This window comes from Albidovulum aestuarii (genome assembly GCF_029961185.1).
Classification (GTDB): Bacteria; Pseudomonadota; Alphaproteobacteria; order Rhodobacterales; family Rhodobacteraceae; genus Albidovulum; species Albidovulum aestuarii.
This window is the reverse complement of sequence record NZ_JASBQQ010000003.1, coordinates 108,916-163,659: the sequence shown is the minus strand read 5'-3', so window position 1 is coordinate 163,659 and position 54,744 is coordinate 108,916. Positions and strand designations below refer to the sequence as shown.

Sequence of the window (54,744 nt, the reverse complement as noted above, 5' to 3'; positions counted from 1 at the left end):
CGATCCGGTTGGTGCCATCCGAAACCACCCGGTTGATCTGGTTCTGCAGGGCCTCGGTCTGCGAAGTGAGGCGCGACAGTTCCGCCTCCATCGCGTTCATCCGGTCAAGCGCCGATGCCCCTCCCGCCGCCTGCATCGCCGAGGCGCCGCCCGCAACCAGTTCCGAACGAAGCGCCTGCAACTGCCCGGCAAGGGCCGAAAGCTCGGCGCGCATATCGGCGATGGTCTCGGTACGGTCCTGCGCGAAAGCGGGGGCGCCGAGAAGCGCCACCGCCAGAAGAAGGGAGGGAAACCGGATCATCATGCCCCTCAGACGCCCGCGCCTGCGCCGATCACCGTGACGGCGCGGCGGTTCTGCGCATAGCAGGCCTCATCCGAACAGACCGCCAGCGGGCGTTCCTTGCCGTAAGACACCGTCTGCAACCGGTTCGGCGCGACGCCTTGCGCGATCAGGTATTGCTGCACGGCCGAAGCCCGGCGCGCGCCCAGCGCAAGGTTGTATTCCCGCGTGCCCTGTTCGTCGGCATGGCCTTCGATGATGGCGGTATTGCCGGGATGATTGTTCAGCCAGGCCGCCTGCTGCGCCAGCACCGACTGCGCCTCGGGCGTCAGGGTCGACTGGTCGACGGCGAAGAGTACCTTGTCGCCGATCGTTTGCTGAAAATAGGCCAGCGAATTCGGGTCGTTCGGGTCGCCCAGCGCACCGGAGGAGATGCCACCGGCACCACCAATACCGCCGGCGCCACCGGCGCCGCCTGCACCGTAGCGGTCAGGGTTGTTACAGGCCGACAGCGCCAACGCGCCCACGACCAGAAGGATTGAAGAGACTTTCATCATCGGTTTTACCGCCTTTGTTCTTGGCTCGATGGCCGTTACCTTATCATTCAGTCTGGCGCTTGGGAATCCACGCCGTTCAGGGAAGAAGCGGCGACCATGCAGGGTCCGACGCGGCCCCTTCCATCGTCACCGCGCGCAGGTTCCGCCCGGTGATATCGACCGAGAAAAGCTGCGCCCCGCCGCCTGCACCGGGCGTTTCCCGGGTGAACATGATCACGCGGCCATTCGGCGCCCAGGTCGGCCCCTCATCGAGGAACGAGGCGGTCAGAAGCCGTTCCTCGCTGCCATCGGTGCGCATCACGCCGATGTGGAAGCGACCTGCATTCTGCTTTGTGAAGGCGACCATGTCGCCACGCGGGCTCCAGACCGGCGTACCGTAACGCCCCTCGCCAAAGCTGATCCGCGTGGGTTCGCCACCCGACGCCGACATGATGTAAAGCTGCTGGTTCCCCGACCGGTCGCTTTCAAAGACGATCTTGCTGCCGTCTGGAGAGAAGGACGGTGCCGTCTCGATCGAGGGCGCGTTCGTCAGTTGGGTCATCTGGCCCGAGGAAAGCTGCATCGAATAAAGATCGGTATTGCCGCCGCTTTCCAGCGAGAAGACGACCGTGCCGCCATCGGGCGAGAAACGCGGCGCGAAGGTCATGTTGCCGCTGAGTTCCGCCAAGGCCCGCGCCGACACTGTCGCGATATCCATCAGCTTGATGCGCGGGAAGCCGGTCTCGAACGAGGTATAGAGGATGCGGTCGCCTGCGGGCGAGAAGCGCGGGGCCAGCACGATGGTCGAGCTGTCCGTCAGATACTGAACATTGGCCCCGTCGTAATCCATGATCGCCAGCCGCTTCAGTCGCTGATCCTTCGGCCCGCTTTCCGACACGAAGACCACTCGGCTGTCGAAATAGGCGCTTTCACCGGTGATGCGGGCATAGATCTGGTCGGACACCTTATGCGCGATGCGCCGCCAGTCGCCCTGCCCGCCGCCGAATTGCAACCCGTCGCCAAGCGGCGCGTCCGAGAAGACATCGAAAAGCCGGAACTTCACATTGATCCGCCCGTCCGAGGTCGCGGCCACCGCGCCCGTCACCAGCGCCTGCGCATTGATCGCCTTCCAGTCGGCGTAGGCGACCGGCGCGTCAAAGCTCGTGACCCCGCTGATGAAGGCCGAGGACGGGATTTCCCGGAATAGACCGGTCCCGGCAAGATCGGCGGCCACCACCTGCGTGATCGCCTGCGCAATCTCCGCCGCGCCGGGATTTTCGGCGACGAAGGTCGGGGCGGCGAAAGGCAAGGGTTCGATCACGCCGACGCCAAGCTCCAGATGCAGGGGCTCGCTTGCGGCGGCAAAGGGGAGGGCGAGGCCGCAGAAGGCGGCGGCGATGAAAGTCCGGAGCATCGGGGCATACCCTTTCGCTATGTGTCGGGGGGAGGCTGCGTTACGCGGGACTGGGGAACAACCAGCCCCTTCGGGATTGTTACAGGGATCGGCGTTTTGCTGCTCAGATCGGGCGGGAAAGGTCATCTCAGCCTCATGTTTTCCGGGTTGAAGACCAATTCGATCTCGCGCCACTGTTCATATTTCTCGGGCGGCAAGTCATAGCCCTGCCCCTTGCAGCGGATCAGGGCGCGGCGGGCGGCCTCATAGGCCTGCTGCGCCGCGGCCTCGCTGCCGCCTTCGAACCCTGCAAGCCGGATACTGCCATCGACGGGCAGGCCTTCGGGCGTCATCGAGAAGGCCAGCGTCACCTTGGTCGCCATTGCATCAGTCGACAAAGCACCGAGGTTCCAGCATTGCGAAATCTGCCGCAGGAAGCCGTCCTTCTCGCCACCGGTCAGCGGCGGGCCGGAGGGCGCTGTGCCGGTTCCGGGCGACGGCTCTTCCGATGCCGCACCCGCCAGCGCCTCGGCCAGCGCATCGGCGACGGCATCCTCCGCAGGCGCGGCTTCGGGTTCCGGCTCAGGTGCGGGCTCTGGTTCGGGCTCGGGCTCCGGCGCGGGTTCTGCGACCGGTTCCGGTTCGGGCGCGGGTTCCGGATCGGGTTTCTTCTCAGGGCGCGGCTTCGGGCGCGGCGAAGTCAGCGGCGCGGCAGAGGCCAGTTCGGTCTGTTCCTTGTTCGCCTCGGTTTCCAGCACCTGACCGCTATCGGGCGGCGCGGCGGCTTCCGCAGGCTCCTCGGGCAAAGGTTCCTCAGTGGGCTCCGGCGTCGTCTCGGAGACGGCCTCGGGTGCGACATCGGCAGGTTCATCCGGCGCATCTGTCGGGTCCGGCGCAACGCGCGGCGCGGCCTTGGGGTCGGGCTGCGGCTCGGGCAGTTGCGTGTCCAGCGGCACTTCGGTCGGCGGGGTCGGCGGCGTGGGTGGCATTTCCTCCACCACCGGTTCCGGCGGGGTCGGTTCGGTCACTTCCGGCACGATCTCTGGCTCGGGTTCCGGCTCGGGCGCGGGGGGCGTTTCCTCGACGGGCGCGGGTTCTGGCAGGGAAGGTGCAGGCTCGGTCTCAGTCGGCGCGGTGGGCGCCGCCGCGCTGAGGGCCGCAAACTCCGCCTCGGACATCAGGGTGACTTCGGCAGTTTCCACCGGCGGCGGCAAGTCATGCGAAAAGAAGATCCCGCCCAGAATGAGCCAGAGGATCGCGCCAAGATGCGCGGCCCCCGAAGCGATCAAACCTGTGCGTTCGGACCTCTCCATGGGCATATGCCCTAGTTCCCCGCCTGCCCGTCAAAGCTCGGGCCACCGGCGTCGGTGACAAGAACGATGTTGGAAAAACCGCCCGAATTGAGCGCCCCCATGACCTGCACGACCCGCTCATAGGGGATCTTGCCATCCGCCCGCAGAAAGAGCTTGTCGTCGGTCCGCTCGGCCGCAATCGCGCGCAGCTTGGCGATCAATTCACCCTCGGGCGTTGGCGTGTTCTGGATGGAAATCGTGCCATCCTCCTGCACCGAGATGGTCAGCGGCTCTTCCTGCTCGGTCGCCACCGCTTGCGCGGCGGTCTTCGGCAGTTCCAGCGGCACACCGACGGTCAGTAGCGGCGCCGCCACCATGAAGATGATCAAGAGGACCAGCATCACGTCCACGAAGGGCGTGACGTTGATCTCGCTCATCACACCGGCCTTGCCGCGCCCGCCGCGACGGCGGTGCCGTCCGCCCCCGCCGCCCGATTTCATTACCCCTGCGCCCATCGGATCAGCCGTCCAGCTGGCGCGAAAGGATGGTGGCGAACTCGTCAGCGAAGGCCTCGTATCCCGAGATGATGCGGTCGCTGTCGGTCGAAAGCTTGTTGTAGAAAATCACCGCCGGGATCGCGGCGAGAAGACCGAGAGCGGTGGCCACGAGCGCTTCGGCAATGCCCGGCGCGACGACAGCGAGCGAGGTGTTCTGGCTGATCGCGATCTGCTCAAACGCCACCTTGATGCCCCAGACCGTGCCGAAAAGACCGACGAAGGGGGCGGTCGAGCCCACGGTCGCAAGGAAAGGCAATCCGCGCGTCAAGCTTTCCGTCGCTTTCACGATCGCCACATCCATCGACCGGTCGATCCGGGCCTGCGCGCCCGCGATCAGTTCGCCATCCTGCCGGTGCGAACGCCGCCATTCGACCATGCCTGATGCGAAAATCTTCTCGCTCGCCCCGTCAGGCTGCGACCCGATCTTTTCGAAAAGCTCGTCCAGCGGCTCACCCGACCAGAAGGCGCGATCGAAGATCGAAGCCTCCTGTCGGGCCTGCCGGTACGAGATGAATTTCTGGATGATGATCGCCCAGGACCAGAAACTGGCCACGGTCAGCATGATCATCACCAGCTGCACGACAAAGGAGGCGCGCCAGAAAAGCGCAAGCAAGGAGAAGTCCATCTCCTGCACCATCGCAAGGGTTTCGGTTTCCATGTGTTACTGCTCGCCGGTTGGGCCACGTTTGTTGCGGCTCTCATACACATGATTCTATCCGGGTTTTAGTGGGAAAGCCAACACATCTGCGTAGCTGGCAACTCCTCGCCACGGCTTAGTGCAACGCAGCCCCGAGAAGGCGGCGAATTTCCGCCGGAATACGCGCCGGTTGTCCCGTGGCCGTAAGGCACACAAGGGTGACATTGGCCTGAAACAACACCTCGCCGCTTCGCAACACGGTCTGATCCAGCACCATCCGCGCGCCGGTCGCACCCTGCAGAACCGTTGTCACCGTAAGCTCATCATCGAACTTGGCCGGGCGTAGATAATCCGCCTCCACCCGGCGCACGGCGAAGACGATGCCCTCCTCGGCCCTCAACCGTCCCTGATCAACGCCGAGGCCCCGAACCCATTCAGTTCGCGCCCGTTCGATGAATTTGAGGTAGTTGGCGTAATAGACGATCCCGGCAAGGTCGGTATCCTCATGATAGACGCGGATCGGGAAGAAATGGCTCATCTCTGACCTCTTGGCTTGGCACCCTCCCTACAGGTCCCCGCCCCGTTCTGACAAGCGGCGTACCGCCCGCCACGGGACCAATCCGCTTGGCAGGAAACGCACCCTCGTGTAGCCATGGGGAAACCCACTTCGCGCTGGCACCGGCCGCGCCGCAAAGGAAAGAGCCCGCATGACCCGCTCAGTCATCGAAGAAGACCTGACCATCGAAGGCAATATCACCTCCAAGGAAGGTGAGATCGACGTGAAGGGCAAAGTTACCGGCGATGTCGATGCGCGCGCCGTCGACATTCATCCCAGCGGCCGCGTCGACGGGGCCATCTCGGCCGAGACGGTGAACATCCAGGGCGTCCAGTCGGGCCGCATCAAGTGCACCGAACTGTCGCTTGAGAAAAGTTCGGACGTGAAGGCCGAAGTGACCGCGCGGACCCTGATTTCCGAAAAAGGCGCGCGGCTCGTCGGCAAAGTGCAGATCAGCGGCAACTGACGGGTGGCGGCCGACGCCACAGAAGGACCGAACGCCGCGCAGGCGGCATTCTGGACCGAACAGCCCGGCCAGAAATGGGCGATTCACCAGAACCGCCTCGACACGCTCTTCACCGAGGTGACCGATCTGCTGATCGCCCGGTCCGCGATCGAGCCCGGCGAGAGCATCCTCGATATCGGTTGTGGCACCGGCGCGCTGACTCTCGAAGCGGCAAACAAATGCGGTCCGGCAGGCCGGGCACTTGGCGTCGACATATCGGAAACGCTTCTTGCTGTCTCGCGTGGGCGTGCGGCAGGGCGCGCCAATATCCGATTTGCGCTTGCTGACGCCCAGACCCACGCCTTTGAGCCAGCCGCGGCGGATATCATGATCTCGCGCTTCGGCACGATGTTTTTCGCCGATCCGGTTGCCGCCTTCCGCAACATCGCGTCCGCGCTGCGGCCCGGTGGCAGGCTCGTCTTCGCAAGCTGGGCCCCGGCCGCTCAGAACCCATGGAGCCATATTGCGAAGACCGCCGGAACTGAGCGTCTGGGGTCACTGCCAGCCGAACCGCCGCGCACACCCGGACAATTCGCCTTTGCCGAGCTCGACTACGTGACCGACATTCTCGGCAAGGCCGGCCTGACAGACATCGAGGGGGCAGAGACAGAGACCCGCCTCTTCGTTCCCGGCACGGCCGACGACGCCGCCGACCTTGCCACCTCCATCGGTCCCGTCGCGGTGCTGATGCGGGAAAAGAACGGCACTGAGGAAGACCGCAAAGCCATCACGGCCGACGTGGCGAACCGGCTGGCGGCGTTTGTTGGGCCGGACGGGCTGCGGATTCCGGCAACCGTTAACGTCTTTTCAGCCCGCCGCTGACTCCGCCGATCAGGCCATCCGCGCGGCAAGCCGCATCGCATGGCTCGGATCCTGCGCCGCGTCCGGCATCACCGGATCGTAAGCGGCGCGGATCAGCCCGCCGATATCGGGCCTGAAAACCACCGTCTCACGCACCAGCGCAAGCGGCGATTGCTCGCGAAAGGCGGTGTCGGACCAAAGAAGTACGACCTGCGCGGCAAGGCTCAGCGCGATTGTCTCGGCGGGCATCTCCTGCAGACTGTCGTCCATCCGTATGAAGGCGATGCAGGCTCGGATCGCGCCCGTCTCCTCAAACCGGAAATGCCGGTATTGGTTCGCACCTTCAGCCTCCAGCCGGGCGACTCGCCCTTCCAGCCCCTCGACCAGCCGGTCGAGGTCGGGCACATCCAGCAATTCGCGCCACTCGCGGAAGAAGAAGATCATCAGGTTGGCGCCCTGTTCGGGATCGGTCTCCGCCATCTTATGGCCGGCAAGCGTCACCACCGCCTCGACGGCGCCCTTGACCGTGGCGAGCGTCGCATCATCGGTGCCGAAGACGACCGGCACGATGGGACGCGACCAGCGGGCAAAGACGTAGTCGCCCGATGAGCGGGTAAAGAGCGCGGCGATCTCATCCGATGTCACGGGCAGGTCCCTTCATCTTTCCGCAAACCAATCCGCAGGAGGCATAGAAGTTTTACCAGCCCGCCTCAACCGGCCACTATTTCCCAAAGAGGTCCGACTGCCCGGCAACCCGCGGCGCGGCCAGCCCGAGATGGGTCCAGGCTTTCTGCGCCAGCATCCGCCCGCGCGGCGTGCGCTGGATCAGGCCCTGCTGCAGCAGGAAGGGCTCGATCACCTCTTCGATCGCATCCCGGCTTTCGGATAGCGCGGCCGAGATTGTCTCCACTCCCACCGGCCCGCCGCCATAATTCTCCGCCACTAGCGTCAGATAGCGGCGGTCGGCGCCGTCAAGGCCGAGGTGATCGACGCCAAGCCGCGTGAGCGCACTGTCGGCAATCTCGCGCGTCAGCCGGCCGTTGCCTTCGACCAGCGCGAAATCGACGACGCGGCGCAAAAGCCGTCCGGCGATGCGCGGGGTGCCGCGCGCGCGTTTGGCGATCTCCAGCGTGCCCGCGGGGTCCGAGGAGATGCCCATCAGTCGCGCGCCGCGCGTGACGATATGGTCAAGCTCGGGCACCGTGTAGAACTGCAGCCGGGTCGGAATGCCGAAGCGGTCACGCAAGGGTGTGGTCAGCAGGCCAAGCCGCGTCGTGGCGCCAACCAGCGTGAAGGGCTGCAACTCGATCCTGACTGTGCGCGCCGCAGGACCCTCGCCGATCACGAGGTCCAGCTCAAAATCCTCCATTGCCGGATAAAGCACTTCCTCCACCGCCGGGTTCAGCCGGTGGATTTCGTCGATGAAAAGCACATCGCGCGCCTCAAGATTGGTGAGGATCGCCGCAAGATCGCCCGCCCGCGCCAATACCGGGCCGGAGGTCATACGGAAATTGACACCCAGTTCCTTCGACATGATCTGCGCGAGCGTCGTCTTGCCGAGGCCTGGGGGGCCGTGGAACAGCGTATGGTCCATCGCCTCGCCCCGCCGCTTCGCGCTTTCGATGAAGACCCGCAGATTGGCCCGCGCCTCTTCCTGCCCGACGAAATCCGACAATGCCTGCGGACGCAAAGACCGGTCGGCGTCCTCTGGCTGCGGCGCGGGGCGAAGGGTGGGATCGGGTTCCATCGTCACCCTTTCGGCGCCAGAAGTTTCAGCGCTGCACGGATCAGGGTCGGCGTTGTCGCGCCTTCATCGACACCGGATGCTTCGGCTACGGCGCTGGCGGCTTCGCCCTGCCCGTAGCCGAGATTGATCAGGGCCGAAAGCGCCTCTGCGGTGGCGCTGGCCGAAGTGGATGGCTGTGCTTTGTGCGTGGCAGCCTTGCCGGCCGTCGGGGAGGGTTCGATGACGTCGTCCGTACCGGTTGTGTCGACACTGAGCGCCCCGCCCAAAGCCATGACGGCTGGCGCCTTATCCTTCAACTCATGCACGACCCTTTGGGCCAGCTTCGGCCCAACGCCGGGTGCGGCCTTGACCGCCGAAGCGTCGCCGAGGGCGATGGCGCGGCCCACGCCCTCGGCGCCCAAGGTTCCAAGAATTGCCATCGAGGCTTTGGCGCCGACACCCTGAACCGTGGTCAAAAGCCGGTGCCATTCCTTTTCCAACAGCGTCGGAAAGCCGAAGAGCTGCAACAGGTCCTCGCGCACCAGAAGGTCGGTATAAAGCGCGCAGGCCTCGCCCACCGGCGGCAGGCTGGCGGCGGTGCGCTGCGAGACATGCACGATATAGCCCACGCCGCGCACGTCGATCAGAACGTAATCCATCGCCCGGTGCAGGATCACCCCGGCAATCCGCCCGATCATGCCGCCCCCCTGATCGCCTGAGCCAGACGGCCGGCGCTTTGCAGGTGGTGGGCATGGCAGATGGCGATGGCGAGCGCATCGGCGGCATCGGGCCCGGCCAGTTCGACGCCCGGAAGCTGGAACCGAACCATATGGGCGATCTGGCCCTTGTCGGCATGACCGACGCCGACGACCGCCTTCTTGACAGCATTCGGGGCATATTCGCCGACGGTCAGCCCAGCCTGCGCCGGAACCAGCATCGCGATGCCGCGCGCCTGACCAAGCTTCAGCGTGCCCGCCCCGTCCTTGTTGACGAAGGTCTGCTCCACCGCTGCCGCATCCGGCGCGTGATCCACCACGATCCGCTTCAGGGCGTCGTAAAGCGAAAGAAGGCGCTGAGCCAGATCATTGCCCTCGGAATGGATGATGCCGTTTGCGACATGGGTGAGTCGCGATCCCGCCACCTCAATCACCCCCCAGCCGAGGTTTCTGAGCCCCGGATCGATCCCGAGAACGCGCATCTGCTCCCTCATATGTTGCTTTTTTCCCACGACTAGCACGAATAGCGAACATCGCAAAGGAAGAATGCCGGATTGGAACTGATCACGGACGCGCGACGGCGGAGGACCGGAATCGCCTCGGCATCGCTGGAAAACGACATTTTTACACCCCCTGGAAACCCATTTGTTTTAAGAACTTACGGCAAAAATGAGGCTTGCAATGGATGCATGACGGACATGCATTTCCGCGCCTTGCCGCGCCGCAGCACGAGGTCTATCTGCCGCTTCAACGAGACGCGTCGAAGGGACGCGCCATCGAAGAGAAGGAAACGACCATGGCTGTTTATGAAGCCCACCGCCCCGCCGCCGGTTCGATGTCCGGCATCTTCGGCCTGTTTGTCTCGGCCTTTGCCGGCTGGAACGACGCCCGTGTGACGCGCGCCGCGCTGTCCAAGCTGTCGGACCGTGAACTGGACGATATCGGACTGTCGCGTGGTGACATCGACATGATCGCCTCGCGCGGCTGATCGACTGTCACTACCCGCGACTTCAGTTCGCAAAAAGGCCGTGCCGGGAACACCCGACACGGCCTTTTCCGTTTCTGCGTGCGAGCGTCAGAACAGGAAAGCGCGAATGCGATCGGAAATGGCGATTGTCAGCGGATCGGCCTGCAACACATAGGCGCCGACACGGTCGGCATATTCGCCGGCCTGAAGCGTGACGATACGCTCGTCATATGCGGCGGCTCCGATGGAAGCATGGATCATCGACTTGATCAGGACGATGGTCATCAGGGTCAGGACAAGAGGTGCCAGAAACCCGCGCCGATGGGCGGAACGGCGCTGCGCGTTGTAATACGACATGCCGAGCGTGCCCTGGGCTTCAAATCCGCCGCCGGCCTTGTGAATCTTTTCGATGCGGCCGATGCGACCATAGAAATTCTGCAAATTGCGGTCGACCATGCCGATCTCCCAAAATCATTACGCCCCCGTGAGCGCCTAGGTTGGGTTCAAAATATGGCAAAAATGCGACCCGGCAAGGCGGCTAGCCTATTGATCCCGCTGCAGAACCAATGTCGTCCATTCGCCAATTTCGTCGCGGCTCAGTTGACGAAATCCGGCTTTGGTGTAGACGCTGACCACCTCGTCAGCCTGACTGTTCAGGATACCGGATAGAATCACATTGCCCTTGAGGGCGGTGAATCGGGCCATATCGGGGGCAAGATCGATCAGCGGACCCTTCAGGATATTGGCGAAAATAAGATCGTAGGGCGCGCGGGCCATCAGATCGGGATGGCCGAAACCGACCGCTTCGACGCAATCGACCCGTCCCGCCAGCTTGTTCGCCGCAACATTGGCCGCGGCGACATCGACCGCTACCGGGTCGATATCCGATGCAATCACCGGATCGGGCCAGATCGCGGCAGCGGCCATCGCCAGCACCGCCGTCCCACAACCGATATCGGCGACCCGCTTGCCCTTGAACCCGGCCCGGTCGAGCCGGTCGAGCGCCATCAGGCAGCCCTTGGTCGTTCCGTGATGCCCGGTGCCAAAGGCCATTGCCGCCTCGATCAGCAGGGGAACGCAGCCATCCGGCACCTTGTCAGCGTCGTGGCTGCCGTAGACGAAGAACCGTCCCGCCTCGACCGGCTGCAATTCGCGACGCACATGGGCGACCCAGTCGGTTTCCGGTACTTCTGACACAGCAAAAGGCTTTGCCCCGTAGATCGCCGCCATCAGCGCGAGTTCGACCTCATTCGGTTCTTCCTCGAAATAGACGCCGACCTCGTAGCGGCCCGATCCATCCTCGATCTCGAAGCAGCCGATGCCTGTCGGCTCGGGCAGGAAGTTCTCCATCGCCTCGGCAAGCGCCTCGGCAGAGTCCTTCTCGGACAGGGTGGTCAGCGCGGAATAGGTCGGCATGGGTGGTTCCCCGGGGATGACGCGGCGTGATGCGCTATAGCCCCCGTGCGGGGACGCCCGCAACCCGTGATCCGGCCACGACATCGCGCGACACGACCGCGCCCGCCGCGATGATGGCCCCGTCGCCGATCGTTATCCCCGGCAGGATGGTCGCGCCGCCGCCGATCCAGACATCCGAGCCAATGCTGACAGGCAGCGCCCGCTCAATCCCGTCACGGCGTTTTTTAACGTCGCGGTGATGGTCGGCGCAGTAGATATGCACGCCCGGCCCCAGCATCGAATGCGACCCGATGGCGACCTTCGCGGAATCGAGAACCACGCAACCCGCGTTCAGATAGACCCGGTCGCCGAGTGTCAGGTTGATCCCGTAAGAGCAGTGAAACGGCGCCTCGATCCAGCAATCGCGACCCATCGTTATCAGTTCGGCCAGCAACGGCGCGCAGGCCCCACGCTGGTCGGGCTCCATCGTCGCATGCTGGTGACACGCCCGCCGCGCCGCGCGGCGCAGGGCCTCGAATTCCTCGCCAAGACAGGAATACCAGTCCCCGCTCGCCATGACCTCTCGCGGCGAACGGGGCATGGGTCAGGCCTTGATCCCGATGGGGCAGCTCACGCCGGTGCCACCGATGCCGCAATAGCCGCCGGGGTTCTTGGCAAGGTATTGCTGGTGATAATCCTCGGCGAAATAGAATTCCGTCGCCGGTTTGATCTCGGTCGTGATCGGACCGTACCCCGCCCCCTTCAGCCGCTCGGCATAGACCCCGCGGCTCGCCTCCGCGGCCCCGGCCTGCGCATCCGTGTAGGTGTAGATGCCCGAGCGATATTGCGTACCGACATCGTTGCCCTGCCGGTCGCCCTGTGTCGGGTCGTGACCTTCCCAGAAAACCCTCAGCAGGTCGTCATAGCTGATGACCTTCGGGTCATAGATCACCCGCACCACCTCATTCTGCCCGGTCATACCGGTGCAGGTTTCCTTGTAGGTGGGGTTAGGTGTAATGCCCGCCGAATAGCCAACCATGGTCAGCCAGACGCCGTCGAGCTGCCAGAACTTGCGTTCCACGCCCCAAAAACAGCCCATGCCGAACATCGCCTCTTCCATACCCTCGGGCACCGGCGATTTCAGCGGCCGGTGAAAAAGGAAATGCTCATCTGCCGTCGGGATCGGGTCGGTCCGGCCCGGCAGGGCGTCCGCCTTCATTGGCATCGTCGTCTTCTTTCCGAAAAGGGCGTTCAGCATGCGTGGCTCCTGTTCAGCAGCGTTGGCGGCGGCCTCCGCCCGGTTCACGGACCTATATAGCGTTGCATCAGCAGCACTGCCACAACGCCCGCGATCACTTTGGCGCGTGGTGCGTCCAACTCATTCCGCCGCCACCGGCAGGCCGTGGGCAAAGATCGTCTCATTCCCCGGCTCGGGATGACGTGGGATCATCAGCGCCAGAAGCAACGATACCAGAGCCATCCCCGCGGCCAGCCCGAAGACCGCACCGGGCGAGACCACCCAGAGATAGCCCAGAAGTGCCGGCAGAAAGACAGCCGCGATATGGTTGATGGTGAAGGCCACGGCAGCGGTCGGCGCGATATCCCCGGGGCTCGCGATCTTCTGGAAATAGGTCTTCAGCGCGAAGGCGAGCGAGAAGAAGAGATGATCGAGCACATAGAGCACTGCCGCCACGACCACGCCCCAGCCGAACCAGTAAATGCCGCCATAGGCGAGAAAGACCATCAGCAGCCCGGCATATTCAAACAAAAGCGCATTGCGCTCCCCGAACCGGCCCACCGCTTTGCCCATCAAAGGCGCGAAGAGCATGTTGGCGAGATAGTTGACGAGGAACAAAGCCGTAACCTCATGCACCTCGAACCCGAAGCGTTCGACCATCATGAAGGCCGCGAAGACGACGAAGATCTGCCGCCGCGCACCCGCCATGAACTGCATGACGTAGTAAAGCCAGTAGCGGCGGCGTAGCACGAAATGCTTCAGCTGCGGCTCGGGCGCCTCGAACTGCGGATAGGCGAGTGCCGCAAAGACCGCGATGGCCAGCGTCAGTCCGCCCGAGATGCCGTAGACCGTGCCATAGCTCAGATCGAAGGTCTTCCAGGTCAGCATGATGAGCCCGTAAGCCACGAGCGACGCGCCCGAGCCGATGGCAACGATCCAGCCGATCACCTGCGGCGCGTGTTTCTTGTCGATCCATTGCAGTTGCAGCGACTGGTTGACCGTCTCGAAGTAGTGAAAGCCGATTGACGACAAAAGCGTCACCATCAGGATGCCGCCGAAACTCGGAAACATCGCCGTCACCGCCGTTGCCGCACCCAGAAGCGCCAGCGACAGAAGTGCCAGAACCTGCTCGCGCATCGCCCAGAGAAGGACGATCACCCCGATGGCCAGAAAACCGGGTATTTCTCGGACTGTATGCAGCCATCCGATCTCGACCCCCGTGAACCCCGCCGCCTCTTTCACGAAGTTGTTCAGAAGTGCCGACCATGTCGCAAAAGCGATCGGCATCGCCGCCGCCATCAGGAACAAAAGAAAGGCCGGCCGCCGCCAGCGCGGCAGGTTTTCCGCATCTTTGAGGGTGATGGTGCGCCGGAACATGCGCCCGACATACGCCGCTTTCCCGTCCTTGGCGAGAGCAGGCGCGCACAGGCCACTGCGCCGCCCCGCACACGCATGATTTAGATCAAGGAGGATACATTCACATTTCGGCATGGGTATGAAAACCGGAGGGGCCGAATTGGACATCCTGGCACTTGTCGAAGGGATCGGAGAGGAACCGGCAGCCGCATTGCTTGGCCTCGTGACCGGCATCGTATTCGGCGTGGCCGCCCAGCGGTCACGCTTCTGCCTGCGCGCGGCCTGCGTTGAATTCGCCCGCGGCTCGCTCGGCCCCCGGATGTCGGTCTGGCTTCTCTGCTTCTCGACCGCGCTCGTCTGGGTTCAGGGCGCCACGCTTGCCGGTTTTCTCAGGACCGAAGAGGCGCGGATGATGGCCGTGGCCGGATCATGGAGCGGGGCGGTAATCGGCGGACTGATCTTCGGCGCGGGCATGGTGTTGGCCCGCGGCTGTCCGGGGCGGCTTCTGGTCCTCGCCGCATCCGGCAACCTGCGCGCCATCGTCTCCGGGTTGATCTTCGCGGTGGTCGCCCAAATGAGCCTCAAGGGCCTCCTCGCACCGGTCCGCGATAGGCTCGCAGCGATCTGGACGACGCCCGGCGGCCGCAACATCGACCTCATCGACTGGAGTGGGCTGCCGCGTGAAAGCGGGCTTGTGCTCGGCCTGATGATCGCCCTTCTGGCGCTTGCCCTCGCCCGCCGAAACCGGATCGGCGCATCGACGCTCATCTTCGCCTCCGGCGTCGGCTTCGCGGTGGCGCTCGGCTGGATATCGACCTTCGCACTGGCGCAGGTCAGCTTCGATCCGGTGACGATCAGTTCGGTCACCTTCTCCGGCCCGTCCGCGACGACGCTGATGTTCTTCCTTCAGCCCGTGCAGGTGCTCGAATTCGACGTGGGCCTCGTGCCGGGCGTCGTAGTCGGCGCGGGGGCATCGGCGCTCCTGTCGCGGCAGTTCCGCTTCGAAGGGTTCGAAAACGAAGGCAATATGCGCCGGGCCATGTCCGGCGCAGTTCTGATGGGCTTCGGCGCAATGCTGGCAGGCGGATGCTCCATCGGTGCTGGCGTCACCGGCGGCTCGATCTTCGCCGCAACCGCATGGGCCGCCTTGACCGCCATGTGGGTCGGGGCCGTAATCACCGATGCCCTGATCGACCGCCCCCGAACTGCCACCGCCTGAAACGGTGCCATCACGTTGCCGTGATTACGCACAGCGCCCGGGATGGAAACGCCTCTCCAAGCGTCATTTCCTCAGGCGTCCCCGAAACGGCCGCCCGCAGAACGCCCGAACCCGGTCCAATAGGAGATGACGATGACCAACCGCCTGCCCCTTCTCACCCTGACCCTCGCTGCCACCTTCGCCGGTGGTATCGCCTTTGCCGAAACCGGCATTCTGACCGGCGAAAGCAGCCTCGGCCCGGTCCTGACCAATGCCGACGGCATGACGCTCTACACCTTCGACAAGGACGAGGGCGGCACCTCGGCGTGCTACGAGGAATGTGCGACCAACTGGCCGCCTCTGATGGCCGCCGACGGTGCCGAGGCCGAGGGCGACTATGGCCTCACTGAACGCACCGATGGCACGATGCAGTGGACCTACAAGGGCATGCCGCTTTACACATGGGTCAAGGACGCCGCCCCGGGCGACGTGACCGGCGATGGTGTCAAGGAAGTCTGGCACGCCGCCAAGCCCTAAAGCGTTTCGAGTTTTGGTTGGTATGACAAGCATCAGAATTCGAACGAAAAAGGTTCGAATTCTGAGTCAATGCAAACTCGAAACGCTGTTATCGGACCCGCGATGAACCTGCTGGACGAGATCGAGGCCGCCATCCCGAGCCTGCGCCGCTATGCGCATGCGCTGATGCGCGACCGCGACGGGGCCGACGATCTCGTCCAGGACAGCCTCGAACGGGCGCTTTCGCGGCGGCATCTCTGGCGCGGCGAGGGCCCGGTCCGGGCCTGGATGTTCCGCATCCTTCTGAATCTCCACCGCGACGGGCTGAGGCAGGCGCCCCGCCGCCACCTCGTCGCGATAGAAAGCCTGCCGAAAGAGCCCGCGATCCCAGCGCGGCAAGAGGCGCATATGGACCTGCGCGAAGTGCAGGTGGCGATCGGCCGCCTGCCCGACGATCAGCGCCGGGCGCTTCTGCTGGTGGCGCTCGAAGGTATGAGCCTTGCCGAAGCCGCGGCCCTTCTCGACATTCCCGAAGGCACGCTGGTATCGCGACTCGGCAGGGCGCGGGCGGCGCTCCGCGAGAAGACCGGGCGGACCGCGCCCCATAAGAAGGAGGGTCGTGCATGACCGGACCGGACCCGATCCGCGACGAGGACCTCATCGCTTTTCATTCCGGCACGCTCGGCAAAGAGGCTCATGACGCCCTGTCGGCCCGCATCGCCGCCGATCCCGACGCCCGGGCCACGCTCGCCGAATGGGACCGCCAGGACGCGGCCCTTGCCGCCCTCTACGGCCCCGTTGCCAAAGAACCGCTGCCGGAACAGCTGCGCGCCACACTCGATGCCGCCGCCCCCCCGCCGCGCCGCCCCCCCGCACGGCTTCTGGCCGCTGCATTCGCGCTTCTGGCCATCGGCGCCACCGCCGGCTGGTTCGCGGCAGGGGTCATGCGCAGCCCCGCCGCACCAGCCTTCGCCATCGCCGATGACGCGCTGCGCGCCCATGTGACCTATGTCGCCGAAATCGCCCATCCGGTCGAAGTGGCCGCGGATCAGGCCGACCACCTCGTGCAATGGCTCTCCAAACGGCTCGGCCGCGATATCAAGGCCCCGGATTTCGCCGCCGAAGGCTTCCTCCTTATGGGTGGCCGCCTCCTGCCCGGCGCCGAAAGCCCTGCCGCGCTCTTCATGTATGAGGACGATACCGGCCGCCGCCTCACGCTTTACGCTCTGCCCGAAGGCGGCGCGGAAAACAGCGCCTTCCAGTTCCTGTCGTCAGGCGAAACTCAGGGCTTCTACTGGCACGACGCCGGTCTCAGCTATGCGGTAATCGGTGACCTCGACCGCGCCCGGCTCCGCACCATCGCGCTTGCCGCGTATGACCAGCTGATCTGACTCTCGTACACGCGAGAGATCATTCACTTTCTGTCCTGAAATACTCCGGGGGTCCGGGGGTGGAACCCCCGGCGCTTCAATAAAAACTCTGCGGGTCGATATCGATCGACAGGCGCAGATTGTTCGGCACCCGGAACTGGGCGACCCATTCGGCAAGCGCGGGTTGCAGGGCAACGCCCTTGGCCGCCTTCACCAGAAGCCGCACCCGGTGCCGCCCCCGGACCCGCGCCACCGGTGCCGGGGCAGGGCCGAAGACCTGCGCCCCGATCCGGCGCAGGGGCGCATCGCGGCGGGCAAGCTCGGCCCCAAAGTCAAAAACCGTCTGCACATCAGGCGACGAGAGCACGATCCCCGCCAACCGCCCGTAAGGCGGCATCCCCGCCGCCTCGCGCTCTGCCGCCTCGGCTTTCCAGAACGCCTCCTCGTCGCCTGACAGGATCGCCCGGATCACGGCATGGTCCCGCTGATAGGTCTGCAGCATCGCCTCGCCCGGCTTGTCGCCCCGGCCCGCCCGGCCCGACACCTGCCGCATGAGCTGAAAGGTCCGCTCCGCCGCGCGCAGGTCAGAGCCTTGCAGCCCAAGATCGGCGTCGATCACGCCGACGAGTGTCAACAAGGGAAAGTTGTGCCCCTTTGCCACAAGCTGCGTGCCGATGATGATGTCAGCTCCGCTCCCCGCTATTTCGGCGATCTTGTCCTTCAGCGCACGGGCCGACCCGAACAGGTCCGAGGACAGCACCGCCACCCGCGCCTCGGGGAACCGCGCCGCCACCTCCTCGGCCAGCCGCTCCACACCCGGACCTACCGGGGCCAGCCGGTCCTCGGCCTTGCAGGACGGGCACGCGGTCGGCATTGGCTTCGTCTCGCCGCATTGATGGCAGACGAGGCGTTTCAGGAACCGGTGTTCCACCATGCGCGCGTCGCAATGCTCGCAGCCGATCTGATGACCGCAGGCGCGACAGATCGTGACCGGCGCATAGCCGCGGCGATTGAGGAACAGAAGCGCCTGCTCCCCCCGCTCGATCCGCGCCCGGACCGCCCCCGCAAGCGTCGGCCCAATCCAGCGCGACGGCTCCAGCTTTTCCGCCCGCATGTCGATGGCGGACAGGTCCGGCATCTCGGCCACACCGAAGCGCGAGGTCAGGTCGATGCGCTGATACTTCCCCGCCTCGGCATTGGCCCAGCTTTCGAGACAGGGCGTGGCCGAGGCCAGCACCACCTGCGCGTCGCAAAGGGACGCCCGCAGGACGGCCATGTCGCGGGCATTGTAAAGCGCGCCATTCTCCTGCTTGTAGGAGGTGTCGTGTTCCTCATCTACGACAATCAGGCCCAGATCGCGGAAGGGCAGGAACAGGGCCGACCGCGCCCCGACCACCAGCCCGACGCCTCCCTCGCCCGCCATGCGCCACAGACGCCGCCGTTCGGTCTGGGTGACGCCCGAATGCCATTCACCGGGGCTGGCGCCGAACCGCGCCTCGACCCGGGTCAGGAACTCCGCCGTCAGCGCGATCTCGGGGAGCAGGACCAAAGCCTGCCGACCGGCCCGCAGGCATTCGGCCACAGCCTCCAGATAGACTTCGGTCTTGCCCGATCCCGTGACGCCTTTCAGCAGGGTCGTCCCGTAGCGCCCCGCCCTGATCCCCTCACAAAGCCGTTCGGCGGCCTCGGCCTGATCCACCGCCAAGGCCTTGCCCGGCAGGTCCGGGTCGAGGGCGGGATAGGGCAGGTCGCGCGGCGCTTCCTCTTCGGCCACCGCACCCTGTTTCACCAGCCCCTTGACGACGCTGGTCGATACCCCGGCGAGCCCCGCCAACTCGCCCAAGGTAAAAGCCGCCCCGCCATATTCGTCCAAGACATCCAGCACCCGCCCCCGCGCATTGGTCATACGGTCAGGTTCCGAACAGCCTTTGCGATAAACGCGGCGCGGCCCCGGCGGGTCGGCGAGGCCGGGCGCGCGGGTGGCAAGGCGCAGCATCGCGGGCATCGGGGTCAGCGTGTAATCCGCCGCGCGGACCAAAAAGGCGCGCATCGCCTCACCCATCGGGGCCGCATCCAGCACCCGCGTCACGGGCCGCACCTTGGCGAGGTCATAGCCGCCCTCGCCCGCGCCCCAGACGACGCCCAAGACCCGGCGCGGGCCCAATGGCACCTCCACGAACGCGCCAAGAAAGCACCCGCCCTCCGGCGCGCGATAGTCAAACGCCCGTCCAACCGGTTCCGTCGTCAGGACCGAAACCAGCGCGCCTTCGTCGAAAAACTCCAGTTCAGCCAATCCCGCCCCCGATCATGGGTTCCGGCAGGGCGCCGTTTGCGCTAATAGGACGCCCGAACCTCCGCTCAAGCCCGGGAAATGCTGCCATGAAATTCTTCGTCGATACGGCCGATACCGCCGCCATCAGGGAACTCAACGACCTCGGCATGGTCGACGGGGTCACCACCAACCCCTCGCTGATCCTGAAATCAGGCCGCGACATCCTCGAAGTCACCAAAGAGATCTGCGACATGGTCTCGGGTCCCGTTTCCGCCGAAGTCGTGGCCACCGAGGCCAAGGAGATGATCGCCGAAGGCATGAAGCTTGCCAAGATCGCGCCGAACATCGCGATCAAGGTGCCGCTGACCTGGGACGGGCTCACCGCCTGCAAGGCTTTCGCATCCGAAGGCCACATGGTCAACGTGACGCTTTGCTTTTCGCCCGCGCAGGCGCTCCTGGCAGCGAAGGCCGGAGCGACCTTCATCTCGCCCTTCATCGGGCGACTCGACGACATCCATCTGGATGGGATGGAGCTGATCGCCGATATCCGCCAGATTTATGACAACTACGATTTCCGCACCGAAATCCTCGCCGCATCGATTCGCTCGGTAAACCACGCGATCGAAAGCGCCCGCATCGGCGCCGATGTGATGACGGCCCCTCCTAGCGTGATCAAGTCGATGGCCAACCATGTCCTGACCGACAAGGGGCTCGACCAGTTCCTCAAGGACTGGGCCAAGACCGGGCAGAAAATTCTCTGACCACGTTTATGCCGCGGGCCGGACGCACCGGCCCGCGACCAACTGATTCCTTCCGGCAACAGTTTGTTTCCAGTCACGGATTTCCGAAAAAATTGCGGAAACTCAGTGCCAAGACTGCTAAGGTCTTCAAAATAGACAAAGACGACCGGGGCAGACATGGCCGATACAGCCACCATCGCGAATGAACTCAGGGACCGGCTTCTGGCGGCTCCCGAGGTCATTCTGGAAGACCGTGACTTGATGAAGGCGCTGATCAGCGCGAACGAACGCACGATGGGCGCCAATATCGTCGATCTGCGCGGCATCGCGATGGAACGGCTTGAGGCACGGCTCGACCGGCTGGAGGACACGCACCGCTCCGTCATCGCGGCCGCCTATGAAAACCTCGCCGGAACCAACCAGATCCACCGCGCCATTCTGCGGATGCTGGAGCCGACCGATTTCGAGACATTCCTGAAGGATCTCGGCGGCGAGGTCGCGCAGATCCTGCGCGTGGACTGTGTCCGGCTGGTTCTTGAAACCGTCCATGTGGAGCGCGAACCGGCTCTGGAACGCGTGGGCGATGTCCTCTGCATCGTCGGGCCCGGCTTTGTGGATGAATACATGGCGGGCGGGCGTTCAGCCCCTGCACGCAACGTGACTTTGCGCCAGACCCAACCCGCGACCGACACGATTTATGGCGCCTCCGGCGACTGGATCCGGTCCGAGGCGGCGCTGCGGCTCAATTTCGGCGATGGAAAGCTGCCGGGCATACTCGCGCTCGGCTCCGAGGACCCGCACCAGTTCCGCCCCAATCAGGGCACGGACCTCCTGACCTTCTTCGGTGGCGTCTTCGAACGCGCGATGCGCCGCTGGCTCGCCTGAGCCGGGGCGATGAGCCTCGCCCTCTCCCCCGCGCTGCGTGACGCGCTCACGAACTGGCTTGACCACCTTACGGCTCTGGATGGCGCGGCGGAGAACACCGTGACCGCGTACCGCGCAGATGTGACCGGCTTTCTGAGCTTCCTCGCCGCCCATCACGGCGAAAGCATCGGGCCTGCGCGGCTTGCGCGCATCACACAGTCAGACATGCGGGCCTGGATGGCGAGTGAACGCGGGCGCGGCACCGCGTCGCGCACGCTCGCCCGGTCGCTTTCGGCGGTGAAGGGGTTCACCCGCTGGCTCGCCGAACGCGACGGCTTCGACCCGACCGCGATCCTCGCCGCACGCGGTCCCAAATATCAGCGCAAGCTGCCGCGCCCGCTTTCGGAAAATGCCGCGCGGGAGGTGATTGATCAGGTCGGCACTTTCGCCCGCGAAGACTGGATCGCCGCCCGCGACATTGCCGTCGTTACATTGCTTTATGGTTGCGGCCTGCGGATATCCGAGGCGCTGGGCCTGACCGGTGCCGATCACCCCCTGCCCGACACCCTGCGCATTCGCGGCAAAGGCGGCAAGGAACGCATCGTCCCGGTCCTGCCCGCCGCCCGCAAGGCGGTGGCACGTTATGCCGAGCTGTGCCCGATGGCGATTGCCGAGGAGCCCGGAAAGGCGCTTTTCCGCGGCGCCCGCGGCGGGCCCCTGAACCCAAGGCTGATCGCAGGCGTGATGGAAAAGGCCCGCGCCGGGCTTGGTCTGCCCGCCTCGGCCACACCGCATGCGATGCGCCACAGCTTTGCCACCCATCTTCTGGCGGCTGGCGGCGATCTGCGCGCGATCCAGCAATTGCTCGGCCATGCCTCGCTTTCGACCACACAGGCCTATACGGCGGTTGACAGCACCCGGCTGATGGAGATTTACGAAGGGGCCCATCCACGCGCCTGACACCAGGTGTTCTGAGGGCGGAAAGGGAACGGCACGACATGACGCCCCAGATCAAGGCGCTTTGCGTCCACCTTTTCACCGCGACCGGGGCCGTGCTGTCGATGCTCGCCATGCTCGCTGCCGCCGAAGGCAAGTGGAGCCTGATGTTTCTCTGGCTGGTCGTGGCCTTCATCGTCGACGGGATCGACGGACCGCTGGCGCGGCATTACCACGTCAAGACCAATTGGCCGACCTATGACGGGGTACTTCTCGACCTGATCATCGACTATCTGACCTATGTCTTCATCCCGGCCTTTGCGCTTTTTCATTCCGGCCTTCTGCCCGGCTGGACCGGCTGGCTGGCGATCATCGTCATCACCTATTCGAGTGTCGTTTACTTCGCCGACACGCGGATGAAGACGACGGACAATTCCTTCGCGGGTTTCCCGGCCTGCTGGAACATGGTCGTGCTGGTCCTCTTCGCGCTGGAACCGAACTTTTACCTTATGACCGCGATCATCGTCGCCCTCGCTGCCTCGATGTTCACCAACCTGAAATTCGTCCATCCGGTCCGCACCGAACGCTGGCGCTGGATCACCCTGCCGATGGCGTTGGCCTGGGTCGTATTCGCCGCCCGCGCCGCATGGGTCGATTTCGCGCCGGGGGAACTGGCACATTGGGGGCTCGCGATCACCTCGGTCTATCTGCTTGTCGCAGGCGTCGCCCAGCAACTGCTGCCCGAACGCACCTGACAGATCAGATTCGCGTCAGCACCACGCCCGCCGCGATCAGCGCGACCGACAGCGCCTTGCCGGGCGTCATCCGCTCGCCGAAAGCCAGCCAGCCGATCAGCACCCCAAAAAGGATCGAGGTTTCCCTGAGAGCCGCCACAAGCGCGATCGGCGCCAGCGTCATCGCCCAGACCGCCACCGCGTATGAGCCGTATGAGGCTGCTGCCCCGAGGCTCCCGGCCGTCCAGACCCGCCAGCCGTGGGGTATCGAACTGCGCCCCCTCAGCGCCAGCATCGCGGCGGCAAAGATGATCCCGTCCAGCACGAAAAGCCACGCGACGAAGAGGGCCGCATCGCCCGCCACCCGTGCGCCCAGCCCGTCGACAACCGTATAGCCCGCCGTCGCGCAGGCCGCCCCGAAGGCGAAAGGCAGCATCCGCCGCGACTCGCCAGAGGTCCAGACCCCGCGCGCCAATGCAAGGATGCCGACGCCAAGGACGACGATCCCCGACGTTTCGTTCATCGACACAGCTTCGCCCAGCCAGAGCGCGCCGACCATCAGCGTTATCATCGGCGCGGTGCCGCGCGCCAAGGGATAGACCCGGCTCAGATCGCCATGTTCATAGGCGAAGGTCAGGAAGATCTTGTAGGCCGAATGGACTACGCCCGAGGCGACCAGCCAGGGCCAGACCGCCGCGCCGGGCCAGTCCATCGTCATGGCGATGACCAGACCAATCAGACCCTGCACACCCGACAGCACCATCATCGTGCCGACCCGGCTCGCGCCCACGCGCACCAGCGCATTCCAGCTTGCGTGCAGAAGCGCCGCACCGAGAACCGACAGGAAAACGATCAGGCTCATCCGGCACCCCTCCCCGACCGAAGTCCTACCGCCCGGGTCGGGGAGCTACAAGTCGCCCAGTTTAGAACCATTCCAAACCTTGACTTGACCCCCATCGGGGCGCATATCAGATGCGCAACGGAGGCTGCCCCCATGTTCATCCAGACCGAATCCACGCCGAACCCCGCGACTCTGAAATTCCTGCCCGGCCAGTCCGTCCTTGGCACCGGCACGGCAGATTTCCCGCAGGCCGACACGGCGGACAAGTCGCCTCTGGCCAGGCGAATCTTCGCGGTCGATGGCGTGACCGGCGTCTTCCTCGGCACCGATTTCGTCACCGTGACCAAGGCCGAAGCGGTCATGTGGGACCACATCAAGCCCGCGATTCTCGGCGCGATCATGGAGCATTTCCAGTCCGGCCAGCCGGTGATCGAGGGCGAGCAGGCCGAAAGCGCCCATGCCGCCCATGACGGGCCGGACGGCGAGATCGTCAAGCAGATCAAGGAACTTCTCGACACCCGCGTGCGGCCCGCCGTGGCGCAGGATGGCGGCGACATCACCTTCCACGGCTTCGACCGGGGCATCGTCTATCTGCACATGCAGGGCGCCTGCGCCGGCTGCCCGTCCTCGACCCTCACGCTGAAGATGGGGATCGAGAACCTGCTGCGTCACTACATACCCGAAGTGGTCGAGGTGCGGCCCGTTGCCGCCTGACACGCTTATCCTTGCCTTCGACACATCGGCCGCGCATTGCGCGGCCGCTTTGCTGTCTGGCGAAACCGTGATCGCAGCGCGGGCTGAGGAGATGGGGCGCGGGCAGGCGGAACGGCTGATGCCGATGCTGGAAGAGATGCTGCGCGAAAGAAGGCGGACATGGTCTGACCTCAGAGCAATCGGCGTTGGTACGGGTCCCGGCAACTTCACCGGCATCCGCATTTCGGTCGCCGCCGCGCGCGGACTGGCCTTGTCGCTCGGCATCCCTGCTGTCGGCGTGTCAGGCTTCGAGGCCACCGCGCCCGACCACACCGCGCCCCATTGGGCGATAATCCCCGCGCCACGTGGCATGGTCTATGCCCAGCGCCTTGGCGGTGACCCCGGGAAACCGGAGCTTCTGCCCGAGGCCGACGTGACGACACTCGACGCCCCCACCCTGCGGCTTGATGCCGTTCCAGCCGATCAACAGGCGGTGCATATCGCCCGCATCGCTGCCCGCCGCTGGCGCGACACGCCCGTCCGGCCCGCCCCGCTCTACATCCGTCCCGCCGATGCCGCGCCGCCGCGTGAGGCGCCACCGGTCATTCTGCCGTGACCATCTCACCGGAAGAGCTGGCCGCGATCCATGCCGCCGCGTTCTCCACGCCACGCCCGTGGAATGCGGCGGAAATCGCCGACCTCCTTTCCGGGCCGCAGGCGTTCCTGATCACCGAACCGGACGGGTTCCTCATCGGCCGCGTCATCACCGACGAGGCTGAACTACTGACAGTTGCCGTGCGGCCCGAAGCCCGGGGCCGTGGCCTTGGCACCGGACTTGTCGCCACCTTCCTCAGCGAAGCCCGAGCGCGCGGTGCCACGACGGCCTTTCTCGAAGTTGCCGCCGACAACCATGCCGCCAACGCGCTCTATGCCAGCGCCGGATTCGCCGAGACCGGGCGCAGGCCGGGTTACTACGTCAAACCCGACGGAAAAAAGATCGACGCGCTCATCCTCGCCCGCGCCCTGTCCCCGGCACCGGCAAATTCCTGACCAAAAGGTCAAACCGACCCTCCGTCACCCCAAATAGCTATTGACCGCCTCCTGCGCATCCGCCCTAATCGGACGCAATCCGCGCGAACGGCCAATTGGGCCATCAGGATGCGGATACGCATAACCAAACTGGGAGCGATCCATGACCCTCATGAAGACATTCCTCGGCGCGGCCGCAACGCTCGCGCTTTCGGCCGGCTTCGCGGCTGCCGATCCCGCCATCATTTTTGACCTCGGCGGCAAGTTCGACAAGTCGTTCAACGAAGCCGCCTTCAACGGCGCCGAACGCTGGAAGACCGAAACCGGCGGCACCTACAAGGAACTGGAAATGCAGTCCGAGGCGCAGCGCGAACAGGCGCTCCGCCGTCTGGCCGAGTCGGGCGCCAACCCTGTCGTCATGACCGGCTTCGCCTTCGGCGACGTTCTGGGCCAGGTCGCCCCCGACTTCCCGGACACCAAGTTCGTGATCATCGACGTCGACTGGCTCGACTTCCCGAACGTGCGCCAGATCAGCTTTGCCGAGCATGAGGGCAGCTATCTGGTCGGCATGATGGCCGCGATGGCGTCGAAAACCGGCACCGTCGGCTTCATCGGTGGCATGGATGTTCCGCTGATCCGCAAATTCGCCTGCGGCTATGTGCAGGGCGTCAAGGCCGCAAACCCGGATGCGACGATCATCCAGAACATGACCGGTTCGACCCCGGCCGCATGGAACGATCCCGTCAAGGGCGGTGAAATCGCCAAGGCGCAGAAATCGCAGGGCGCCGACGTGATCTATGCCGCCGCAGGGGGCACCGGCATCGGTGTGCTTCAGGCCGCGGCTGATGAGGGCATCCTCTCGATCGGCGTCGATTCGAACCAGAACCACCTGCATCCCGGTCAGGTCCTGACCTCGATGCTGAAACGCGTCGACAACGCCGTCTACGAGGCGTTCAAGGCAGGCACCGATATCGAAGGTGGCGTTCAGATCATGGACCTCGCCTCAGGCGGTGTCGGCTATGCGCTCGACGACAACAACGCCTCGCTGGTCTCGGACGAGATGAAGGCCGCTGTCGATGACGCCGCCGCCAAGATCACCTCGGGTGAGATCGCGGTGCACGACTACATGACCGACGACAGCTGCCCGGTTAACTGAGCAGTGTCATGACGGGGGACACGGGAAAGGAGCGGCAGGCCACTGCCGCTCCGGCCATCGAGCTTCGCGGAATATCGAAAGCCTTCGGCCCGGTTCAGGCCAACAAGGACATCTCGATCCGCGTCGCCAAGGGCACGATCCACGGCATCATCGGCGAAAACGGCGCGGGCAAATCCACGCTGATGTCGATCCTCTACGGCTTCTACAAGGCCGATTCAGGCCAGATCCTGATCAACGGCACTCCCACCGCCATCCCCGACAGCCAGGCCGCGATCCGCGCCGGCATCGGCATGGTCTTCCAGCATTTCAAACTGGTGCAGAATTTCTCGGTGCTTGAGAATGTCATTCTCGGCGCCGAAGACGGCGCGCTCCTGCGCCCCTCGCTTGCCAAGGCCCGCAAGGTGCTGGGCGAACTGGCCGCGGAATATGAACTCGATGTCGATCCCGACGAGGTGATCGAAGAACTTAGCGTCGGCCACCAACAGCGGGTCGAAATCCTCAAGGCGCTCTACCGCCATGCCGATATCCTGATCCTGGATGAACCGACGGGCGTGCTGACACCCGCCGAGGCGGACCACCTGTTCCGCATCCTGAGAAACCTTAAGGAACAGGGCAAGACGATCATTCTGATCACCCACAAGCTGCGCGAGATCATGGAGATCACCGACACCGTCAGCGTCATGCGGCGGGGCGAAATGACGGCGACCGTCAAGACCGCCGAGACGAGCCCCGAGGAGCTGGCCGAGCTGATGGTTGGCCGCAAGGTGCTGCTCGATGTCGCGAAAACGCCCGCCCAGCCCGGCAGGGTCGTGCTGGAGGTCGAAAACCTGCGCGTCGTGGATGAAGACAAGGTCGAGCGGCTGAAGGGCATCTCGCTCAAGATCTGCGCGGGCGAGATTCTCGGCATCGCAGGCGTCGCGGGCAACGGCCAGTCCGAACTTCTGGCCGTTCTCGGCGGTATCGCCCGCGGCACCGGTATTATCCGGCTGAACGGCGACCAGATCGACCTCACCGGCCAGCATTCCGACGGCCAGTCGCGCCGCGCGCGCGGCATTGCCCATGTGCCGGAGGACCGCCAGCATCTGGGCATGATCATGGATTTCTCGGCCTGGGAAAACACCGCCTTCGGCTATCACCACGACCCGGCCTACCAGAAGAACCGCTGGCTGATGGACAACGATGCCATCCTTGAAAACACCAAGGGCAAGATGGAACGCTTCGACGTCCGTCCGCCGATTCCGACGCTTTCGGCCAAAAGTTTCTCGGGCGGCAACCAGCAGAAGATCATCCTCGCGCGCGAGATCGAGCGGAACCCGGACCTGCTGCTGGTCGGCCAGCCGACGCGCGGCGTCGATATCGGCGCGATCGAGTTCATCCACAAGCGCATCGTGGAACTGCGCGACGCGGGCAAAGCCGTGCTGCTGGTCAGCGTCGAATTGGACGAGATCATGAGCCTGTCGGACCGCATCGCCGTGATGTTCGACGGTAAGATCATGGGCGAACGCCTGCCCGAAGGGACCAATGAACGTGAGCTTGGCCTGCTGATGGCCGGGATCACCGACGGCAAGACCGGGGAGGCCGCGTAATGACCAGATTGCCACGCTGGGCCGATCTGGTCCTCGTCCCGCTGATCAGCCTGCTACTGGCGGGAATCATCTCGGCCCTCGTCATCCTTGCCATCGGCCAAAGTCCGATGGAGGCTTTACGCACCATGGTCACCGGGGCGCTCGGCTCCGCCTATGGCTGGGGCTATACGCTGTATTACGCCACAAGCTTCATGTTCACCGGCCTTGCAGTGACGGTCGCCTTCCATGCCTCGCTCTTCAATATCGGCGGCGAGGGGCAGGCGCAGCTCGGCGGGCTCGGCGTGGCCCTCGTCTGCCTTTTCATCCCCTGGCCACACTGGACGCTGGCGCTGCCCGGCGCGATGATTGCCGGCGCCTTGTTCGGTGCCGCCTGGGCGGCGATCCCCGCCTATCTTCAGGCCAAGCGCGGCAGCCATGTCGTGATCACCACGATCATGTTCAACTACATCGCCGCCGCGCTGATCGTCTACATGCTGGTCAATGTCCTGCGCCCCGCGGGCCAGATGGACCCGGCCACCGCCCGCTTCCCCGCGGCGACGAACCTGCCGACCCTGCATGAAATCCCGGGGCTGAGCATCCTCTTCGACAAGCAGATCCCGGCCAATGTCACGCTTTTCGTCGCACTTCTCGCCTGCTGGCTGGTCTGGCTTCTGCTGTGGCGCACAAGGCTCGGCTATGAAATCCGCGCTTTCGGCCGGTCCGAACCGGCCGCGCTTTATGCTGGCATCTCTCCGTTCAGGGTGACGATGATCGCCATGCTGATCTCGGGCGGGCTGGCGGGCCTCATGTCGATCAACAACGTGATGGGCGAAAGCGAAAGGCTCCTCCAGAACTCGACCGAGGGCGCGGGCTTCATCGGTATCGCAGTGGCGCTCATGGGGCGCAACCATCCGATCGGCGTTTTCCTTGCCGCGATCCTATTCGGCTTTCTCTTTCAGGGCGGGGCGGAACTGGGGCTCTGGACCTCGATCCCGATCGAACTCAGGACCGTTGTGCAGGGCCTCGTGATCCTCTTCACCGGCGCGCTCGACCACATGGTCCGCATGTTGCTCGGGCTCTTTTTCGCTCCCCGCAGAACTCAGGTGGCGTGATGGATTTCGCAACGCTCATCCAGATCCTCGACTCCACCATGCGGCTGGCCACGCCGCTGCTTCTGGCCTGCCTTGCCGGGCTTTACTCCGAACGCTCGGGCATCTTCGACATCGGGCTTGAGGGCAAGATGCTGATGGCCGCGATGTGCACCGGCGCGGTCGCCGCGCTGACCGGTTCGGTCTGGATCGGGCTTCTGGCGGGCATCGCCGGGTCGATGATCTTCGCGCTGATCCATGGCGTCGCCTCGATCACCTTCCGGGGCAATCAGCTTATCTCGGGCGTCGCACTCAACTTCGTGGCCTCCGGCATCACCGTCCTCATCGCCCAGTCGCTGTTCCGGCAGGGTGGGCGGACGCCGCCGCTCTCCGGCCCAGCCCGCTTCAACCCGATCGAACTGCCCTTCGCCGAGGCGCTGTCCGGCGTACCTATCCTTGGCCCGTTCTATGCCGAGGTCATCTCGGGCCACGGCGCGCTCGTCTATATCGCGCTGCTCTGTGTGCCGCTCACATGGTGGGCGCTCTTCCGCACCCGTTTCGGTCTGCGCCTGCGCGCGGTGGGCGAGAACCCCGCCTCGGTCGACACGGCCGGCATCTCGGTCGTCCGGCTGCGCTACACCGCCGTGATCATCACCGGCGTGCTCTGCGGGCTTGCCGGGGCCTATATGGCTGCGGGCCTGCAAACCGGCTTCGGCAAGGAAATGACCGCAGGTCGCGGCTATATCGCGCTCGCCGCGCTGATCTTCGCCAAGTGGCGGCCGTGGTACGCGCTTATGGCCACGCTTCTCTTCGGATTCTTCCAGGCGCTGGCGCTCAGGCCCGACGTGATCAAGGGCACGCTTGGCTTCGACGTGCCGGTCCCGGCCCTTGATGCGCTGCCCTATATCCTGACGGTCATCGTGCTTGCGGGCTTTGTCGGACGGGCCATTCCGCCACGCGCCGGCGGAGAGCCTTACGTCAAGGAACGCTGAACCGGATATTTGGCCTTATGCGGATTTTGCAACTGGCCTAAAGACAAGCGCCGCAACGGTTTGACACTGGCCCCACATGGGGGCATGAGTGGTCAAGGGATCTTTTGCCGTCCGGTACCGCGTTCTAATGCAGATTTACCTCCCCATCGCCGAGGTTTCGGTCAATGCGTTCCTGCTTTTGGGGCTGGGCGGTATCGTTGGCATGCTTTCGGGCATGTTCGGAGTGGGCGGCGGCTTTCTGATGACGCCGCTTCTCTTTTTCATCGGCATCCCCCCGGCGGTTGCCGTCGCGACCGAGGCGAACCAGATCGTCGCCTCCTCCTTCTCGGGCGTCCTCGCGCATCTCAAACGCAAGACCGTCGATCTCAGGATGGGAACGGTTCTTCTGATCGGCGGCCTGATCGGCGCGGCGCTTGGCGTCCAGCTATTCAATTTCCTGAAAAGCCTCGGCCAGGTCGATCTGCTGGTCAAGCTCTGCTACGTCGTCTTCCTCGGCATCATCGGCGCCCTGATGTTCGTCGAAAGTCTGAACGCGATCCGGCGGTCACGCAAACCCGGCGCGGTGCCGGTGCGCAAGAAACACAACTGGATCCATAACCTGCCATTCAAGATGAAGTTCCGCACCTCGGGGCTTTATATCTCCGTGATCCCTCCCATGGTCGTCGGCGTTCTGGTCGGCATTCTGGCGGCGATCATGGGCGTCGGCGGCGGCTTCATCATGGTGCCCGCGATGATCTACCTTCTGGGCATGCCCACGAAGGTCGTCGTCGGCACATCGCTCTTCCAGATCATCTTTGTGACCGCCTTCACCACGCTTCTGCATGCCACGACGAACTTCACCGTGGACATGCCGCTCGCGGTGCTCCTCTTGGTTGGTGGGGTCATCGGTGCCCAGTTCGGCGCTATGATCGGCACACGGCTCAAGGCCGAACAGTTGCGCATCCTCCTTGCCATGATGGTGCTCGCGGTCTGCCTGAAGCTGGCGCTCGACCTGCTGATCATGCCGTCAGAACTTTACACCATCGGACCGGCGGGGCACGGATGATGCGCGGTCTTATTGCCCTTGCGATGCTCCTGTCCGCGCTGGCCCTGCCCGGCGCGGCGCAAGAGGAAATCGTCGCCGATCTCAGCCAGCGGCAGGTTCCGATCACCGCCGATTTCGACGGCTCCGAACTCATCCTTTATGGCGCGGTCAAACGCGAAACGCCGATTTCGATCACCGAGCCACTGTCCGTGATCATCACCGTCGCAGGCCCATCGAAACCGGTCACCGTAAGGCGCAAGGAAAAGGTCGCGGGGATCTGGATCAACACCGACTCGGTCGAGATCGACAGTGCCCCCTCCTTCTACGCCATCGCCACCTCGCGCCCCCTGAACCAGATCCTCTCGGATACCGAGGATCTGCGCTACAAGATCTCCATTCCCCGCGCGATCCGCTCGGTCGGCGCACCGCAACATGTTCTGGATTCGCACGAATTCACCAATGCACTGATGCGGATCAAGGCGGCGAATGGCAGCTATCAGGCGCGACCGAGTACAATCGCCTTTTTCGACCAGACGCTCTTCAAAACCGCCGTCACGCTGCCCGCGAACCTGACCGAGGGAACTTACAAGGTCACACTCTACCTGACCCGCGACCGGCAGGTGATCACCAGCTATACGACCAACCTTGCCGTGCAGAAGGTCGGGCTGGAGCGGTTCCTCTACCGCCTCGCGCATGACCAGCCGCTGGTCTACGGGCTCCTGTCGCTTTTCATTGCGATTGTCGCGGGCTGGGGCGCCTCGGCGATCTTCCGCTACTTCAAGGGCTAATCAGCCACGCCCGACAAAGGGCATGTTGGTCGCCATCACCGTGACCGACAGCATATTGGCGCCGGGCGGCAGGGTCGCCATCGACCACACGGTTCCCGCCACATCTGCCACATCCATCATCGGCTCGGCCCGGATGCTGCCATCGGCCTGCGGCACGCCCGCAGCGATCTTCGCGGCCAGTTCCGTGTGGGCATTGCCGATATCAATCTGGCCACAGGCGATGCCGAAGGGGCGGCCATCCAGCGCCAGCGTCTTCGTAAGCCCCGTCACCGCGTGTTTCGTCGTTGTGTAACAGACCGAACCGGGCCGAGGCGCATGTGCGGAAATGGACCCGTTGTTGATGATCCGCCCGCCCTGCGGTTCCTGCGCCCGCATCTGGCGAAAGGCCGCGCGGGCAGCGTGGAACATGCCGGTCAGGTTCACGGCCAGAATGTCGGTCCAGTCGGAAAGCGGAATCTCGTCAATCAGCCCGCCCGGCCGCATGATGCCTGCATTGTTGAACAGCGCATCGACCCGGCCAAAGCGCTCGGCCGCCGCCGCAAATGCCCCATCGACCGCAGTTGCATCGGCTACATCGCAGGCCAGTGGCTGGGCGCTGTCATGGCCTTCGGCGATTTCCTCAAGCACATCCCCCCGCCGCGCGATCATCGCGACGTTCCAGCCCCCCGCGAGGAACCGCTCGGACACCGCCCGCCCGATCCCGGCCGAAGCACCGGTGACGACGATCGTGCGCGCCACCTCAGAACGCCTTGAACGTCATCGTCGTCAGTGTCCGGCTGATGCCGGCAATGTCAAAAAGCTTCTCGTTCAGCCAATGGCCTACATCCTCATCCTCGGGGATATAGACCTTGGCCATCAGGTCGTAGTCGCCCGAGGTCGAATAAAGCTCCGAGACAACCTCGCGGTCATAGATCGCATCAGCAACGGTATAGGTCTGGCCGGGATGACAACGGAACTGGACGAAGACACAGCGCATGGATTCACCTCTCTTTGCCCGTGACAGTAGCGGCAGTGAAACCTGATGGGAAGCAGGGCCGGGCGCCCCGATCACGCAGGTATGTCACGCCTGACACCAAATGTTTACGGGCCCCGCCATAGTCTGGAATACCGCCGCCTGATAGACTTTCACCATGCAGCTTCTGAACGAACGCACGGGTTACAGCCGGGCCGAAAGGCTCACGGATGCGGTGATCCACGCCTCAGGGCTGACGCTTGTGCTGATCGCGGTCCCGGTGCTGATCACTGCCGCAGCTTTCCTGCGCGGCGATTTCACCGCGATGCTCGGGGTGACGGTCTACGGGCTCGCGCTGATCGCGATGATCCTCTGTTCGGCGCTTTACAACATGATCCCCGCGCCCGGCTGGGAAGAGCTGCTGAAGCGGCTCGATCACTCTGCGATCTATGTGAAGATCGCGGGCACCTACACGCCCTTCACCCTGCTTTCGGGGCAGGGCCTCTGGCTCCTCGCGGGGTTATGGGCCGCGGCGCTCACCGGCGTCGGGATCAAGCTTTTCTCACCCCACCGCTTCCGCACCCTGACGCTCGCGCTCTATCTTGGCATGGGCTGGGCCGGACTTGCCGCAGGCGGCACGTTCCTTGGCGCACTCTCCGCCCCGGTCCTGATCCTGATCGTCACCGGCGGCCTTCTTTACACGGCGGGCGTGGCCTTTTACCTCTTCGAACGCCTGCCCTTCCACTACACGATCTGGCATGTCTTCGTGCTGACGGCGAGCCTCGTCTTCTACGCCGCCGTCACCCTGCACCTCGTGCAAAGCGCCTGATCTTCTCCCGGTAAAGCGTTTCGGCTCAGACCGCCGCCTTGAGGCTCTCTTCCAGATAAATCTCCCTCAGCCGCGTGGCGACCGGCCCCGGCTTGCCTGCGCCCAGCGGCGTCCCGTCGATCTCGACAACCGGCATGACGAAAGCCGACGCGGACGTAACAAACGCCTCGTCGGCCGCCTTCGCCTCGTCGATCGTGAAGCTGCGCTCTTCGACAACCATCTGCGCCTCGGCGGCAAAGTGCAGGACAGCCGCGCGGGTGATGCCATGGAGGATATCGTTCGACAACTGGCGGGTAATGATCCTGCCACCCTTGACGATATAGGCGTTGTTCGACGTGCCCTCGGTCACCAGCCCGTCCTCGATCAGCCAGGCATCGTCCACGCCCGCCTTCTTCGCCATCATCTTGCCCATGGAGGGGTAAAGAAGCTGCGTCGTCTTGATATCGCGCCGTCCCCAGCGGATGTCGTCGATGGAAATCACCTTCCACCCCGTCTTCGCCGCCGGGCTGTCGGCCAGACCGGGCTTCGACTGGGTAAAGAGCACCAGCGTCGGTTTCGTGACCTTGGGATCGGGAAAGACGAAATCGCGGTCGCCCGGATTGCCGCGCGTGACCTGAAGATAGACGAGCCCATCCACGATCCCGTTCCGCGCCACCAACTCGCGATGGATCACCAGAAGCTCCTCGTCCGAACAGGGGCTTGCCATGTCAAGTTCCCTCAGCGACCGGTTCAGCCGCGCGGTGTGCCCGGCAAAGTCGATGAGTTTGCCGCCCAGAACGCTCGTCACCTCATAGACGCCATCGGCCATCAGAAAGCCCCGGTCAAAGACCGATACCACCGCCTGCTCTTCGGGCAGATAGTCTCCGTTGACATAGACGATGCGGCTCATGGGGCTCTCCTCCGGTCGGTTGCCGTTTCATCGGGCCTTGTGCCGACAAGGTCAAGCCCGCCTTGTAAGGGTTTTCACCCCCACAACGCCGCCTTGGGCGGATGCACCCCGGCAGCATCGTAATGCAAGGCATGGTCGCGATCTTCGGCCAGCAGAAGCGGCCCGTCGAGATCCGTGACCGCCGCCCCCTGCGCCACCAGCACCGCCGGCGCCATGGCGAGCGAGGAACCCACCATGCAGCCCACCATCAGCCCATAGCCCTCGGCCAATGCCGCCTGTTTCAAAGCCTGCGCCTCGGTCAGCCCGCCGGTCTTGTCGAGCTTGATATTGACCATGTCATACTTGCCCTTCAGCCCGGGAAGCGAGGCGCGGTCGTGACAGGCTTCATCGGCGCAAACCGGCAGGGGCCGCGCAATCTCGCCCAGCATCCCGTCATCCCCCGCAGGCAGCGGCTGTTCGACCAATGCCACACCAAGACGCACGAGATGCGGGGCAAGGTCGGAATAGACTTCCGCCGTCCAGCCCTCATTCGCATCGACGATGATGCGTGTCGCAGGCGCCCCCGCGCGCACCGCCTCCAGCCGCGCCATATCGTCGGGCGTACCAAGCTTGATCTTCAGAAGCGGGCGATGGGCATGACGCGCCGCCGCCGCGCGCATCTTTTCCGGCATATCAAGCGACAGGGTAAAGGCGGTGATTTCCGGCCCCGGCGCGGGCAGGCCTGCAAGCTCCCAGACACGGCGGCCCGCAAGCTTCGCCTCAAGATCCCATAGCGCGCAATCGACCGCATTGCGGGCCGCGCCGGCAGGCAAGGCGGCTTGCAGCGCTCCTCGGGTGATATCTTCTGGCAGACCGGTAATCTGGGCAGTCACGCTTTCCAATGTCTCGCCATAGCGCGCATAGGGCACACATTCGCCCCATCCGGTCAGACCGTCCCGCGCAATCGTCACGGTCAGCACTTTCGCCTCGGTCCGCGAACCGCGCGAGATGGTGAACACCTCGGCCAGCCGGAAGCTTTCGGCCCGAACCTCAATCCCCATGACAATCCTCTCCATTCCGGGCACCCGCGAAGGCCGGGAGGGCGGGCCGTCGTCCGCAGGACGCGGGTCGCACCCCCGGGCTATATTGCGGCCAGCGCATCCACCAGCCGACCGGCACCATGGCGGAACGGATCGACGGCGGGAAGGCCCATCCGTTTCTCCACACCGGCGAGATAGGCGACCGCCTCGTCCTCGCCCAGATGCTGGGTATTGACCGAAATGCCCACGACCTGACAGGCCGGGTTCGCAACCTTCGCCATGGCCAGGGCCGTTTCGCGCACCTGTTCAAGGCTCGGCAGCGCATAGCCCGGCAGGCCGCGCATATGGGTCCGTGTCGGCTCGTGGCAGAGGATCAGCGCATCGGGCTGGCCGCCATGGATGAGCGCCATCGTCACCCCGGAATAGGAGACGTGAAAGAGGCTCCCCTGCCCCTCGATCAGGTCCCAGTGGTCTGGATCGTTGTCGGGCGTCAGATATTCGATGGACCCCGCCATAAAATCGGCAATCACCGCATCCAAGGGCACTCCGTCGCCGGTGATCAGGATACCGGTCTGGCCGGTGGCGCGGAAACTCACCTTCATGCCCCGCTTCCGCATCTCGGCATCCATCGCCAGCGCGGTATACATCTTGCCGACCGAGCAATCCGTGCCGACGGCCAGACACCGCTTGCCCGACCGCTTCACCCCGTTGGCAATCGGGAATTTGACCGAGGGCACCCGCACATCGTGCAGGATACGGCCATGCCGCGCGGCGGTGGCGACCAGATCGGCCTCGTCCCGCAAGAGGTTGTGCAGGCCCGAGGCGATATCAAACCCTTGTTCCAGCGCCGTATGCAGCACCGCCTTCCAGCTTTCCGAGATCACACCGCCCCGGTTGGCGACCCCGATCACCAGCGTCCGGGCGCCCGCTGCATGGGCTTCGGCTAGGTCCATATCGGGCACCTTCATATCGGCCTTGCAGCCCTCCATGCGGTACTGGCCCAGCGCAAATTCCGGACGCCAGTCCTTGATGCCCTGCGCCACCTTCGCGGCGAGCTGGTCCGGCGCGTCGCCGAGGAAAAGAAGATAGGGGGTTTCGATCATGGCAGCCTCCCGCGTTTGATGGAAAGGTGCATCAGTTTCCCATGGAATTCATGGGAATTTCGGGCGAAATACCCGGACCGCCCGCAATCTGGTCCTGTGTATACGAATGTATACGCAAGAATCTTCGATGAGATGCCACTCCCCGCCCGCCTTCCTCCGTTCCGCCGCAGCCCTTTCGGACTTTCTGCGCTTGCGAAAGAAACTTGCATGCTGCAGCGCAATATTCTATCCGAGCAGTAACGCCGAACGTAACTTCCTTACCGAGAGATCTGCCGATGAGCTTCCGCCTCCAGCCCGCCGCCCCTGCCCGCCCGAACCGCTGCCAGCTCTTCGGCCCGGGCTCGCGCCCCGCGATCTTCGAAAAGATGGCGGCCTCGGCGGCGGATGTGATCAATCTCGATCTGGAGGATTCGGTTGCACCCGACGACAAGCCCGGGGCGCGGAAGAATATCATTCAGGCCATCGGCGATGTCGACTGGGGCACCAAGCATCTCAGCGTCCGCATCAACGGGCTCGATACGCCCTATTGGTACCGCGACGTGGTCGACCTTCTGGAACAGGCAGGCGAGCGGCTCGACCAGATCATGATCCCGAAGGTGGGCTGCGCGGCGGACGTCTATGCGGTCGACGCGCTCGCCACGGCCATCGAGGCTGCAAAGGGCCGCAAGAAGCGCATCGCGCTGGAAGTGATCATCGAATCGGCGGCCGGCATCGCCCATGCCGAGGAAATCGCAGCCAGCAGTCCCCGGCTCCAGGCGATGAGTCTCGGTGCCGCGGATTTTGCCGCCTCCATGGGGATGCAGACCACGGGCATCGGCGGCACGCAGGAAAACTACTACATGGTGCGCGAGGGGCAAAAACACTGGTCCGACCCCTGGCACTGGGCCCAGGCCGCGATCGTCGCCGCCTGCCGCACCCATGGCGTGCTGCCGGTGGACGGCCCCTTCGGCGACTTTTCCGATGACGAGGGCTTCCTTGCCCAGGCACGGCGCTCGGCCACGCTCGGCATGGTCGGCAAATGGGCGATCCACCCCAAGCAGGTGGCGCTATGCAACGATGTCTTCACGCCGTCCGAGGCGCAGGTGACCGAAGCCCGCGAAATCCTTGCAGCGATGGAAGCCGCCAAGGCGCGCGGCGAAGGTGCCACGGTCTACAAAGGCCGGCTGGTCGATATCGCCTCGATCAAGCAGGCCGAAGTGATCGTCCGGCAATCCGAGATGATCGCCGGCTGAACCGTCCACCAGATCCGGTTCAAGACATTGCAAATCCCCCCGGTGAGCGGCATATAGGCCGCTGACCCTTCAGGGAGTGCGGGATGAACTACCTCGAGTTTGAAAAGCCGCTGGCCGAAATCGAAGGCAAGGCCGAAGAGCTTCGGGCGCTGGCGCGCAAGAATGAGGGGATGGATGTCGCCAAAGAGGCCTCCGCGCTCGACAAGAAGGCGGCAGACCTTCTGAAGGACCTCTACAAGAACCTCGACCCCTGGCGCAAATGCCAGGTCGCGCGCCACCCGGACCGGCCGCATTGCAAGGATTATATCGACGCGCTGTTCACGGAGTTTACGACCCTTGCCGGTGACCGGAACTTTGCCGACGACCATGCGGTGATGGGCGGTCTTGCCCGCTTCAACGACCAGCCGGTGATGGTGATCGGGCAGGAAAAAGGCTCGGACACCAAGACAAGGATCGAACGCAATTTCGGCATGGCCCGGCCCGAGGGCTACCGCAAGGCCATCCGTCTGATGGACCTCGCCCATCGCTTCGGCCTGCCGGTGATCACGCTTGTCGACACGCCCGGCGCCTATCCCGGCAAGGGCGCCGAGGAGCGCGGGCAATCCGAGGCTATCGCGCGCTCGACCCAGAAATGCCTGGAGATCGGCGTGCCGCTGATTTCGGTGATCATCGGCGAAGGCGGTTCCGGCGGGGCTGTGGCTTTCGCCTCGGCCAACCGTATCGCGATGCTGGAACATTCAATCTATTCGGTGATCACGCCCGAAGGCTGCGCCTCGATCCTGTGGAAGGATGCCGAACGCATGCGCGAGGCCGCGAATGCGCTGCGCCTGACCGCGCAGGACCTCCACAAACTCGGCGTCATCGACCGGATCATCGCGGAACCCCTCGGCGGCGCCCAGCGCATGCGCAAGGACGCCATCGAAAGCGTCGGCACGGCCATCGGCGAGATGCTGAAGGAGCTTTCGGGCAAGAAACCGGCCGAACTGGTCAAAGATCGCCGCGACAAGTTCCTTGCGATGGGTGCCAAGGGGTTGGCCGCATAGACATCGGAAACCACTCTGCGGCACTTAGTCGTTCCGGGCGATGTGCAATTGACTGTCCGGGTCGCGCAGCTTCCGCTCCGGAAACAATCACTCTGAAGAGCGCAAGTCAGGCTTCACGATGGTAAGCGTCATTTCGCGCGCCAGACGTAACATTTCGCGAGCGTCTTCTATAGGCATTTCGTTGAATTCAGCGTCAAGATTGTTGGTACTGATCGTCAAGCGGGAGCTGTCACCAAACGGCTGCCAGACCCAGCACTTGGTCCTTAGCCCGGCATCTGGCAGGAGACAAACAGAACCCTGTATTAAATCGCCTTGGTGGTCTGTCTTGAGCGACCCTCCCTCCTCCCAATACGGAAGTGGGAAGTCTTGATCGGTGTTCGGCGCAATTAGCACTTTCCCCACCCGGCGGTAGGGCTGGGATGAGTAGCTGTTGCACCATGCCGGAGGCTCGCGATCCTCGCAGGCAGCCGTCATCATCTGGTGGTTTGCCGCCGGCGTGATCCAGACGGTATCCATTTCGATGGCGCGAATGCCATTCTCACTCATCCGGCATAGGCGTGCGAAAGAAGATTTTCGATGCGGTACCCCAAAAAAGTTGATTTCATCACCATGCTCCAGGCGGGGTTGCAGTTCCGACGGCAGGTGAAGGGTAACACCGTCGATCCGAACCTGAAGCGGTGTCTTGAGGCAGGCGCTTGGTACATATTGATGCCATAGCGCCGCGCCGGCAGTGGCGATACTCAAACTCAGAAGCACCGCGATGGACGTCCGGGGGCGAACGCCCCCGGATCGCATGCCGATGCCCAAGGCAGCCCCGAGAAGCGCCGTGGCTATGGAAGGGCCGGTCACAAACAGATACGCAAATCCTGCATATTGGCCGGTTGGAGGGTCAGACCAGAGAAATCCGGTTGGAAGAGCAATCGCCGCGCCAAGAAACAGAATACGCCAACGCCACCCGAACCTTAGCGCTAATGCTGTCGAAAGAGCGACTCCGACCAAAACCAGTTGAAACACTGTGGGTGGGTTGAGCGGAAACATGTTTGAAAAACCTGCGGACTGATTCCTGAGTCACTGTGAATCTGTTTCAAGGCACCATCATGTCACCACAGCGACTCCTTCGCCCGCCCGGGCCATTCCGCGTCATAGGCCGCGCCGTCGATGGTGCCCTGGCTCATCTCGGCCAGCATGTCGCCGGTGGTCGGCAGGCCTTCAGACTGGTCTCCGTCCTTCCATGCCCGCGACCGCATCAGCGCGCGGGCGCATTGGGAATAGACCTCTTCGATGGCGATCAGGATGACGGTTCGGGGGCTTTTGCCATCCCGTGCGAAGCTGTCGCAGAGGGCCTGATCCGCCGTAACTTGTGCCGTTCCGTTCACCCGGACCACATTGTCCGAGCCGGGGACAAGGAACATCAGGCTGACGCGCGGATCGCGGACGATGTTGCGCAAGCTGTCAATTCGGTTGTTGCCCTTCCAGTCGGGCAAGGTCAGCGTGCCGGGGTCGATCTCGCGCACCACCGGGCCGTCATCGCCGCGCGGGCTGGCATCGGTGCCCTCGGGGCCGACGGTTGACAGGATGCAGAGCCGCGACCGGGCGATCCATGCGCGATAGGTGGGCGTCATCCGCCGCGCGACCTTGATGAGCGAGGCCTGTGCGGGCGTGCCGTAATGGCGCTCCAGCTCCTCGATGGACGTGATCGCCTGCACCCTTCAGCCCTCCTGTCCGACGAACCCCGCCTCTGCCATCAGCCGGTTCGACGCGCCTTCAACCTCGGGCTCGATCCGCTCCATGAATTCTTCGACCGACAGCCCCGCCGGGATGCGCGGCAGGAACTCCACCACCGCAAGGCCCGGCTTGCGCAACAACCCATGGCGCGGCCAGAACACGCCGACATTGGTGGCGGCTGGTACGCAATCCTGCCCGAGTTGCGAATAAAGGACGCCGACGCCCACCTTGTAGGGCCGTGTCGCGCCTGCTGCGACGCGGGTGCCTTGCGGATAGATGATCAGCTGGCCGGGCCAGCTCGTGCCCGCCTTCACATCCGCCACCATCTTCTTGACCGCCTGCCCGCGTTTGCCCCTGTCGACCGGAATGCAGCCCAACCTTTTGGCATACCATCCGACGATGGGCGTCCACAGCAGTTCCTTCTTCATGATGAACTTCGGGCGCGGCACGACCGAGACGATCAGGATGATGTCGAAGAAGCTCTGATGCTTGGCGCCGATCAGCACCTCGTCTTCCGGCACCTCGCCGCGGATTTCGGATTTCAGACCGACCAGAAAGGCGGCTGAGGCGCGGACCCAGCGGCAATAGGCATGAACCGCATCAAAGGCCGCCTCGCGCCGGAAGATCACGAAGGGCGTCCAGAAAAGCGCGTAGACCACCATCGCCAGATACATCTGCACGATGAAGATCAGCGACAGCAGATATTGCAGAAGCAGTCTCATTGCACCTCCCTGAGGCTGCGGAATGCTGCCGCGCGGGTCGCGGCAAAGGCCACGATAGCGGTCACGGCGGGAATTGCCAGCGGCGTGAGCCAACCCGCCCCGCTGAACCCAAGCCCGGTCAGGAACCCGCCCGCCTGGGACGCGGCGGGCAGAAGTGCTAAGGCGGCCATTCCGGCCAACGTCCCGCCCAACGCCCCGGCAACGGCGCGGAGCGTGAAGCGGCGGACGAAGGCGCGGGCGATGAAGGTATCGCGCGCGCCGACAAGGCGCAGCACCCGGATCACCTGCCCGTTCGCGGCAAGTGCGGCACGGGCCGCCAGCGTCACCATCGCGGCCATGGTCCCGACGATCAGGACGATGGAGAGCCCCCCCAGAAGCCGTAGCCGCCCTGCCGCCGCAACCAGCGGCCTCCGCCAGCCCTGATGATCATCGATCACCGCTTCGGGCACTTCCGCCGACAGCCGGAGCCGCAGCCCCTCGGCATCGAAACCCTGCCCCTCCTCGGCGATCTCGATCAGTTGCGGTATCGGCAGGCTGTCGACCGGCAGGTCGGGCCCGAACCACGGCGCGAGCAGCGCCTGCATCTCAGATGGCTCCAGGGCCCGGGCCGACGCGATCCCGGGCGTTTCGGCCAGAATCGCCAGTACGCGCGCGGTCTTGACTTCCATCTCACCCGACGGGGCCGATATGCGCACCGTCGCGCCCTGCGCCAGGGCCTCGGACCAGCGCTCGGCCAGGTGTCCGGCGGCCAGCGACAAAGCCAGCGCGAAGACGGCAAGGAAAGCCATCGCAGCGGCCGAGGCGATCGTCAGGATCGCGGGCGCGCCCGACGGCGGAACCACCCGGTCGCTGCTACCCTCTCCACCGGCGAGCACCTTCAGGCGGATCATCATGGCGCTCACAGCTCTGCCCCCGCATGGATGATCTGGCGATCCTTGATCCGCAGCACCCGGGCCGAAACCAGCGGCTTGGCGGCCCGGATCAGGTTCAGGTCATGGGTCGCGATCACGACTGTCTTGCCCATCCGGTTCAACTCGCTGAGGAGCGTCAGAAGCCTCAGCGACATCTCCCAGTCGAGATTGCCCGTGGGCTCATCGGCCAGCAGGAGGTCGGGCGACAGGACGACCGCGCGGGCCAAAGCCGCCCGCTGGCGCTCGCCTCCCGACAGCGACGGCGGCAGGGCCCCCGCCCGCGAACCAAGGCCGACCCAGGACAGAAGCTCGCGCAGCTCTCCGGCATCGGCGTCGCGCCCGGCCACGGTCAGGGGCAGGGCCACGTTCTCGGCCACAGGAAGGTGGTCGAGGAATTGGCAATCCTGATGCACGACCCCGATCCGCCCCCTGAGCCGGGCGATATCGTCGCGCGTCATCGCCGTACGGTCTTGCCCGATCAGCGAGACCTTGCCGGAAATCGGCATCAACTCGCCGTAGCAAAGCTTAAGAAACGTGGATTTGCCTGCGCCCGAGGGTCCGGTCAGGAAATGGAACGACCCCGGCGTCAGCCGCAGGGATATCCCGCGCAACAGCGGCGTACCACCATAGCCATAGCTGACATCGTCGAACGCGATCATCTTTGAACACACATTTTCAGCCGAGTCGCTGCTGCATCACCTTGCGCAGAAATCCCGCGCCGCAGCATCAAGACTTGGAGCCCGCGCCTTTGCTTGCTACAAATAGCCAACAATAATGACGAAGCGGTCACATGGGCCGTGATTGTGGCTGGCGAAATCGGTGGGAACGACATGCGTTTGATATGCCCGAGCTGTGGTGCACAATATGAGGTGGACGACAGCGTCATCCCCGAGACGGGCCGGGATGTCCAGTGCTCGAATTGCGGACATGCGTGGTTTCAGCAATCCGCGCTGAAACTGACGACGCCGGCGCCTGTAAAGATCGCGGAACCGGCGCCGCAGGAACCAGTTGCAAAAGCGCCGAGCGCCCCGCCGCCCGTCGAAGAAGACGTCGCTGCACCCGAAACTGCGACCGAACCGGACGACACCCCCAGCGCGGTTGAGGATGACGAGACCACGGCAGACACCCCCGAAGCGGCCGCCGACGACGAGGTCGCGGCGGATACCGCCGAAGAAATGCCCGTCCCTTCGGCCCCCGAGGGTGAGTTGCGCCGACGCACGCTGGATGACGCGGTGCGCGGCGTGCTTCAGGAAGAGGCCGAGCGCGAGACGCGGGCCCGCAAATCCGAAAGTGCCGCGCTGGAAACCCAGCCCGATCTCGGCCTTGCCGTGGCCGCCGCGACGGCGGCAGCCGCCCCCGAACCGGTGCGCGACCGTGTCGTGCGGGTCCGGGGCGATGAGGACGACCTCGACGACGATGCCCTGACATCGCGCGCCTCGCGGCGCGAATTGCTGCCCGACATCGAGGAAATCAATTCCACCCTGCGTGCCACCTCGGAGCGCGGCGACGAGGCTGCCGCCCGCGACGCGCCCGAGGCGATGGCCGTCAGGCAGCGCTCGGGCTTCCGCCGCGGCTTCTCGCTCGCCGTTCTGATTGCCGCTCTGGCGCTCGCGCTCTACGTTCTGGCCCCCACGCTGGCGCAATCGGTTCCGTCACTTGAACCGGCGCTTGCAGCCTATGTCGAGGCGGTGAACGCGGCGCGCATCTGGCTCGACGGGCAGATGCAGGCGCTGACCGTGGCGATCAAGGGCGACGCCTCCTGATCCGGTACCCCGGCTGGTTCAGAACCGGTCCATCAGACGTTTGAGATAGTCCAGCTCGCCCGGCGGACGGGACTGCTCGCCGGACCGCCTGCGGATCTCGTCCATCAGCTCGCGGGCGCGGCCATAGACATCGCCATCCTCGCCGATATATCCGCGCCCCCTGATTTCGGGATCGAATGTCCGGCTGGTCCGGCCCAACGGGTCGCGCATCGCGTCCGGCCCCGTGGCGCCAAACGTCTCGCCCTGCCCACCCGGCTGCTGCGACTGGTTCTGAGCCAGCGCCTCGCCGAGGCTGCGCAACCCTTCGCGCAGGCTCTCGATCGCCTCCGCCTGCCGTTCCAGCGCGTCCGCCAGGTTGCCGTCACGCAACGCCTGTTCGGCGCCGTCCATCGACCGGCCCGCGCGGTCCAGCGACCGCTGCGTCGCACCGCCGTCTTCTGAGGGCAGGCCGGGCAGGCCCTCTTCCTGCCGCCGCAGCATCTCGCGCAGCGCCTGCTGGCGCTCGGCAAGACCGTCGCGGCCCGTCCCGTCACCCCGCCCCATTCCGTTGGGGTCGTCGCCTTCCCCGCTCTCACCGTCCTGCTGGCCGGACTGGTTCTGACCCTGCTGGCCGTCCTGCCCCTGCTGCTGGCCCTCACCCTGCTGGCCGAACTGCTCCTGCAAACGGCGGAACGCCTCGTCCGAGAGACCCTGCTGATCCCTCAGCGTCTGGCGCAGGCCTTGCATCGCCTTGCCGCCCGGCCCCTGCTGACCCTCGCCGTTCTGACCCTCGGTCACACGCAGGTTCTCCATCATCCGGTTGAACTGCTCCAGCAATTCCTGCGCCTCGGCCATGCGGCCTTCTTCCATCAGGCGCTGGATTTCATCCATCATCTGCTGGATCTGGTCACCGGTAATCTGCTGATTGTTCTCGGCCTGCTGCTGGCCCGGTTCGTCAGTGCCCTGCCGCTCCATGTTCTCCGCCAGCTTGCGGATATAGTCATCCGTCGCCTGCCGAAGCTCGTCCATCAACTGCTGGATCTCGTCGGGCGAGGCGCCGCGCCGGATTGCCTCCGACAGCCGCTCCTGCGCCTGCCGCATCCTTTCCAGCGCGTCGGCAAGCCCGCCATCCTCGATCAGTTCGGCGATGTTCCACAAAGCCTCGGCCAGTTCATCGCGCATTTCGGGGCTGAGCCGCCCCTGTCCCAGCGCCGCATCCAGCCGCCGCATCGCCACCCGGATCATCAGAAACGCCCGTTCGTTCCTCAAAAGCCCCTCGGGCTTGTGGGTCAGCGCATGCAGGACCTGGCTGGTGCGCCTGCCATTGTCGCGCGTCCAAAGCAGATCGCGCCTGAGCTCGATCAGCGAGGCCGCAACCGGGTCAAAGAACGTACGCCCGGGTAGCAGGATGGACTCCGTCGCGCTCCGTCCGGTCTGGTTGCGGCCATCGGTGACCTCGAAGGTCATCCTGACCGGCAGATTGGCGAAGGGATGCTTCGACGCGTCCTCGACCAGCGCCTCGCTGAATTCCTTCCGGTCGCCCGAGATTGGCATCGGCAGGTCATAGGCCAGCGCGTCGCGCGCCTCGGGGTCTGCGCTCAGCCCGTAGCGGCGGTCGATTGCTTCGAAATCCAGTTCGATCACGGCACGGCCCGAGGTGACGGCATAGTCGTCTTTGGCAATGAATGGCTGCGTCATGCGGCCATCGGCCTCTTTCATGATCCGGCCTGCGATCTCGACCACCGGCGGCTCATCGGGCAGGATCGTCACATTCCACGCACGTCCGCCCTCGCCCGAAATGGTCAGGCGGCCATTCGCGACCGCCTCGAACTCCACCGCGCGCACGGTGTCGAGCGCAGCAGGCTCCACGCCCGCATCGTCCGGCGCAGGCTCCGGCACCCGGCCCGATACCGTCTCCTCGACAGCCAGATCCGCCGCCGCACCGTAAAGGCGCAGGGTGATCCTTGTGCCTTCGGGCAGATGGATCGTCTCATCGGTGATGGTGTTGAGGTAAAGACTGGGAAGACCGGTATAGGGCGGAGGCTCGGCCCACCCCTCCCATGACGGCCCGCCCGCCACATCGACGGCCTTTCCGGGGCGGGCGAGTGCCGGCACCTCGGCCACCCGCCAGAGCGAGCCGAAAAGAAGCGCGATGACAAAGGCCGTAAGCGCCGCGTAACGCAGCGCGAACCGGTCGCGGCGCGAGACGCGCAAATCGGGCACCGGTGGCTTTGCGCCCACGGCCCGTTCCGCCATCCGCGCGACATGGGCGCGCCAGACCGCGGCCGAACCCTTGTCCTCATGCCCAAGGGCCAGACTGTCCTGCAACGCCGCGATGGGGCGTCCGGGCATCGTCAGATCCAGCCGTTCCAGCGCCTCGGCACGGGTCGGCCAACGGAAGTCGCGTATGCCTCTGACAAGCGCCCAGCCAAGCCCGCCCAGCGCCAGAACACCACCGATCCACACCGCCTCGACCGGCAGCGTATCATGCAGGCCCAGCGCCAGGGCGGCGATGACAGTGAAGAGGATCGTCCAGACCGGCCAGAATCCCTTCGTGATCCGTTCAGCCGCCATCCCGGCCCGCGTGATGCGCACGGGCCATCTGAGGCGCCTCAGCGCCTCATGCGGAAGGGCTCTGACTTTTCTCACGCCGGTTGCCGGCCTCCGTTGCGGGCCGGCGCGCGGGATTGCGCGCTACAGCCACGGGGCCATGCTATCGCGGTTTATCATTTCGTCATAGGTGGGACGGGCACGGATTACGGCGAATTGATCCCCCTGCACCATCACCTCCGGCACGAGGGGCCGCATGTTGTATTCCGAGGCCATGACAGCGCCGTATGCGCCCGCCGAGCGGAAGGCCACGAGATCGCCCGCCTGCATCGGCGGCAGGGGGCGCTGCTTGGCGAAGGTGTCACCCGTCTCGCAGACCGGCCCGACGATGTCGTAGGGCTGCGGCAGGGTCGCCGGTTCGGGCTCCACCACCGGGACGATATCGTGATGCGCGCCGTACATCGACGGGCGGATCAGATCGTTCATCGCCGCATCAAGGATCAGGAAATCCCGCTCTTCGCCCGATTTCACATAGATGACCTTGCTCACCAGAAGGCCCGCATTGCCGGAAATCAGACGCCCCGGTTCAATCTCCAGCTCGCAGCCAAGATCGCCGACGGTGCGCTTGATCACCGCGCCGTAATCGAGGGGCAAAGGCGGCGCGGCGTTCGACCGCTCATAGGGAATGCCCAAGCCCCCGCCGAGGTCGAGGCGGCGGATGTCATGGCCATCGGCGCGAAGCTGCCGGGTGAGGTCCGCGACCTTCAGGTACGCCTCCTCGAAGGGTACCAGATCGACGAGTTGCGAGCCGATATGCACGTCGATGCCGACGACATCGATCCCCTTCAGGCGCGCCGCCTCGGCATAGACCTCGCGGGCGCGGCTGATCGGGATGCCGAACTTGTTTTCCTTCTTGCCCGTCGCGATCTTTTCATGGGTCTTGGCATCGACATCCGGGTTGACCCGGATCGTGACCGGCGCGGTCAGGCCCATCGACGATGCGACCTCGCTCAGCGCAAAAAGCTCGGGCTCGCTTTCGACATTGAACTGGCGGATGCCGCCTTCCAGCGCGATCCGCATCTCCTCCCGCGTCTTGCCGACGCCGGAAAAGACGATGCGTTCGCCCGGCACACCCGCGGCCTTTGCCTTCAGATATTCGCCGACGGACACCACATCGACGCCCGCACCAAGCGCGCCGAGCGTCTTCACGACCGAGAGGTTGCCGCAGGATTTCATCGCGAAACAGATGAGGTGCGGCAAGGGCGAAAGGGCTTCCTCGAAGAGCTTGTAGTGCCGGGTCAGCGTGGCCGTTGAATAGACATAGAAGGGCGTTCCGACCGAAGCGGCAATCTCGGCGATCGCCACGTCCTCGGCATGAAGCGCGCCGTCGCGGTAAAGGAAGTGATCCATGTCGTCAGAGCCTTACGCAGCGTCCCCCGTCGGCGCCGATGTAGAACATCGCGAGGACCAAGGAAAGCCATTCCCCGCCGCCCTGATACTCCGGTCCGACTTTCCGTTATGCAATCTATGCGGACATAGCGGACATTCAGACATGCTCCCTTTCGCCCGGAATCAAGCCGAAGGCGCCGGGCAAGCGCCCGTCCGGCTTGCGTTGCGCATGGAGTAAAGTCCGCGAAGGGCTCCAAGAGAACCATTCAAACTTAGGCCCCCGCTGCAGTCACATCGTATCGAGGCGGAACTTCAGGAACCACTCGCCCTCATAGTCAACTTCCCCCGTGGACCTTGCCCCAAGCCGCACCAGCGCGCCGAGCTTGCGGCGCGAGGGGGGCAGCAGGAAGGTCACGTAGGGGATGCGGGCATCGGCCCGCGCGAAATCCAGCGCCCGTTTCGCGATCTTCATTCCAAGGCCGAAATTCTGCGGCCGCAGCACCAACCCGAAATCCCAGTCCGCGCCTTCCTTCTGAAAACCGCCCCAGCCGACATAGGCGCCATCCGCCAGAAACGCCCAATGCCCCAGCCCGTCGCGCTGCCAGCAGGCTTCCTTGGCGGCCACGAAGGCATCCAGCCGGTCGCGATCCCAGGTGAAGGTCAGAAGCGGCATATGCTCGGCCATACGCGGGTCCGACATATGCGCGATGATCTCTTCCGGCGCGATCTCGGGCAGCCGGGCGAAGGTGATCTCTGTATTCTCGGAATGTGCCATCTTGACCTGCCGGTTCGGGTTCAGCCCCGGCATATCGGGAGGCGCCCCGCCTGGGTCAATCGGAACCTGCCGCACGGCACATCACGTCTCGGTGTGACCCGTCACTCTTCAAGCCCGAGCCGGATCAGGCTTTGCCGGAACTCGACCTCCACCGTTTCTTCGCCATACCGCCCGGCCAGCCGCTTCAGCCCGAAGCGGACATGCGCCATGTCGCGGTAATAGGAGAGGAAAGCGAGGTTGATGCCCGCACCCGCGGCCGACCCCAGAACCGGCACCGACTGGCTGGCAAGCTTGCGGCCGAGGACGATGGCCAAAGCCGGCGCCACCTGCTGGATCATCGCCTGCAAGGTCGCGCCGTTCACCGCAAGCCTTGTGCCGAGGAACGAAGTATCGACCCCGTCATCGCCCGCCAAAGGCCCGCCCGACCCGAAGATCTCCAGACAGATGAGCCGCGTCTCTTCCGCGCCCGGATCGAAACCGTACTGACCCGCAACCTTCTGCATCGCCCCGAAAAACACCGCGACCGTCGCAGGCAGCTCAACCATGGCCGAGCCGATGCCGCCGAAGCCGCCCAAGGCACCGCCCGTGGCGGCGGCGACCCGGTGGCCCCAATCGCCGGTATTCGGCACCGCGGGGTGCGCCCCGACCTTGCCAGCGGCCCAGTACGCGCCCTCCAGAATCTCTGCCGTCCCCGTCTCGATCAGCCGCTTCACGCCTGCGGGCAGGCCCGCAAGCCGCGCCTCGACCTTGCCACCTACGGCATTCATCACCCGCATCACCGGCCCGTTGGCGCGTTTGAGGCGCAGCGCCAGCGCCGACAATTCCACAAGGGCGTCGGGGGGCAGGGTCAGGACCGGCACACCGTCAAGCACCGCCGGAACCGGAAGGTTCGCATCGTTTTCCATGTCTTATAGATATGAAGCGGCTCGCCCCGCTTCAATCCACCGCCTTCGTGACCGCGCCGGAAACGCCCTCCCAGGCGCCGGGCCGCAGTGAAAGGCCTAGCACCCGGTCCGGGTTCGTCGGCGGCGGCATCTCGACGCCGGTCAGCTTGCGGAAACCGAACTTGCGGTAATAGGGATAGTCGCCGACCAAGAGCACACGCTCCCATCCCAGACGCGCCGCCTCGGCCAGGCTTTCATGCATCAGGATCGCACCCAGCCCCTCGCCCTGCCGGGTCGGGTGAACCGCGATGGGGCCAAGCAGCAGAACCTTTCGTCCGCCGACCAGAACCGGCCAGAACCGGATCACGGCGGCAAGCGTTCCATCCGGGTCGCGCAGGGTCAGACACAGCTCGGCCACGGGTGGCACGCCGTCGCGCAAACGGTACGAGGACAGAGCCGTCCGCCCCGGCGCAAAGCAGAGGTCGTAAAGCGCCTCGACCTCCCACCAGTCCGCCTCCGTCTCCTCCTCCAGCCTGTACAAAGGCGAGTCTCTCCCCGAATTCTGCTGGAATCGCCCCTATCATGCGGGCAGGATCGGTTCAAACCGAATGAGAGGCGCGATGTTCTACCGACCCGAAGACGGCCACGGCCTGCCCCACAATCCCCTGACTGCCATCGTCACGCCGCGCCCGATCGCATGGGTCGGCACACGCGGCCCGACAGGTGACAACCTCGCGCCGTATTCCTTTTTCAATGCCATCGCCTATGAACCACCGCAGGTGATGTTTGCCTCCACGGGGCGCAAGGACAGCGTCACGAATATCGAGGGCTCAGGCGTATTCTCGATTTCCATCGTCGAATATGCCGCGCGCGAGGCGATGAACCAGACCTCAGGCGCGTGGCCGTCCGAGACCGACGAGTTCGCCTTTGCCGGTGTGCCGAAGGCCGAATGCATCACGATCCCCTGCCCCTATGTCGCAACCGCCCCCGCGACGTTCGAATGCAAACTGACGGAAATCATCAATCTGCGCGGCCAGAATAACTTCCTCATCCTCGGCATGGTGACGGGCGTCCACCTGCGAGACGACTGCGTGGTCGGGGGGCGTTTCGACGTCACCCGGTTCCACCCCCTCGCCCGGTCCGGCTACAAGGACTATGCGGTCGTGACCGAAGTGTTCGAGATGACCCGGCCGGGGCAGGACTAGGCCACCATTTCAGTCGGGCAACCGACTTGTCCGACACAAGCCTTGCGCGAACTCCCGTTCCCCCGCAATCTGAATACGGGTGAAGGGAGGACGGCATGGCGCGGCTGAGAACACTTGCCGAGTGGGAAGCACTGACGGGCAAGGACAAACTGACGGACCCCGAAAAGGAGCTGATCGAGTGCTGCCGGGAGGGGCGAGAATGCAAACTCGGCGACGGCACCCGCCCGGAAGGCCCGGACCCAGACCGCAACATCCGTGCCGACCTCTTGCGCTACCTGATCCTGGGCGGGTGCGACGAGTGCATGCTCGACGAAGTCGGGGTGCAGTTGATTGGTGCCTACGTACCGGATCACCTCATTCTCGATTTCGGATCGGCGGTTGGCCAAACCCGTTTAGTTAATGTCTGCTTCGCAGAAGAAATTTCTGCACAGCAGACACTATTCAAGCTTCTTAACTTGTCTGGCAGCCAAATTCCCGGCTTGAACGCACAGTGCGCTGTTTTTGAAGGTCCCGTCTTTCTGCGAGACAAGTTCTGTGCAATTGGTGAGGTCAATTTTGCTGGGGCAAGAATCGAAAGCCAACTCGACTGCAGCAACGCAAGATTTGAAAACGCGCATGGGAAAGCTCTGAACGCCCAAGTTGCTAATGTAGCGGGAGGAGTATTTCTTCAGCGCGGATTCAAAGCAATTGGCGAGGTGAGACTTTCAGGCCTAACGGTAGGCGGCCAATTCTCTTGCTTGAACAGTAGTTTCAATAACGCGAATGGATACGCTCTGGAAGCCGGGAGAATTACTGTTGGCGGCGAGTTTTTATGGAAAACCGCCGTGGTTGAAGCAGGCATTGTGCATCTTGCTGCCGCGCATGTCGGCGTTCTGGTTGATGATCTACAGAGCTGGCCAGAATCGGGGCGGCTCTATCTCGACGGCTTCACCTATGACCGGATCGGTGCCTCCACAACCGACGCGGACAGCCGACTTGAATGGCTCGGCAAAGGGGATCGCTGGAATGGCGACTTCTATCCGCAGCCCTATACCCAACTCGCCAAGGTTCTTCGCGAGATGGGCCACGATCACGCTGCGCGGAAAGTGATGATCCGCAAGGAAGAGCTACTTGCTAAAGAACAGCTTAAGGTCGACCGTGCACGGCTCGACCGGTTACGGAATGGCACTCCAACCGAACGTGGCGATACCGGTTTCTATTGGCTCCGCATGCACTTCTTCCGAATCTGGATCTTCCTGATCCGCTGGCTTGTCGGTTACGGCTATTCCCCGCAACTCGCACTTTATTGGGCAGTTGGCACCATGACCTTCATGACCGTCTTCTACTTCATCCTTTGGCACGCAGGTGGTTTCGTTCCCAACTCAGCCCTAATCATGAACTCCACCGACTGGGCGGCGGCGATGGCGATCAGCCCGACCGCCCCCGGCCCTGTCTGGGCTGCGACCGCACCGAGCGGGGCGCATTACGAGACATTCTGGGCGGGGTTCTATGCAGCCGACGTCTTCATCCCGCTGATCAACTTCGGGCAAGAGGCGGCATGGACCGCGACCACCCAGAACGTGGCGGGCTGGTTCGCCTTCCTCGCCACCTTCGCCTTCAAGGGCTTTGGCTGGTTCATCACCGCCCTTGGCGCTGCCGCCATCGGTGGCATCATCCGGCGGGAGTAGGTTCCAGACACCTGCCCGACACCTGCCATACGTTTAGCCGACAGAAAGCCGACGCTTCGCCGACGCGCTTTCCCGTGCTAGGACGGGGGCGTTTGGATCACGCCGGAGCCGCCATGAAAAAGACCGTCAAGGATTACATCCGCACCATCGCCGACTTCCCGCATGAAGGGATCATGTTCCGCGATGTGACCACGCTTTTTGCCGATGCCCGCGGTTTCCGCATGGCGATCGACCAGCTTCTGCATCCCTATGCAGGTGAGGAGATCGACAAGGTCGTGGGGCTGGAAGCGCGGGGCTTTATCCTTGGCGGGGCCATCGCGCATCAGCTTTCGGTGGGTTTCGTGCCAATCCGCAAGAAGGGCAAGCTGCCCGGCGCCGTTATCTCTCAGGCCTATACGCTCGAATATGGCGAGGCGGTCATGGAGGTGCATGACGACGCCCTCATGGCGGGCGAAAAAGTGTTGATTGTCGATGACTTGCTGGCCACGGGCGGAACCTGCGAGGCGGGGATCAAGCTGTGTGAGAGGCTTGGTGCCGAGGTGATCGGCTGCGCCTTTGTCATCGACCTGCCCGATCTCGGAGGGCGGAGACTGCTCAAAAAGCTCGGCATGAACGTGCATGTGCTGTGCGAGTTCGAAGGCGCGTGATGCCTTAACCCTTCGGTAAGATTTGCCCTGCTAGAGTGGCCGTATCCGGTTCGCACCGGCAGAGGCTTGCAGCTCATATGACGGCCATTCGCTCTGGGCCCCGCCGGTTCTCCGCCGGTGGGGCTTCGTATCTCAGAGGACCGCGCCCGGATTCATGATGCCAAGGGGATCGAGCGCCGCCTTGATCGCCCGCATGGCGACAAGTTTCGCCGGGTCACCGTAACGGGCCAGATCATCCCGCTTCAGCCGCCCGATCCCGTGTTCGGCGCTGATGGAACCGCCATGTTCGTGCACGATATCATGCACCACACGCTGAATTTCCTTCGCCTTTTCAATGTGATCGGCAACGCGCCCGCCCTTAGGCGGGAAGACGTTGTAATGTAGGTTACCGTCACCGAGATGGCCGAAGCAGTTGATCCGGAACGGGCCCAGCCGCTCCACTGCCGGACCGGCCTTGCGCAGGAACGCAGCGATTTCGGACAGGGGCAAAGAGATGTCGTGCGAAGCGATGGCGCCGATCCTCCTGTTCCCTTCGGGCAGGGCTTCGCGCAGATCCCAGAGAGCGGCCGCCTGCGCGGCGCTGGAAGCGATGATCCCATCGAAGACGCGGTTTCCGGCCGTCTCATACACCCCGGCCAGAACGGTTTCGGGGTCAGGACCCGGGGGAAGGCTGATCTCTGCCAGAACCGACCATTCCGGGCGATCGGCGAAAGGTTGGCGCTGCTCGGGCAAGACCTCGTCCAGAAACAAAAGACCCTGCCGGTGGATCAGCTCGAAACTCGTGACATTGCCGCCCGTCGCCTCCTGCATCAGCGACAAAAGCGACAAGGCCGCATCGGGTCCGGTGACAACGAACATCGCCGTACCGGTTGCCGCAGGCGTCGGGAACAGCCGCAGTGTGGCGGCGGTGATGATGCCAAGCGTGCCTTCGGAGCCAATCAGAAGGTCCTTCAGATCGTAACCGGTATTGTCCTTCCTGAGCCGCTTCAACCCATTCAGTACAGATCCGTCGGGCAGGACGGCCTCCACGCCCAGACACAGGTCCCGCGCATTGCCATAGCGCAGCACCGCCGTGCCGCCGGCATTGGTCGCAAGATTGCCGCCGATCCGGGCGGTGCCTTCCGAGGCAAGCGACAAGGGGAAAAGCCGCCCCGCCCCTTCCGCCGCCGCCTGCACCTCGGCCAAAGTCATGCCCGCCTCGACGGTCAACAGCCCTTCCTCGGGCCAGATGCCGCGCAGGGCGGTCATACGTTCCAGCGACAGGATCAGGGGCGCGGGCCCGTCCGGCATCACCTGCGCCAGAACCAGCCCCGTGCCCCCACCCCAGGGCAGGATACCGACCCGCGCCTCGGCGCAGGCGCGGACAATCTCGACGACCTCTGCGGTCGATCGCGGCCGGGCCACCAGCGCCGCAGCCGTCACGGCCCTGCGGCGCGGTTCTTCCAGATAACGAGGCTCGGCCACCGCCACAGCACCCTCGGGCAACAGTGTGGCGAGCCGCTTGGCAAAACTGGCATCGGCGGGATTCAACATGTGCCCGGTGAAGCATGCAGGCGGCGTCTCGGCAAGCGTTATTCCAGCAGCCGTGGCATCAGCACAATGACGGTGGGGCGCGACGGCAGACTGGCCAGCGACACCTCCAGCGACGTATCCTCGCGGATATCAACCAGGAACTCGTCCTCCATGCCGGTGAGGAAGGC

62 protein-coding genes (2 of these 62 cut by a window edge) are annotated in these 54,744 nt (G+C 64.4%); 27 read left to right on the top strand and 35 right to left on the bottom strand.

Annotated features, from left to right (window positions below; all coding sequences use genetic code 11):
• From ybgF to ybgC, 7 genes are all read right to left on the bottom strand, one after another.
• Nucleotides 1–301, bottom strand: partial view of a tol-pal system protein YbgF gene (gene ybgF / locus QKW60_RS08880; protein ID WP_282368111.1) — the 5' end (the start) only. It extends 539 nt beyond the left edge of the window; the window shows 301 of its 840 coding nt (coding positions 1–301); its start codon is at nt 299–301; the stop codon falls past the left edge of the window.
• An 8-nt stretch (nt 302–309) separates the two neighbouring features.
• Nucleotides 310–837 carry a peptidoglycan-associated lipoprotein Pal gene (gene pal, locus QKW60_RS08875; RefSeq protein WP_282368108.1) on the bottom strand — a complete coding sequence of 176 codons (528 nt, stop codon included), beginning with the start codon at nt 835–837 and terminating at the stop codon, nt 310–312.
• A gap of 76 nt (nt 838–913) precedes the next feature.
• Nucleotides 914–2,230, bottom strand: coding sequence for a Tol-Pal system beta propeller repeat protein TolB (gene tolB / locus QKW60_RS08870; protein WP_282368106.1), 1,317 nt, complete (start codon nt 2,228–2,230; stop codon nt 914–916).
• A gap of 122 nt (nt 2,231–2,352) precedes the next feature.
• Entirely contained in the window at nt 2,353–3,522 is a 1,170-nt protein-coding gene (locus QKW60_RS08865) for a hypothetical protein (RefSeq protein ID WP_282368104.1), read from the bottom strand.
• Nucleotides 3,523–3,533: 11 nt separating this feature from the next.
• Entirely contained in the window at nt 3,534–4,016 is a 483-nt protein-coding gene (gene tolR, locus QKW60_RS08860; RefSeq protein WP_282368102.1) for a protein TolR, read from the bottom strand.
• 4 nt (nt 4,017–4,020) lie between these two features.
• Nucleotides 4,021–4,716 (bottom strand): protein TolQ, encoded by a 696-nt coding sequence (gene tolQ, locus QKW60_RS08855; protein ID WP_282368100.1) that lies wholly within the window; start codon nt 4,714–4,716, stop codon nt 4,021–4,023.
• A 115-nt stretch (nt 4,717–4,831) separates the two neighbouring features.
• Nucleotides 4,832–5,233, bottom strand: coding sequence for a tol-pal system-associated acyl-CoA thioesterase (ybgC, locus tag QKW60_RS08850; protein WP_282368098.1), 402 nt, complete (start codon nt 5,231–5,233; stop codon nt 4,832–4,834).
• A 169-nt stretch (nt 5,234–5,402) separates the two neighbouring features.
• Here ybgC and QKW60_RS08845 point away from each other — a divergent pair, with 169 nt between their 5' ends.
• The gene (locus QKW60_RS08845; protein ID WP_282368096.1) at nt 5,403–5,717 is read left to right on the top strand and encodes a bactofilin family protein; all 315 of its coding nucleotides are present in this window, start codon (nt 5,403–5,405) and stop codon (nt 5,715–5,717) included.
• Nucleotides 5,718–5,720: 3 nt separating this feature from the next.
• Nucleotides 5,721–6,578, top strand: coding sequence for a class I SAM-dependent methyltransferase (locus tag QKW60_RS08840; RefSeq protein WP_282368094.1), 858 nt, complete (start codon nt 5,721–5,723; stop codon nt 6,576–6,578).
• A 9-nt stretch (nt 6,579–6,587) separates the two neighbouring features.
• Here the strand turns inward: QKW60_RS08840 and QKW60_RS08835 are convergent, their stop codons facing one another.
• The 4 genes from QKW60_RS08835 to ruvC form a co-directional block, all read right to left on the bottom strand.
• The gene (locus QKW60_RS08835; RefSeq protein WP_282368092.1) at nt 6,588–7,202 is read right to left on the bottom strand and encodes a hypothetical protein; all 615 of its coding nucleotides are present in this window, start codon (nt 7,200–7,202) and stop codon (nt 6,588–6,590) included.
• Between the two features lie 76 nt (nt 7,203–7,278).
• Nucleotides 7,279–8,304: a Holliday junction branch migration DNA helicase RuvB gene (gene ruvB, locus QKW60_RS08830; protein ID WP_282368090.1), complete on the bottom strand. Its 1,026-nt coding sequence runs from the start codon at nt 8,302–8,304 to the stop codon at nt 7,279–7,281.
• Between the two features lie 2 nt (nt 8,305–8,306).
• A complete protein-coding gene (gene ruvA, locus QKW60_RS08825; RefSeq protein ID WP_282368088.1) occupies nt 8,307–8,981 on the bottom strand; it encodes a Holliday junction branch migration protein RuvA in 675 nt (224 codons plus the stop codon).
• On the bottom strand, nt 8,978–9,481 hold the full coding sequence (ruvC, locus tag QKW60_RS08820; RefSeq protein WP_282368086.1) for a crossover junction endodeoxyribonuclease RuvC: 504 nt from the start codon (nt 9,479–9,481) through the stop codon (nt 8,978–8,980). The genes ruvA and ruvC overlap by 4 nt, the downstream gene beginning before the upstream one ends.
• A gap of 203 nt (nt 9,482–9,684) precedes the next feature.
• On the opposite strand from ruvC, the gene QKW60_RS21005 reads away from it, so the two are divergent.
• Nucleotides 9,685–9,987: a DUF1127 domain-containing protein gene (locus tag QKW60_RS21005; protein ID WP_336619158.1), complete on the top strand. Its 303-nt coding sequence runs from the start codon at nt 9,685–9,687 to the stop codon at nt 9,985–9,987.
• Nucleotides 9,988–10,074: 87 nt separating this feature from the next.
• Here the strand turns inward: QKW60_RS21005 and QKW60_RS08810 are convergent, their stop codons facing one another.
• The 5 genes from QKW60_RS08810 to QKW60_RS08790 all read right to left on the bottom strand — a co-directional run bounded on the left by QKW60_RS08810 (nt 10,075) and on the right by QKW60_RS08790 (nt 13,975).
• A complete protein-coding gene (locus tag QKW60_RS08810) occupies nt 10,075–10,422 on the bottom strand; it encodes a hypothetical protein (protein ID WP_282368084.1) in 348 nt (115 codons plus the stop codon).
• Between the two features lie 87 nt (nt 10,423–10,509).
• Nucleotides 10,510–11,382 (bottom strand): 50S ribosomal protein L11 methyltransferase, encoded by an 873-nt coding sequence (locus QKW60_RS08805; protein WP_282368082.1) that lies wholly within the window; start codon nt 11,380–11,382, stop codon nt 10,510–10,512.
• Between the two features lie 34 nt (nt 11,383–11,416).
• Nucleotides 11,417–11,938 carry a sugar O-acetyltransferase gene (locus QKW60_RS08800; RefSeq protein WP_282368081.1) on the bottom strand — a complete coding sequence of 174 codons (522 nt, stop codon included), beginning with the start codon at nt 11,936–11,938 and terminating at the stop codon, nt 11,417–11,419.
• A 27-nt stretch (nt 11,939–11,965) separates the two neighbouring features.
• Nucleotides 11,966–12,619 (bottom strand): peptide-methionine (S)-S-oxide reductase MsrA, encoded by a 654-nt coding sequence (gene msrA, locus QKW60_RS08795; protein WP_282368080.1) that lies wholly within the window; start codon nt 12,617–12,619, stop codon nt 11,966–11,968.
• A 120-nt stretch (nt 12,620–12,739) separates the two neighbouring features.
• Nucleotides 12,740–13,975 (bottom strand): MFS transporter, encoded by a 1,236-nt coding sequence (locus QKW60_RS08790; protein ID WP_282368079.1) that lies wholly within the window; start codon nt 13,973–13,975, stop codon nt 12,740–12,742.
• A gap of 139 nt (nt 13,976–14,114) precedes the next feature.
• On the opposite strand from QKW60_RS08790, the gene QKW60_RS08785 reads away from it, so the two are divergent.
• From QKW60_RS08785 to QKW60_RS08770, 4 genes are all read left to right on the top strand, one after another.
• Nucleotides 14,115–15,173: a YeeE/YedE family protein gene (locus QKW60_RS08785; protein WP_282368078.1), complete on the top strand. Its 1,059-nt coding sequence runs from the start codon at nt 14,115–14,117 to the stop codon at nt 15,171–15,173.
• Nucleotides 15,174–15,305: 132 nt separating this feature from the next.
• Nucleotides 15,306–15,689, top strand: a complete 384-nt coding sequence (locus tag QKW60_RS08780) for a COG4315 family predicted lipoprotein (RefSeq protein WP_282368077.1) — start codon at nt 15,306–15,308, stop codon at nt 15,687–15,689.
• Nucleotides 15,690–15,791: 102 nt separating this feature from the next.
• The gene (locus QKW60_RS08775; RefSeq protein WP_282368076.1) at nt 15,792–16,295 is read left to right on the top strand and encodes a sigma-70 family RNA polymerase sigma factor; all 504 of its coding nucleotides are present in this window, start codon (nt 15,792–15,794) and stop codon (nt 16,293–16,295) included.
• On the top strand, nt 16,292–17,059 hold the full coding sequence (locus QKW60_RS08770; protein ID WP_282368075.1) for an anti-sigma factor family protein: 768 nt from the start codon (nt 16,292–16,294) through the stop codon (nt 17,057–17,059). The genes QKW60_RS08775 and QKW60_RS08770 overlap by 4 nt, the downstream gene beginning before the upstream one ends.
• A gap of 76 nt (nt 17,060–17,135) precedes the next feature.
• On the opposite strand, the gene QKW60_RS08765 is transcribed toward QKW60_RS08770, so the two are convergent.
• On the bottom strand, nt 17,136–19,331 hold the full coding sequence (locus tag QKW60_RS08765; RefSeq protein ID WP_282368074.1) for a primosomal protein N': 2,196 nt from the start codon (nt 19,329–19,331) through the stop codon (nt 17,136–17,138).
• An 86-nt stretch (nt 19,332–19,417) separates the two neighbouring features.
• On the opposite strand from QKW60_RS08765, the gene fsa reads away from it, so the two are divergent.
• The 4 genes from fsa to QKW60_RS08745 all read left to right on the top strand — a co-directional run bounded on the left by fsa (nt 19,418) and on the right by QKW60_RS08745 (nt 22,605).
• Nucleotides 19,418–20,071 (top strand): fructose-6-phosphate aldolase, encoded by a 654-nt coding sequence (fsa, locus tag QKW60_RS08760; protein WP_282368073.1) that lies wholly within the window; start codon nt 19,418–19,420, stop codon nt 20,069–20,071.
• 156 nt (nt 20,072–20,227) lie between these two features.
• Nucleotides 20,228–20,935 (top strand): DUF484 family protein, encoded by a 708-nt coding sequence (locus QKW60_RS08755; protein ID WP_282368072.1) that lies wholly within the window; start codon nt 20,228–20,230, stop codon nt 20,933–20,935.
• A gap of 9 nt (nt 20,936–20,944) precedes the next feature.
• The gene (locus QKW60_RS08750; RefSeq protein ID WP_282368071.1) at nt 20,945–21,874 is read left to right on the top strand and encodes a tyrosine recombinase XerC; all 930 of its coding nucleotides are present in this window, start codon (nt 20,945–20,947) and stop codon (nt 21,872–21,874) included.
• Nucleotides 21,875–21,912: 38 nt separating this feature from the next.
• Complete coding sequence (locus QKW60_RS08745; RefSeq protein WP_282368070.1) at nt 21,913–22,605, top strand: CDP-alcohol phosphatidyltransferase family protein; 693 nt, start codon at nt 21,913–21,915, stop codon at nt 22,603–22,605.
• 4 nt (nt 22,606–22,609) lie between these two features.
• Here QKW60_RS08745 and QKW60_RS08740 read toward each other — a convergent pair whose 3' ends face one another.
• Nucleotides 22,610–23,446 (bottom strand): EamA family transporter, encoded by an 837-nt coding sequence (locus QKW60_RS08740; protein ID WP_282368069.1) that lies wholly within the window; start codon nt 23,444–23,446, stop codon nt 22,610–22,612.
• Nucleotides 23,447–23,578: 132 nt separating this feature from the next.
• Between QKW60_RS08740 and QKW60_RS08735 the strand changes: the two genes are divergently transcribed.
• The 9 genes from QKW60_RS08735 to QKW60_RS08695 all read left to right on the top strand — a co-directional run bounded on the left by QKW60_RS08735 (nt 23,579) and on the right by QKW60_RS08695 (nt 31,760).
• On the top strand, nt 23,579–24,139 hold the full coding sequence (locus tag QKW60_RS08735) for a NifU family protein (RefSeq protein ID WP_282368068.1): 561 nt from the start codon (nt 23,579–23,581) through the stop codon (nt 24,137–24,139).
• Nucleotides 24,129–24,734, top strand: a complete 606-nt coding sequence (tsaB, locus tag QKW60_RS08730; RefSeq protein ID WP_282368067.1) for a tRNA (adenosine(37)-N6)-threonylcarbamoyltransferase complex dimerization subunit type 1 TsaB — start codon at nt 24,129–24,131, stop codon at nt 24,732–24,734. Before QKW60_RS08735 ends, tsaB begins: the two co-directional genes overlap by 11 nt.
• Nucleotides 24,731–25,168, top strand: a complete 438-nt coding sequence (rimI, locus tag QKW60_RS08725) for a ribosomal protein S18-alanine N-acetyltransferase (protein WP_419762666.1) — start codon at nt 24,731–24,733, stop codon at nt 25,166–25,168. Before tsaB ends, rimI begins: the two co-directional genes overlap by 4 nt.
• Nucleotides 25,169–25,310: 142 nt before the next feature.
• Nucleotides 25,311–26,303 (top strand): BMP family lipoprotein, encoded by a 993-nt coding sequence (locus tag QKW60_RS08720; protein WP_282368066.1) that lies wholly within the window; start codon nt 25,311–25,313, stop codon nt 26,301–26,303.
• A gap of 8 nt (nt 26,304–26,311) precedes the next feature.
• Nucleotides 26,312–27,889 (top strand): ABC transporter ATP-binding protein, encoded by a 1,578-nt coding sequence (locus QKW60_RS08715; RefSeq protein ID WP_282368064.1) that lies wholly within the window; start codon nt 26,312–26,314, stop codon nt 27,887–27,889.
• Complete coding sequence (locus QKW60_RS08710) at nt 27,889–28,980, top strand: ABC transporter permease (RefSeq protein WP_282368062.1); 1,092 nt, start codon at nt 27,889–27,891, stop codon at nt 28,978–28,980. Before QKW60_RS08715 ends, QKW60_RS08710 begins: the two co-directional genes overlap by 1 nt.
• The gene (locus QKW60_RS08705) at nt 28,980–29,948 is read left to right on the top strand and encodes an ABC transporter permease (RefSeq protein WP_282368060.1); all 969 of its coding nucleotides are present in this window, start codon (nt 28,980–28,982) and stop codon (nt 29,946–29,948) included. Before QKW60_RS08710 ends, QKW60_RS08705 begins: the two co-directional genes overlap by 1 nt.
• 127 nt (nt 29,949–30,075) lie before the next feature.
• On the top strand, nt 30,076–30,993 hold the full coding sequence (locus QKW60_RS08700; protein WP_282368059.1) for a sulfite exporter TauE/SafE family protein: 918 nt from the start codon (nt 30,076–30,078) through the stop codon (nt 30,991–30,993).
• Entirely contained in the window at nt 30,993–31,760 is a 768-nt protein-coding gene (locus QKW60_RS08695; protein ID WP_419762665.1) for a TIGR02186 family protein, read from the top strand. Before QKW60_RS08700 ends, QKW60_RS08695 begins: the two co-directional genes overlap by 1 nt.
• Here the strand turns inward: QKW60_RS08695 and QKW60_RS08690 are convergent, their stop codons facing one another.
• Both QKW60_RS08690 and QKW60_RS08685 read right to left on the bottom strand, forming a co-directional pair.
• The gene (locus QKW60_RS08690) at nt 31,761–32,498 is read right to left on the bottom strand and encodes an SDR family oxidoreductase (RefSeq protein ID WP_282368056.1); all 738 of its coding nucleotides are present in this window, start codon (nt 32,496–32,498) and stop codon (nt 31,761–31,763) included.
• A 1-nt stretch (nt 32,499) separates the two neighbouring features.
• Nucleotides 32,500–32,736, bottom strand: a complete 237-nt coding sequence (locus tag QKW60_RS08685; RefSeq protein WP_282368054.1) for an Lrp/AsnC ligand binding domain-containing protein — start codon at nt 32,734–32,736, stop codon at nt 32,500–32,502.
• 154 nt (nt 32,737–32,890) lie between these two features.
• On the opposite strand from QKW60_RS08685, the gene trhA reads away from it, so the two are divergent.
• On the top strand, nt 32,891–33,541 hold the full coding sequence (trhA, locus tag QKW60_RS08680) for a PAQR family membrane homeostasis protein TrhA (RefSeq protein WP_282368052.1): 651 nt from the start codon (nt 32,891–32,893) through the stop codon (nt 33,539–33,541).
• Between the two features lie 25 nt (nt 33,542–33,566).
• Here the strand turns inward: trhA and QKW60_RS08675 are convergent, their stop codons facing one another.
• The 3 genes from QKW60_RS08675 to dgcN all read right to left on the bottom strand — a co-directional run bounded on the left by QKW60_RS08675 (nt 33,567) and on the right by dgcN (nt 36,552).
• The gene (locus QKW60_RS08675) at nt 33,567–34,430 is read right to left on the bottom strand and encodes a D-amino-acid transaminase (RefSeq protein WP_282368050.1); all 864 of its coding nucleotides are present in this window, start codon (nt 34,428–34,430) and stop codon (nt 33,567–33,569) included.
• Between the two features lie 74 nt (nt 34,431–34,504).
• Nucleotides 34,505–35,485, bottom strand: a complete 981-nt coding sequence (dgcA, locus tag QKW60_RS08670; RefSeq protein WP_419762664.1) for an N-acetyl-D-Glu racemase DgcA — start codon at nt 35,483–35,485, stop codon at nt 34,505–34,507.
• Nucleotides 35,486–35,550: 65 nt separating this feature from the next.
• Nucleotides 35,551–36,552: an N-acetyltransferase DgcN gene (gene dgcN / locus QKW60_RS08665; protein WP_282368049.1), complete on the bottom strand. Its 1,002-nt coding sequence runs from the start codon at nt 36,550–36,552 to the stop codon at nt 35,551–35,553.
• 275 nt (nt 36,553–36,827) lie between these two features.
• On the opposite strand from dgcN, the gene QKW60_RS08660 reads away from it, so the two are divergent.
• Nucleotides 36,828–37,784 (top strand): L-malyl-CoA/beta-methylmalyl-CoA lyase, encoded by a 957-nt coding sequence (locus QKW60_RS08660; protein WP_282368046.1) that lies wholly within the window; start codon nt 36,828–36,830, stop codon nt 37,782–37,784.
• Between the two features lie 83 nt (nt 37,785–37,867).
• Nucleotides 37,868–38,827 (top strand): acetyl-CoA carboxylase carboxyltransferase subunit alpha, encoded by a 960-nt coding sequence (locus QKW60_RS08655; RefSeq protein WP_282368043.1) that lies wholly within the window; start codon nt 37,868–37,870, stop codon nt 38,825–38,827.
• An 87-nt stretch (nt 38,828–38,914) separates the two neighbouring features.
• On the opposite strand, the gene QKW60_RS08650 is transcribed toward QKW60_RS08655, so the two are convergent.
• The 5 genes from QKW60_RS08650 to QKW60_RS08630 form a co-directional block, all read right to left on the bottom strand.
• A complete protein-coding gene (locus QKW60_RS08650) occupies nt 38,915–39,865 on the bottom strand; it encodes a hypothetical protein (RefSeq protein WP_282368041.1) in 951 nt (316 codons plus the stop codon).
• Between the two features lie 62 nt (nt 39,866–39,927).
• Nucleotides 39,928–40,533, bottom strand: a complete 606-nt coding sequence (locus tag QKW60_RS08645) for a pyridoxamine 5'-phosphate oxidase family protein (RefSeq protein WP_282368039.1) — start codon at nt 40,531–40,533, stop codon at nt 39,928–39,930.
• A 3-nt stretch (nt 40,534–40,536) separates the two neighbouring features.
• Nucleotides 40,537–41,274: a lysophospholipid acyltransferase family protein gene (locus QKW60_RS08640; protein ID WP_282368037.1), complete on the bottom strand. Its 738-nt coding sequence runs from the start codon at nt 41,272–41,274 to the stop codon at nt 40,537–40,539.
• Nucleotides 41,271–42,167, bottom strand: a complete 897-nt coding sequence (locus QKW60_RS08635; protein WP_282368661.1) for a cell division protein FtsX — start codon at nt 42,165–42,167, stop codon at nt 41,271–41,273. Before QKW60_RS08635 ends, QKW60_RS08640 begins: the two co-directional genes overlap by 4 nt.
• A 5-nt stretch (nt 42,168–42,172) precedes the next feature.
• The gene (locus tag QKW60_RS08630) at nt 42,173–42,844 is read right to left on the bottom strand and encodes a cell division ATP-binding protein FtsE (protein WP_282368035.1); all 672 of its coding nucleotides are present in this window, start codon (nt 42,842–42,844) and stop codon (nt 42,173–42,175) included.
• 171 nt (nt 42,845–43,015) lie between these two features.
• Here QKW60_RS08630 and QKW60_RS08625 point away from each other — a divergent pair, with 171 nt between their 5' ends.
• Complete coding sequence (locus tag QKW60_RS08625) at nt 43,016–43,948, top strand: zinc-ribbon domain-containing protein (RefSeq protein ID WP_282368033.1); 933 nt, start codon at nt 43,016–43,018, stop codon at nt 43,946–43,948.
• An 18-nt stretch (nt 43,949–43,966) separates the two neighbouring features.
• Here QKW60_RS08625 and QKW60_RS08620 read toward each other — a convergent pair whose 3' ends face one another.
• The 5 genes from QKW60_RS08620 to QKW60_RS08600 form a co-directional block, all read right to left on the bottom strand.
• Nucleotides 43,967–46,576 carry a TIGR02302 family protein gene (locus QKW60_RS08620; RefSeq protein WP_336619157.1) on the bottom strand — a complete coding sequence of 870 codons (2,610 nt, stop codon included), beginning with the start codon at nt 46,574–46,576 and terminating at the stop codon, nt 43,967–43,969.
• 45 nt (nt 46,577–46,621) lie between these two features.
• Nucleotides 46,622–47,887, bottom strand: a complete 1,266-nt coding sequence (lysA, locus tag QKW60_RS08615) for a diaminopimelate decarboxylase (RefSeq protein WP_282368031.1) — start codon at nt 47,885–47,887, stop codon at nt 46,622–46,624.
• A 268-nt stretch (nt 47,888–48,155) separates the two neighbouring features.
• Nucleotides 48,156–48,674, bottom strand: coding sequence for a GNAT family N-acetyltransferase (locus tag QKW60_RS08610; RefSeq protein WP_336619156.1), 519 nt, complete (start codon nt 48,672–48,674; stop codon nt 48,156–48,158).
• Nucleotides 48,675–48,742: 68 nt separating this feature from the next.
• Nucleotides 48,743–49,546: an EcsC family protein gene (locus QKW60_RS08605; protein WP_282368029.1), complete on the bottom strand. Its 804-nt coding sequence runs from the start codon at nt 49,544–49,546 to the stop codon at nt 48,743–48,745.
• A gap of 31 nt (nt 49,547–49,577) precedes the next feature.
• Nucleotides 49,578–50,066 carry a GNAT family N-acetyltransferase gene (locus QKW60_RS08600; protein ID WP_282368027.1) on the bottom strand — a complete coding sequence of 163 codons (489 nt, stop codon included), beginning with the start codon at nt 50,064–50,066 and terminating at the stop codon, nt 49,578–49,580.
• A 79-nt stretch (nt 50,067–50,145) separates the two neighbouring features.
• On the opposite strand from QKW60_RS08600, the gene QKW60_RS08595 reads away from it, so the two are divergent.
• The 3 genes from QKW60_RS08595 to QKW60_RS08585 all read left to right on the top strand — a co-directional run bounded on the left by QKW60_RS08595 (nt 50,146) and on the right by QKW60_RS08585 (nt 53,044).
• A complete protein-coding gene (locus QKW60_RS08595) occupies nt 50,146–50,730 on the top strand; it encodes a flavin reductase family protein (protein WP_282368025.1) in 585 nt (194 codons plus the stop codon).
• A 95-nt stretch (nt 50,731–50,825) separates the two neighbouring features.
• Nucleotides 50,826–52,397 (top strand): hypothetical protein, encoded by a 1,572-nt coding sequence (locus QKW60_RS08590; protein ID WP_282368023.1) that lies wholly within the window; start codon nt 50,826–50,828, stop codon nt 52,395–52,397.
• 113 nt (nt 52,398–52,510) lie between these two features.
• Nucleotides 52,511–53,044, top strand: a complete 534-nt coding sequence (locus QKW60_RS08585; RefSeq protein WP_282368021.1) for an adenine phosphoribosyltransferase — start codon at nt 52,511–52,513, stop codon at nt 53,042–53,044.
• A gap of 132 nt (nt 53,045–53,176) precedes the next feature.
• Here QKW60_RS08585 and QKW60_RS08580 read toward each other — a convergent pair whose 3' ends face one another.
• On the bottom strand, nt 53,177–54,577 hold the full coding sequence (locus QKW60_RS08580; protein WP_282368020.1) for an FAD-binding oxidoreductase: 1,401 nt from the start codon (nt 54,575–54,577) through the stop codon (nt 53,177–53,179).
• 38 nt (nt 54,578–54,615) lie between these two features.
• Nucleotides 54,616–54,744, bottom strand: the 3' portion of a protein-coding gene (locus QKW60_RS08575) for an MBL fold metallo-hydrolase (RefSeq protein ID WP_282368019.1). It continues 687 nt past the right edge of the window; 129 of the gene's 816 nt are visible here — the last part of the coding sequence; its start codon lies off the right edge, out of view — the gene reads right to left on this strand; the stop codon is at nt 54,616–54,618.

Coding starts and splice junctions, on each gene's coding strand:
- pal (WP_282368108.1), bottom strand. CDS start 837: ATGATGAAAGTCTCTTCAATCCTTCTGGTCGTGGGCGCGTTGGCGCTG.
- QKW60_RS08750 (WP_282368071.1), top strand. CDS start 20,945: ATGAGCCTCGCCCTCTCCCCCGCGCTGCGTGACGCGCTCACGAACTGG.
- dgcN (WP_282368049.1), bottom strand. CDS start 36,552: ATGATCGAAACCCCCTATCTTCTTTTCCTCGGCGACGCGCCGGACCAG.
- QKW60_RS08865 (WP_282368104.1), bottom strand. CDS start 3,522: ATGGAGAGGTCCGAACGCACAGGTTTGATCGCTTCGGGGGCCGCGCAT.
- msrA (WP_282368080.1), bottom strand. CDS start 12,619: ATGCTGAACGCCCTTTTCGGAAAGAAGACGACGATGCCAATGAAGGCG.
- QKW60_RS08775 (WP_282368076.1), top strand. CDS start 15,792: ATGAACCTGCTGGACGAGATCGAGGCCGCCATCCCGAGCCTGCGCCGC.
- QKW60_RS08605 (WP_282368029.1), bottom strand. CDS start 49,546: ATGGAAAACGATGCGAACCTTCCGGTTCCGGCGGTGCTTGACGGTGTG.
- QKW60_RS08740 (WP_282368069.1), bottom strand. CDS start 23,446: ATGAGCCTGATCGTTTTCCTGTCGGTTCTCGGTGCGGCGCTTCTGCAC.
- QKW60_RS08780 (WP_282368077.1), top strand. CDS start 15,306: ATGACCAACCGCCTGCCCCTTCTCACCCTGACCCTCGCTGCCACCTTC.
- QKW60_RS08650 (WP_282368041.1), bottom strand. CDS start 39,865: ATGTTTCCGCTCAACCCACCCACAGTGTTTCAACTGGTTTTGGTCGGA.
- QKW60_RS08710 (WP_282368062.1), top strand. CDS start 27,889: ATGACCAGATTGCCACGCTGGGCCGATCTGGTCCTCGTCCCGCTGATC.
- QKW60_RS21005 (WP_336619158.1), top strand. CDS start 9,685: ATGCATGACGGACATGCATTTCCGCGCCTTGCCGCGCCGCAGCACGAG.
- QKW60_RS08655 (WP_282368043.1), top strand. CDS start 37,868: ATGAACTACCTCGAGTTTGAAAAGCCGCTGGCCGAAATCGAAGGCAAG.
- trhA (WP_282368052.1), top strand. CDS start 32,891: ATGCAGCTTCTGAACGAACGCACGGGTTACAGCCGGGCCGAAAGGCTC.
- tolR (WP_282368102.1), bottom strand. CDS start 4,016: ATGGGCGCAGGGGTAATGAAATCGGGCGGCGGGGGCGGACGGCACCGC.
- ybgC (WP_282368098.1), bottom strand. CDS start 5,233: ATGAGCCATTTCTTCCCGATCCGCGTCTATCATGAGGATACCGACCTT.
- QKW60_RS08610 (WP_336619156.1), bottom strand. CDS start 48,674: ATGCCGGGGCTGAACCCGAACCGGCAGGTCAAGATGGCACATTCCGAG.
- ruvC (WP_282368086.1), bottom strand. CDS start 9,481: ATGCGCGTTCTCGGGATCGATCCGGGGCTCAGAAACCTCGGCTGGGGG.
- QKW60_RS08705 (WP_282368060.1), top strand. CDS start 28,980: ATGGATTTCGCAACGCTCATCCAGATCCTCGACTCCACCATGCGGCTG.
- lysA (WP_282368031.1), bottom strand. CDS start 47,887: ATGGATCACTTCCTTTACCGCGACGGCGCGCTTCATGCCGAGGACGTG.
- QKW60_RS08720 (WP_282368066.1), top strand. CDS start 25,311: ATGACCCTCATGAAGACATTCCTCGGCGCGGCCGCAACGCTCGCGCTT.
- QKW60_RS08685 (WP_282368054.1), bottom strand. CDS start 32,736: ATGCGCTGTGTCTTCGTCCAGTTCCGTTGTCATCCCGGCCAGACCTAT.
- QKW60_RS08770 (WP_282368075.1), top strand. CDS start 16,292: ATGACCGGACCGGACCCGATCCGCGACGAGGACCTCATCGCTTTTCAT.
- QKW60_RS08625 (WP_282368033.1), top strand. CDS start 43,016: ATGCGTTTGATATGCCCGAGCTGTGGTGCACAATATGAGGTGGACGAC.
- QKW60_RS08790 (WP_282368079.1), bottom strand. CDS start 13,975: ATGTTCCGGCGCACCATCACCCTCAAAGATGCGGAAAACCTGCCGCGC.
- QKW60_RS08755 (WP_282368072.1), top strand. CDS start 20,228: ATGGCCGATACAGCCACCATCGCGAATGAACTCAGGGACCGGCTTCTG.
- QKW60_RS08735 (WP_282368068.1), top strand. CDS start 23,579: ATGTTCATCCAGACCGAATCCACGCCGAACCCCGCGACTCTGAAATTC.
- QKW60_RS08845 (WP_282368096.1), top strand. CDS start 5,403: ATGACCCGCTCAGTCATCGAAGAAGACCTGACCATCGAAGGCAATATC.
- QKW60_RS08595 (WP_282368025.1), top strand. CDS start 50,146: ATGTTCTACCGACCCGAAGACGGCCACGGCCTGCCCCACAATCCCCTG.
- QKW60_RS08805 (WP_282368082.1), bottom strand. CDS start 11,382: ATGCCGACCTATTCCGCGCTGACCACCCTGTCCGAGAAGGACTCTGCC.
- QKW60_RS08635 (WP_282368661.1), bottom strand. CDS start 42,167: ATGATGATCCGCCTGAAGGTGCTCGCCGGTGGAGAGGGTAGCAGCGAC.
- QKW60_RS08715 (WP_282368064.1), top strand. CDS start 26,312: ATGACGGGGGACACGGGAAAGGAGCGGCAGGCCACTGCCGCTCCGGCC.
- QKW60_RS08695 (WP_419762665.1), top strand. CDS start 30,993: ATGCGCGGTCTTATTGCCCTTGCGATGCTCCTGTCCGCGCTGGCCCTG.
- QKW60_RS08640 (WP_282368037.1), bottom strand. CDS start 41,274: ATGAGACTGCTTCTGCAATATCTGCTGTCGCTGATCTTCATCGTGCAG.
- QKW60_RS08745 (WP_282368070.1), top strand. CDS start 21,913: ATGACGCCCCAGATCAAGGCGCTTTGCGTCCACCTTTTCACCGCGACC.
- tolQ (WP_282368100.1), bottom strand. CDS start 4,716: ATGGAAACCGAAACCCTTGCGATGGTGCAGGAGATGGACTTCTCCTTG.
- tolB (WP_282368106.1), bottom strand. CDS start 2,230: ATGCTCCGGACTTTCATCGCCGCCGCCTTCTGCGGCCTCGCCCTCCCC.
- QKW60_RS08675 (WP_282368050.1), bottom strand. CDS start 34,430: ATGAGCCGCATCGTCTATGTCAACGGAGACTATCTGCCCGAAGAGCAG.
- QKW60_RS08585 (WP_282368021.1), top strand. CDS start 52,511: ATGAAAAAGACCGTCAAGGATTACATCCGCACCATCGCCGACTTCCCG.
- QKW60_RS08700 (WP_282368059.1), top strand. CDS start 30,076: ATGCAGATTTACCTCCCCATCGCCGAGGTTTCGGTCAATGCGTTCCTG.
- ruvB (WP_282368090.1), bottom strand. CDS start 8,304: ATGGAACCCGATCCCACCCTTCGCCCCGCGCCGCAGCCAGAGGACGCC.
- ruvA (WP_282368088.1), bottom strand. CDS start 8,981: ATGATCGGGCGGATTGCCGGGGTGATCCTGCACCGGGCGATGGATTAC.
- dgcA (WP_419762664.1), bottom strand. CDS start 35,485: ATGGAGAGGATTGTCATGGGGATTGAGGTTCGGGCCGAAAGCTTCCGG.
- QKW60_RS08580 (WP_282368020.1), bottom strand. CDS start 54,577: ATGTTGAATCCCGCCGATGCCAGTTTTGCCAAGCGGCTCGCCACACTG.
- QKW60_RS08800 (WP_282368081.1), bottom strand. CDS start 11,938: ATGGCGAGCGGGGACTGGTATTCCTGTCTTGGCGAGGAATTCGAGGCC.
- QKW60_RS08660 (WP_282368046.1), top strand. CDS start 36,828: ATGAGCTTCCGCCTCCAGCCCGCCGCCCCTGCCCGCCCGAACCGCTGC.
- QKW60_RS08810 (WP_282368084.1), bottom strand. CDS start 10,422: ATGGTCGACCGCAATTTGCAGAATTTCTATGGTCGCATCGGCCGCATC.
- QKW60_RS08630 (WP_282368035.1), bottom strand. CDS start 42,844: ATGATCGCGTTCGACGATGTCAGCTATGGCTATGGTGGTACGCCGCTG.
- fsa (WP_282368073.1), top strand. CDS start 19,418: ATGAAATTCTTCGTCGATACGGCCGATACCGCCGCCATCAGGGAACTC.
- QKW60_RS08590 (WP_282368023.1), top strand. CDS start 50,826: ATGGCGCGGCTGAGAACACTTGCCGAGTGGGAAGCACTGACGGGCAAG.